General features: G+C 62.7%; 56 protein-coding genes. 39 read left to right on the top strand and 17 right to left on the bottom strand.

Features of this window, described 5'->3' with window-relative positions; all coding sequences use genetic code 11:
* Window positions 1-206: 206 nt before the first annotated feature.
* Together FJ548_RS26295 and FJ548_RS26290 are read right to left on the bottom strand one after the other, a co-directional pair.
* Window positions 207-1,097: an alpha/beta hydrolase gene (locus FJ548_RS26295; RefSeq protein WP_140612793.1), complete on the bottom strand. Its 891-nt coding sequence runs from the start codon at window positions 1,095-1,097 to the stop codon at window positions 207-209.
* Between the two features lie 130 nt (window positions 1,098-1,227).
* On the bottom strand, window positions 1,228-3,258 hold the full coding sequence (locus FJ548_RS26290; RefSeq protein ID WP_140612794.1) for a lytic transglycosylase domain-containing protein: 2,031 nt from the start codon (window positions 3,256-3,258) through the stop codon (window positions 1,228-1,230).
* A 290-nt stretch (window positions 3,259-3,548) separates the two neighbouring features.
* Here FJ548_RS26290 and dapA point away from each other — a divergent pair, with 290 nt between their 5' ends.
* The 3 genes from dapA to FJ548_RS26275 are packed head-to-tail and all read left to right on the top strand — an operon-like array spanning window position 3,549 to window position 5,769.
* Window positions 3,549-4,430: a 4-hydroxy-tetrahydrodipicolinate synthase gene (gene dapA / locus FJ548_RS26285; protein WP_140612795.1), complete on the top strand. Its 882-nt coding sequence runs from the start codon at window positions 3,549-3,551 to the stop codon at window positions 4,428-4,430.
* Window positions 4,431-4,455: 25 nt separating this feature from the next.
* Entirely contained in the window at window positions 4,456-4,935 is a 480-nt protein-coding gene (gene smpB, locus FJ548_RS26280; protein WP_027053368.1) for an SsrA-binding protein SmpB, read from the top strand.
* A gap of 60 nt (window positions 4,936-4,995) precedes the next feature.
* A complete protein-coding gene (locus FJ548_RS26275) occupies window positions 4,996-5,769 on the top strand; it encodes a glycoside hydrolase family 25 protein (RefSeq protein WP_246678773.1) in 774 nt (257 codons plus the stop codon).
* Between the two features lie 24 nt (window positions 5,770-5,793).
* Here FJ548_RS26275 and FJ548_RS26270 read toward each other — a convergent pair whose 3' ends face one another.
* Both FJ548_RS26270 and FJ548_RS26265 read right to left on the bottom strand, forming a co-directional pair.
* Window positions 5,794-6,450, bottom strand: coding sequence for a uracil-DNA glycosylase (locus tag FJ548_RS26270; protein WP_140612797.1), 657 nt, complete (start codon window positions 6,448-6,450; stop codon window positions 5,794-5,796).
* Between the two features lie 11 nt (window positions 6,451-6,461).
* A complete protein-coding gene (locus FJ548_RS26265) occupies window positions 6,462-7,043 on the bottom strand; it encodes an NYN domain-containing protein (protein WP_140612798.1) in 582 nt (193 codons plus the stop codon).
* 322 nt (window positions 7,044-7,365) lie between these two features.
* Between FJ548_RS26265 and rpoZ the strand changes: the two genes are divergently transcribed.
* The 18 genes from rpoZ (at window position 7,366) to FJ548_RS30865 (ending at window position 25,369) form a co-directional block, all read left to right on the top strand.
* Complete coding sequence (gene rpoZ, locus FJ548_RS26260; protein ID WP_140698158.1) at window positions 7,366-7,767, top strand: DNA-directed RNA polymerase subunit omega; 402 nt, start codon at window positions 7,366-7,368, stop codon at window positions 7,765-7,767.
* 128 nt (window positions 7,768-7,895) lie between these two features.
* Entirely contained in the window at window positions 7,896-10,124 is a 2,229-nt protein-coding gene (locus FJ548_RS26255; RefSeq protein ID WP_140698156.1) for a bifunctional (p)ppGpp synthetase/guanosine-3',5'-bis(diphosphate) 3'-pyrophosphohydrolase, read from the top strand.
* A gap of 30 nt (window positions 10,125-10,154) precedes the next feature.
* Entirely contained in the window at window positions 10,155-10,733 is a 579-nt protein-coding gene (gene pyrE, locus FJ548_RS26250; RefSeq protein ID WP_140612801.1) for an orotate phosphoribosyltransferase, read from the top strand.
* A gap of 12 nt (window positions 10,734-10,745) precedes the next feature.
* On the top strand, window positions 10,746-11,126 hold the full coding sequence (locus FJ548_RS26245) for a VOC family protein (RefSeq protein WP_140779396.1): 381 nt from the start codon (window positions 10,746-10,748) through the stop codon (window positions 11,124-11,126).
* A gap of 262 nt (window positions 11,127-11,388) precedes the next feature.
* Window positions 11,389-11,988 (top strand): DUF2062 domain-containing protein, encoded by a 600-nt coding sequence (locus tag FJ548_RS26240; RefSeq protein ID WP_140612803.1) that lies wholly within the window; start codon window positions 11,389-11,391, stop codon window positions 11,986-11,988.
* Window positions 11,985-12,398, top strand: a complete 414-nt coding sequence (acpS, locus tag FJ548_RS26235) for a holo-ACP synthase (protein WP_140612804.1) — start codon at window positions 11,985-11,987, stop codon at window positions 12,396-12,398. The genes FJ548_RS26240 and acpS overlap by 4 nt, the downstream gene beginning before the upstream one ends.
* A 77-nt stretch (window positions 12,399-12,475) precedes the next feature.
* The gene (gene lepB, locus FJ548_RS26230; protein WP_140612805.1) at window positions 12,476-13,225 is read left to right on the top strand and encodes a signal peptidase I; all 750 of its coding nucleotides are present in this window, start codon (window positions 12,476-12,478) and stop codon (window positions 13,223-13,225) included.
* Window positions 13,226-13,229: 4 nt separating this feature from the next.
* Window positions 13,230-13,955 carry a ribonuclease III gene (rnc, locus tag FJ548_RS26225; RefSeq protein ID WP_140612806.1) on the top strand — a complete coding sequence of 242 codons (726 nt, stop codon included), beginning with the start codon at window positions 13,230-13,232 and terminating at the stop codon, window positions 13,953-13,955.
* The gene (era, locus tag FJ548_RS26220) at window positions 13,952-14,872 is read left to right on the top strand and encodes a GTPase Era (protein WP_140612807.1); all 921 of its coding nucleotides are present in this window, start codon (window positions 13,952-13,954) and stop codon (window positions 14,870-14,872) included. The genes rnc and era overlap by 4 nt, the downstream gene beginning before the upstream one ends.
* A 683-nt stretch (window positions 14,873-15,555) precedes the next feature.
* Window positions 15,556-16,710 carry a porin gene (locus FJ548_RS26215; protein ID WP_140612808.1) on the top strand — a complete coding sequence of 385 codons (1,155 nt, stop codon included), beginning with the start codon at window positions 15,556-15,558 and terminating at the stop codon, window positions 16,708-16,710.
* A gap of 129 nt (window positions 16,711-16,839) precedes the next feature.
* Complete coding sequence (gene recO / locus FJ548_RS26210) at window positions 16,840-17,601, top strand: DNA repair protein RecO (protein ID WP_140612833.1); 762 nt, start codon at window positions 16,840-16,842, stop codon at window positions 17,599-17,601.
* The gene (locus FJ548_RS26205) at window positions 17,598-18,116 is read left to right on the top strand and encodes a PaaI family thioesterase (protein WP_140779395.1); all 519 of its coding nucleotides are present in this window, start codon (window positions 17,598-17,600) and stop codon (window positions 18,114-18,116) included. The genes recO and FJ548_RS26205 overlap by 4 nt, the downstream gene beginning before the upstream one ends.
* A gap of 83 nt (window positions 18,117-18,199) precedes the next feature.
* Window positions 18,200-20,956 (top strand): DUF2339 domain-containing protein, encoded by a 2,757-nt coding sequence (locus tag FJ548_RS26200; RefSeq protein ID WP_140612810.1) that lies wholly within the window; start codon window positions 18,200-18,202, stop codon window positions 20,954-20,956.
* A 160-nt stretch (window positions 20,957-21,116) separates the two neighbouring features.
* Window positions 21,117-21,635 (top strand): RNA polymerase sigma factor, encoded by a 519-nt coding sequence (locus tag FJ548_RS26195; protein WP_140612811.1) that lies wholly within the window; start codon window positions 21,117-21,119, stop codon window positions 21,633-21,635.
* Window positions 21,632-22,423, top strand: coding sequence for an anti-sigma factor (locus FJ548_RS26190; protein WP_140612812.1), 792 nt, complete (start codon window positions 21,632-21,634; stop codon window positions 22,421-22,423). The genes FJ548_RS26195 and FJ548_RS26190 overlap by 4 nt, the downstream gene beginning before the upstream one ends.
* Before the next feature lie 207 nt (window positions 22,424-22,630).
* The gene (locus FJ548_RS26185; RefSeq protein WP_140612813.1) at window positions 22,631-23,737 is read left to right on the top strand and encodes a peptidase C39 family protein; all 1,107 of its coding nucleotides are present in this window, start codon (window positions 22,631-22,633) and stop codon (window positions 23,735-23,737) included.
* Window positions 23,734-25,197 (top strand): RimK family protein, encoded by a 1,464-nt coding sequence (locus FJ548_RS26180; protein WP_140612814.1) that lies wholly within the window; start codon window positions 23,734-23,736, stop codon window positions 25,195-25,197. Before FJ548_RS26185 ends, FJ548_RS26180 begins: the two co-directional genes overlap by 4 nt.
* Window positions 25,198-25,234: 37 nt before the next feature.
* The gene (locus FJ548_RS30865; protein WP_348640948.1) at window positions 25,235-25,369 is read left to right on the top strand and encodes a DUF3303 family protein; all 135 of its coding nucleotides are present in this window, start codon (window positions 25,235-25,237) and stop codon (window positions 25,367-25,369) included.
* An 18-nt stretch (window positions 25,370-25,387) separates the two neighbouring features.
* Here FJ548_RS30865 and FJ548_RS26170 read toward each other — a convergent pair whose 3' ends face one another.
* Window positions 25,388-26,305, bottom strand: coding sequence for a LysR substrate-binding domain-containing protein (locus tag FJ548_RS26170; protein WP_140612815.1), 918 nt, complete (start codon window positions 26,303-26,305; stop codon window positions 25,388-25,390).
* Between the two features lie 113 nt (window positions 26,306-26,418).
* Between FJ548_RS26170 and FJ548_RS26165 the strand changes: the two genes are divergently transcribed.
* Complete coding sequence (locus FJ548_RS26165; RefSeq protein WP_140698127.1) at window positions 26,419-27,309, top strand: fatty acid desaturase family protein; 891 nt, start codon at window positions 26,419-26,421, stop codon at window positions 27,307-27,309.
* A gap of 16 nt (window positions 27,310-27,325) precedes the next feature.
* Here FJ548_RS26165 and FJ548_RS26160 read toward each other — a convergent pair whose 3' ends face one another.
* The 3 genes from FJ548_RS26160 to FJ548_RS26150 all read right to left on the bottom strand — a co-directional run bounded on the left by FJ548_RS26160 (window position 27,326) and on the right by FJ548_RS26150 (window position 31,028).
* Window positions 27,326-29,467 (bottom strand): EAL domain-containing protein, encoded by a 2,142-nt coding sequence (locus FJ548_RS26160; RefSeq protein WP_140698124.1) that lies wholly within the window; start codon window positions 29,465-29,467, stop codon window positions 27,326-27,328.
* Window positions 29,468-29,532: 65 nt separating this feature from the next.
* Window positions 29,533-30,168: an HD family hydrolase gene (locus tag FJ548_RS26155; RefSeq protein WP_140612818.1), complete on the bottom strand. Its 636-nt coding sequence runs from the start codon at window positions 30,166-30,168 to the stop codon at window positions 29,533-29,535.
* Window positions 30,168-31,028, bottom strand: a complete 861-nt coding sequence (locus FJ548_RS26150; protein WP_140698171.1) for a folate-binding protein YgfZ — start codon at window positions 31,026-31,028, stop codon at window positions 30,168-30,170. Before FJ548_RS26150 ends, FJ548_RS26155 begins: the two co-directional genes overlap by 1 nt.
* A gap of 82 nt (window positions 31,029-31,110) precedes the next feature.
* Between FJ548_RS26150 and FJ548_RS26145 the strand changes: the two genes are divergently transcribed.
* Together FJ548_RS26145 and FJ548_RS26140 are read left to right on the top strand one after the other, a co-directional pair.
* Window positions 31,111-32,442, top strand: coding sequence for a dihydroorotase (locus FJ548_RS26145; protein ID WP_140612819.1), 1,332 nt, complete (start codon window positions 31,111-31,113; stop codon window positions 32,440-32,442).
* An 85-nt stretch (window positions 32,443-32,527) separates the two neighbouring features.
* On the top strand, window positions 32,528-32,725 hold the full coding sequence (locus FJ548_RS26140) for a hypothetical protein (protein ID WP_181165740.1): 198 nt from the start codon (window positions 32,528-32,530) through the stop codon (window positions 32,723-32,725).
* Window positions 32,726-32,855: 130 nt separating this feature from the next.
* On the opposite strand, the gene FJ548_RS26135 is transcribed toward FJ548_RS26140, so the two are convergent.
* From FJ548_RS26135 to FJ548_RS26120, 4 genes are all read right to left on the bottom strand, one after another.
* Window positions 32,856-33,641 carry a hypothetical protein gene (locus FJ548_RS26135; RefSeq protein WP_181165739.1) on the bottom strand — a complete coding sequence of 262 codons (786 nt, stop codon included), beginning with the start codon at window positions 33,639-33,641 and terminating at the stop codon, window positions 32,856-32,858.
* Window positions 33,642-33,710: 69 nt separating this feature from the next.
* Window positions 33,711-33,968, bottom strand: coding sequence for a hypothetical protein (locus FJ548_RS26130; protein WP_140612821.1), 258 nt, complete (start codon window positions 33,966-33,968; stop codon window positions 33,711-33,713).
* 450 nt (window positions 33,969-34,418) lie between these two features.
* Window positions 34,419-34,796 (bottom strand): TIGR02301 family protein, encoded by a 378-nt coding sequence (locus tag FJ548_RS26125; protein WP_140612822.1) that lies wholly within the window; start codon window positions 34,794-34,796, stop codon window positions 34,419-34,421.
* Between the two features lie 62 nt (window positions 34,797-34,858).
* Window positions 34,859-35,293 carry an NUDIX hydrolase gene (locus tag FJ548_RS26120; RefSeq protein WP_140612823.1) on the bottom strand — a complete coding sequence of 145 codons (435 nt, stop codon included), beginning with the start codon at window positions 35,291-35,293 and terminating at the stop codon, window positions 34,859-34,861.
* A gap of 128 nt (window positions 35,294-35,421) precedes the next feature.
* On the opposite strand from FJ548_RS26120, the gene FJ548_RS26115 reads away from it, so the two are divergent.
* On the top strand, window positions 35,422-36,183 hold the full coding sequence (locus FJ548_RS26115; RefSeq protein ID WP_140612824.1) for an SOS response-associated peptidase: 762 nt from the start codon (window positions 35,422-35,424) through the stop codon (window positions 36,181-36,183).
* An 80-nt stretch (window positions 36,184-36,263) separates the two neighbouring features.
* Here the strand turns inward: FJ548_RS26115 and FJ548_RS26110 are convergent, their stop codons facing one another.
* Both FJ548_RS26110 and FJ548_RS30050 read right to left on the bottom strand, forming a co-directional pair.
* Window positions 36,264-36,419 carry a hypothetical protein gene (locus tag FJ548_RS26110; RefSeq protein ID WP_140612825.1) on the bottom strand — a complete coding sequence of 52 codons (156 nt, stop codon included), beginning with the start codon at window positions 36,417-36,419 and terminating at the stop codon, window positions 36,264-36,266.
* Between the two features lie 111 nt (window positions 36,420-36,530).
* On the bottom strand, window positions 36,531-36,671 hold the full coding sequence (locus FJ548_RS30050; RefSeq protein WP_181165741.1) for a hypothetical protein: 141 nt from the start codon (window positions 36,669-36,671) through the stop codon (window positions 36,531-36,533).
* Between the two features lie 166 nt (window positions 36,672-36,837).
* Here FJ548_RS30050 and cysS point away from each other — a divergent pair, with 166 nt between their 5' ends.
* From cysS to rarD, 8 genes are all read left to right on the top strand, one after another.
* Window positions 36,838-38,286 (top strand): cysteine--tRNA ligase, encoded by a 1,449-nt coding sequence (gene cysS / locus FJ548_RS26105; protein WP_140779394.1) that lies wholly within the window; start codon window positions 36,838-36,840, stop codon window positions 38,284-38,286.
* Between the two features lie 274 nt (window positions 38,287-38,560).
* Window positions 38,561-38,965 carry an endonuclease domain-containing protein gene (locus FJ548_RS26100; protein WP_140779393.1) on the top strand — a complete coding sequence of 135 codons (405 nt, stop codon included), beginning with the start codon at window positions 38,561-38,563 and terminating at the stop codon, window positions 38,963-38,965.
* A complete protein-coding gene (locus tag FJ548_RS26095; protein ID WP_140779392.1) occupies window positions 38,962-39,348 on the top strand; it encodes a VOC family protein in 387 nt (128 codons plus the stop codon). The genes FJ548_RS26100 and FJ548_RS26095 overlap by 4 nt, the downstream gene beginning before the upstream one ends.
* Window positions 39,349-39,354: 6 nt before the next feature.
* A complete protein-coding gene (locus FJ548_RS26090) occupies window positions 39,355-39,846 on the top strand; it encodes a GFA family protein (protein ID WP_140612829.1) in 492 nt (163 codons plus the stop codon).
* Window positions 39,843-40,319, top strand: coding sequence for a GFA family protein (locus FJ548_RS26085; protein WP_140779391.1), 477 nt, complete (start codon window positions 39,843-39,845; stop codon window positions 40,317-40,319). Before FJ548_RS26090 ends, FJ548_RS26085 begins: the two co-directional genes overlap by 4 nt.
* Entirely contained in the window at window positions 40,316-41,281 is a 966-nt protein-coding gene (gene pip, locus FJ548_RS26080; RefSeq protein ID WP_140779390.1) for a prolyl aminopeptidase, read from the top strand. The genes FJ548_RS26085 and pip overlap by 4 nt, the downstream gene beginning before the upstream one ends.
* Window positions 41,282-41,492: 211 nt before the next feature.
* Window positions 41,493-43,109 carry a citramalate synthase gene (gene cimA, locus FJ548_RS26070; RefSeq protein WP_140779389.1) on the top strand — a complete coding sequence of 539 codons (1,617 nt, stop codon included), beginning with the start codon at window positions 41,493-41,495 and terminating at the stop codon, window positions 43,107-43,109.
* Between the two features lie 83 nt (window positions 43,110-43,192).
* Window positions 43,193-44,107: an EamA family transporter RarD gene (gene rarD / locus FJ548_RS26065; RefSeq protein ID WP_140779388.1), complete on the top strand. Its 915-nt coding sequence runs from the start codon at window positions 43,193-43,195 to the stop codon at window positions 44,105-44,107.
* Window positions 44,108-44,163: 56 nt separating this feature from the next.
* Here the strand turns inward: rarD and FJ548_RS26060 are convergent, their stop codons facing one another.
* Both FJ548_RS26060 and FJ548_RS26055 read right to left on the bottom strand, forming a co-directional pair.
* Window positions 44,164-45,162, bottom strand: coding sequence for a transporter (locus tag FJ548_RS26060; RefSeq protein ID WP_181168912.1), 999 nt, complete (start codon window positions 45,160-45,162; stop codon window positions 44,164-44,166).
* Window positions 45,163-45,357: 195 nt separating this feature from the next.
* The gene (locus FJ548_RS26055; protein WP_140613400.1) at window positions 45,358-45,969 is read right to left on the bottom strand and encodes a TIGR00730 family Rossman fold protein; all 612 of its coding nucleotides are present in this window, start codon (window positions 45,967-45,969) and stop codon (window positions 45,358-45,360) included.
* 128 nt (window positions 45,970-46,097) lie between these two features.
* On the opposite strand from FJ548_RS26055, the gene FJ548_RS26050 reads away from it, so the two are divergent.
* The 6 genes from FJ548_RS26050 (at window position 46,098) to pssA (ending at window position 52,010) form a co-directional block, all read left to right on the top strand.
* Window positions 46,098-47,462 carry a LysM peptidoglycan-binding domain-containing protein gene (locus FJ548_RS26050; protein ID WP_140779386.1) on the top strand — a complete coding sequence of 455 codons (1,365 nt, stop codon included), beginning with the start codon at window positions 46,098-46,100 and terminating at the stop codon, window positions 47,460-47,462.
* An 80-nt stretch (window positions 47,463-47,542) separates the two neighbouring features.
* Window positions 47,543-47,887, top strand: coding sequence for a metalloregulator ArsR/SmtB family transcription factor (locus FJ548_RS26045; protein ID WP_140613398.1), 345 nt, complete (start codon window positions 47,543-47,545; stop codon window positions 47,885-47,887).
* A gap of 24 nt (window positions 47,888-47,911) precedes the next feature.
* Window positions 47,912-49,795, top strand: coding sequence for an ABC transporter ATP-binding protein/permease (locus FJ548_RS26040; RefSeq protein WP_140613397.1), 1,884 nt, complete (start codon window positions 47,912-47,914; stop codon window positions 49,793-49,795).
* Window positions 49,796-49,883: 88 nt separating this feature from the next.
* Window positions 49,884-50,231: an antibiotic biosynthesis monooxygenase gene (locus FJ548_RS26035; protein ID WP_140779385.1), complete on the top strand. Its 348-nt coding sequence runs from the start codon at window positions 49,884-49,886 to the stop codon at window positions 50,229-50,231.
* 258 nt (window positions 50,232-50,489) lie between these two features.
* Window positions 50,490-51,188: a phosphatidylserine decarboxylase gene (locus FJ548_RS26030; protein WP_140779384.1), complete on the top strand. Its 699-nt coding sequence runs from the start codon at window positions 50,490-50,492 to the stop codon at window positions 51,186-51,188.
* 75 nt (window positions 51,189-51,263) lie between these two features.
* Entirely contained in the window at window positions 51,264-52,010 is a 747-nt protein-coding gene (gene pssA / locus FJ548_RS26025) for a CDP-diacylglycerol--serine O-phosphatidyltransferase (RefSeq protein WP_246678772.1), read from the top strand.
* A 27-nt stretch (window positions 52,011-52,037) separates the two neighbouring features.
* On the opposite strand, the gene FJ548_RS26020 is transcribed toward pssA, so the two are convergent.
* Window positions 52,038-54,260, bottom strand: coding sequence for an AMP-binding protein (locus tag FJ548_RS26020; RefSeq protein ID WP_140779382.1), 2,223 nt, complete (start codon window positions 54,258-54,260; stop codon window positions 52,038-52,040).
* Window positions 54,261-54,471 lie beyond the last annotated feature (211 nt).

Below are 54,471 nucleotides of genomic sequence, written 5' to 3'. Positions count from 1 at the left end.
CTCCGCATCCATAGGAATCAGACTTCAGTCGAAAAGGGAATCCCAACGATTCACCCTATTCGCCCGACGCTCTAAGCAGAACAAGAAGAACGAGCCGGGGGAAGAGAAATCTACACCCAAGGCGGCACAAAGAAGTTCGAAATCCCGGTAAAACCGGCCGAATGGACAGAAAGTCTGGGACCAGGATTGATCCCGGGCTTTTTGCATCAGGCCCCCCGTCTTTCCGCGCGACCGAGAAACGCAGCTATAGTGTCGGGCAGGCTGCCGGTTTCAAGGAAAGGGGCGTGCCCCTGGCCCTCGACCGTAATCGTTTCCATCGCCGGATGGCGCTCTTGCATCTGTTGCAGCGCATCCGCGGAGAGCAATCTCGAATTGGCACCGCGTATGGCGAGCAAGGGAATGGCCGCCAACGCGTCGAATTGCGGCCACAGGGCCGGCAGCGGCTGCGACAGGTCGAGACCGGCAACCGTGTCGACGAGCTTCGGGTCGAAATCCGGCAACAGGCCTTGATCCGTCGCCCGGTAGAGCGCCCTCACCATCCGCGTCCAGTCGGCGTCGGTGAGAATGGGGAAATCCTTGCCGTGAACGCTGCGCTGGGCCTCCATGGCCTCCGTGAAAGTTTTCGGCTTCGGCGCGCGTTCTAGGTAGGACTGGATGTGGGCGAGACCGGCGGGCTCGATCACCGGCCCGATGTCGTTGAGAACAATGGCTTTCAGCACGCCCGGCCGCGCTGCGCCGAGCACATGAATGATCAGCCCGCCGCGCGAAGTGCCGATAAAGGCCGCCGCCTCGATGCCGAGTGCCGCCAGCCCGCCAAGAATGTCGCCGGTCTCGACGCCGACATGATAGTGACTGACGTCGGGATCGTAGGCTGACTGCCCGCGTCCGCGATAGTCGAAGGCGACCACCCTGCGCGGATTGGATCCCGCCGAAAGGCGCAGCGCCAGCTCGTGAAAATCCCGGGCGTTGCGGGTCAGGCCAGGCAGGCAGATGACCGGCCAGTGTCCGGAATTCGCTTCGCCATAGACGCGGGCATGAAGTCTCAGCCCATCAGACGCGGCGTAGAAGAAGTCGGAGAAGCCTTTGAGATTCGGCATCTGGGCACGCACTTTCCTGCAGCAACATTAGTTCCGATTGCTACAGGGGAGGGTGGATGCGGTCAAACGGGAGACCTGGCTACCGGTCATCAGGGAAGATCGTCAGCAAAACTCTTATTCTTGGTGTCGGTCAGCTTCGTCCGTTCACGAGGTCGCCGACGATATCGTATTTGCCGGAAATACGCATCTTGTAGACTTCGTAGTTCTCCATCACGCGCTGCACGTAACTTCTTGTTTCCGTGTAGGGAATTCGCTCGATCCAGTCCACTACCGCATCGATGTCCCTGCCGCGCGGATCACCGTACTTCGCCATCCATTGGCTGGCCCTGTTGGGGCCGGCATTGTAGCCGGCGAAAGTCAGCACATAGGAACCGTTGAAACGATCGAGCTGCTCGCCCAGAAAGGCCGAGCCAAGCGTCGCATTGTAGCCGGCATCGGTGGTCAGCCGTGCCTGCGAGAACTGCAATCCGGCCTTCTTCGCCAATTGTTTGGCGGTTCCCGGCATCAGCTGCAGCAGCCCGCGCGCGCCGGCACTCGATACGGCGCCGACGTTGAATTCGCTCTCTTGCCGGGCGATCGCATAGGCCAGCGCCTTGCCGGAGCCGGAAATGTTGGCCGAATCAGGGATGACGCCGAGGGGATGCGACAGGGCGCCAACATCGATGCCGCGCGCGCCGGCGATCTTGCCGACCTTCAGGGCCATGAAATGGTTGCCCTGCTTCTCCGCGAGGACGGCGAGCAGCGCCAGTTCGCCGGGGCTCGTCAGCTGCCCGGCGAGGTCGCGATAGAGCGTTTCGGCATAGCGGTCATAGCCCGCCTCCTGCAGCCGTTTGATGGCGCTGACGGCCTCGCGGCCGGCAAAGTTCTGCCGGTCGGCAGCGCTTGGTTGGGGATAGACTATGTCGAGCGCCTGCCGGCCGACCCGTTCAGCGGCCAGCTGGCCGTAAAAAGTGGTGCCATACGCAGCCGCACGCCCGAAATAATCCTTGGCATTGCCGGGCCCGCCCACTTCCGCCGCGCGGCCGAGCCAGTAATAGGCGCGCGACAGTGTCATCGGCCCTTGCGCAAGATCGGCGATGCGCGCGAAATGCGTTGCGGCAAGCTTGGGATCGTTCAGGCCGCGTAGCGCGTACCAGCCGGCATGGAATTCGGCTTCCGCGGCATTGGCGGCACTTTCGGCGGCATGCGTGGTGACGATCCGGTAAGCCGTCTTCATGTCGCCTTGGTCGACCAATTCGCGCGACAGCACCCGGCGCTCGACCCACCAGGCGTCCGGGTCAACAAGAGCCTCGCGGTCCGTCGGCGCCTTCATCACAACGGCGGCTGCGCCGGCAAAATCCTCCTGCTTGCGCAAATATTCAGCCTGCGCGAAGAAATAGCCGGCCGAACGCTGCGCCGCCGGCACTGCGTTCAGCAGTTTCAGCGCATTCTTGTCGCCTCTGTCGGCCGCCGCCCAGGCGTCGGCAAGCTGCCGGGCGCCAGCGGGGCCGGCGATACCCAGGGCGGAATTCACCCGGTCGGCATAGAACATGCGCTCCATGCGAAAACGATGATCGGCGGCAGGGATCAGACCGCCGAATTCCTTGATCAGCGCCGTCTCGTCCTTGGCCTCCAGGATCGCGGTGCGCCAGAACGGCGACAGCACCGAGCGCGCAGCCTTGGCGTTGCCCGTTGCCACATAGGCGCGGGCGAGAACCATCACGCCTTCGAATGTCTGCGGCTGGCTGCCATCGAACGCCGCAATGACGATGTTGGGAGCGGGGTTCTCGCGGTAGAGCGCGCGCTCGCTATTCTTGCGCAAGGCGACGGTACCTGGCCAGTTGGGCAGCATTTTCGCGGCCGCGGCGATATCGCCGCTCGGAACCTTGTCACCGCCGTAAAGCGCGATCGCCCAGGCCAGGATGTGCTGGTCGAGCGATTGCGTGGGAAGCGCGTCGCGCACACCGCGAGCGCCGGAAATATCGCCTGCCGCCAGTGCGTCCAGCCCGTTCTTCAACATGGCGACGCTGGGGGAGGAATCCTGTTGCGTCTTGCCTTGCGGGCTTGGCATGGGGATCGCCGAAGTGACCCGCACATCGACGCTGCCGCTGATCGCCACGCCGGGCACCAGCACGGCGATGGCGCCAAGCAGCGCGAAGAGGTGAGGCCGATTGGCCGGCATGGTCTTACGTCTTTCCTAATCCTGGCATTGTAACAGCAGGCCGAGATGTCTCGAAGCCTAAACTTAGGTCGTGAAGAGCCCGTAAACAAAAGGTTATCAAGGCCGTTCGAATTGCGCTTGCTGGCACCACGGCAATGCTTGCCGCGCAACCATGTCGAGACTATGGTGCGCGGCTTCGCTTTCGGTTAGAAGGCGCGCACGACAAAGCACCGACGCATGTCGCCCGAAAGTGGAATACCGGTTTTGGGACAACGACATGCATAGACAACAGTCCCAAGGAGTTGGACGACATGCTGAGAGGCTCGCTTACCGCGCTCGTGACACCGTTCGAAAAGAGCGGGCGTTTCGACGAGAAAGCCTTTCGCGCGTTCGTTGCCTGGCAGCTCGATGAGGGCACCAGGGGCCTGGTTCCCGTTGGGACTACCGGCGAGTCGCCGACGCTGTCGCATGACGAGCATCGCCATGTCGTGAAGGTCTGCATCGAGGCGGCCAAGGGCCGCGCGCCGGTGGTTGCCGGCGCTGGCTCCAACAACACCGAGGAAGCCGTTGGGCTCGCCCAATATGCCGAAAAGGCCGGCGCCGATGCCGCCCTGGTCGTCACGCCCTACTACAACAAGCCGACGCAGCGCGGCCTCTACGAGCATTTCGCCGCCGTCGCCAGGGCAACCAAGCTGCCAATCATCATCTACAACATCCCGCCGCGCTCGGTGATCGACATGACGCCGGAGACGATGGGCCGGCTGGCGCACGACTTCAAGAACATCGTCGGCGTCAAGGATGCGACCGGCAAGGTCGAGCGCGTGTCCGAGCAGCGTTTGACCTGCGGCAAGGATTTCATCCAGCTTTCCGGCGAGGATGCTTCGGCCCTCGGCTTCAACGCGCATGGCGGTGTCGGCTGCATCTCGGTGACCTCGAATGTCGCGCCGCGGCTCTGCGCCGAATTTCAGGAGGCAACGCTGTCAGGCGACAGTGTGAAGGCGCTCGAACTGCAGGATCGTCTCTTGCCGCTGCACAAGGCGATCTTCATCGAACCTGGCGTTTCCGGCGCCAAATACGCGCTATCGAAGCTGGGCAAAGTCGAGAATGTGCTGCGCTCGCCGCTGGTGACGGTCGAGCCGTCGACGGCCGAAAAGATCGATGCGGCCATGAAGCATGCCGGCTTGATAAATTAGGGATGAGGCGCCACCTCTCCGCATTATGAATCAAGTCAGAAAAGCCGATCCCAACAACAAGACCGTTGCCGAAAACCGCAAGGCGCGTTTTTCCTATGAGGTTCTCGACACGATCGAGGCAGGCTTGGTGTTGACCGGCACCGAGGTCAAGTCTCTGCGCCAGGGCCAGGCCAACATCCAGGAAAGCTACGCTTCGGTCGAGGGCGGCGAGATCTGGCTGATCAATTCCTATCTGCCGGAGTACCTGCAGGCCAATCGCTTCAACCACGAGCCGCGCCGCCGCCGCAAGCTCCTGCTCAACAAGCGTGAGATGGCGAAACTCTCGCAGAGCGTCGACCGCGAAGGCATGACCCTGGTGCCGCTAAAAATCTATTTCAACGATCAGGGCCGCGCCAAGCTCCTGCTCGCCGTCGGCCGCGGCAAGAAACTGCACGACAAGCGCGAGACCGAAAAGCAGCGCGACTGGTCGCGTGAGAAGGGCAGGCTCTTGAAGGAACGAGGTTAGGCTGGGGCTATTCGCTTGAAGAGCCGGATTGTCCTGCTGAGTTTGGCCACCCTGGTTTTGGTGTGCTTGGTCGCCGCGAGCGGCTATTTCTATTTCAGGGCGTTCTCCCCGGATCGCGGCAAATATCCGGTCAGAGGCATCGACGTTTCCCATCATCAGGGCCAGATCGACTGGCGGCGCGTTGCCGCCGATGATGTCGCCTTCGCCATTATCAAGGCGACCGAGGGCGGCGATCATCTCGACAAAGCCTTTGCCGCCAATCTGCGGGAGGCCCGCGCCGCCGGGCTTGCCGTGGGTGCCTATCACTTCTTCACCTTCTGCCGGCCCGGCGCCGACCAGGCGAAGAATTTCATCTCGGTCGTGCCGCACGATCAGCCCATGCTGCCGCCGGTCGTCGACATCGAGTTCGGCGGCAACTGTCCGCAGCGTCCGTCGGCCGGACAGTTGAATGCCGAACTCCAGGCCTTCCTCGAACCTGTCGAGGCGGCGTTCGGCAAACCGGCGATCGTCTATCTGACGGATGAGGCGGAGGCCGCCTATGCCGGGCAGATCGCCGCTCGCCCGCTCTGGCTTCGCTCGCTGCTTGTGAAGCCGGATCGTGACGACTGGGTCTATTGGCAGTATCACAACAGGGGGCGGGTGGATGGTATTGAGGGTGACGTTGACCTGAACGTTCTTCAAGGCGGGCAGGAGAAGTTGCGGCGCTGCTTGCGGCGGCGCATTGAGCCGTGCCGGGCGAGACGGATCCGATCCGGATCGGTCGAAGCAGTGAAGGAGACACATACCTATGGCTCGATCGGCGACGTGAAACCGGACGCCTTGCTGCCGGTGTGAGCCGATGTCGGGGATGCGGTGGTCTCAATTCTTCAGGAATGCCTCGATCTCGCCGAAGACCCTGACAAACATGTCTTCGGTCAAGACACCGGTATTGGTGTTGTAACGCGAGCAGTGATAGCTCGAAAACAGCGCAACGCCGCCGGCCGTCAGCTGCCCGCCATGTTTGAACGGATAGGCGGCGACGCGCCCGCCCAGCGCCCGCACCGTCGACTGGTGCGCGATCGAACCCAGTGCCAGCACGGCCCGCAGGTTGGGAAAGCGAGCGATCGTCGGCACCAGGAACGTCCTGCAGGTGGCGATCTCGGCGGCGACCGGCTTGTTCTCCGGTGGCACGCAGCGTACCGCATTGGTGATCGCCGTGCCGACGAGCGCCAGCCCGTCATCGGGCCTCGCCTTGAATTCGCCGCGAGCGAAACCGTGCGCGATCAGCGTCGAATAGAGCAGGTCGCCGGCATAGTCGCCGGTGAAGGGGCGTCCGGTTCTGTTGGCACCGCGCAGGCCGGGCGCCAGCCCGACGATCAGAAGTTGAACGGTATCCTCGCCTTCCGGCGGCAGGAAGGTCGGCACCGGCGCGTTGAACCAGGACGGTTCGAGCTGCCGCCATTCGGCAATGAAGTCATGCAGCCGCGGGCAGAGCGGGCAGTCGCGGTTCGGTTCGGAAATGGAAGGGGCGGTCAAGTCGACCGGCCTCAATAGTCTTCCTCTTCGACTTCGGCCGGTTCGGGCCGCCTTACAGGCCGTTCGGACGGATCGCGGCCAACTTCGTTCTTCAGCGTCGTCAGGTCGATGAAGTGGTCGGCCTGGCGGCGCAGATCATCAGAGATCATCGGCGGTTGCGAGGCCATGGTCGAGACGATCGACACCTTGCGGCCACGCCGCTGCAGCGCCTCGACCAGCGTGCGGAAGTCGCCGTCGCCGGAGAAGATGACATAGTGGTCGACGACGTCGGCAAGTTCCAGCGCATCGACGGTGAGCTCGATGTCCATATTGCCCTTGATCTTGCGGCGGCCGGTGGAGTCGGTGAATTCCTTGGCCGGCTTGGTCACCACCTTGAAGCCGTTGTAGTCGAGCCAGTCGATCAGGGGGCGGATCGATGAGTATTCCTGATCCTCGACCAGCGCGGTGTAATAATAGGCGCGCAGCAGGTAGCCGCGCTTCTGGAAACTCGACAGCAGCTTGCGATAGTCGATGTCGAAGCCGAGCGCCCGCGATGTGGCGTAGAGATTGGCGCCGTCGATGAACAGGGCGATCTTTTCACGGGGGTCGAACATGGAAAATATTCCTTTTCGAAAATGCGGCCGTCTAAACGAAATGCGGTAGCGACGGTCGGTCAGGCTCATAATAAACCGGCTGACCTTGACCATCCGAAATAACGCCAGTTTGGTGGCAATCCAAGGGCGTGTCGCCGTACTGCAAGCAATTGTGATCGCGAAGCCGGACATGGAAGCGGCCCGGTTTCGCCAAATTCGGTGTCTGGACACAGGATTGAGCGCCCAATGGTCCCGCCAATGCCATGATGCTTGTATTTTGGCGGCGTTCAGGTTATGGACCGCGTCTGTTTTCCATCAAATCCAGGCATGAAAGGGGCAATCCATGGCCCGCGTAACCGTTGAAGACTGCATCGACAAGGTCGACAACCGCTTCGAGCTGGTGCTCCTTGCCGGCCACCGCGCTCGTCAGATCAGCCAGGGCGCGCAGATCACCGTTCCTCGTGACAACGACAAGAACCCGGTCATCGCGCTGCGCGAGATCGCCGACGAGACGCTGTCGCCCGACGATCTCAAGGAAGACCTGATCCATTCGCTGCAGAAGCATGTCGAGGTCGACGAACCCGAAGCCGACGGCGAGGCAATCGCCGACCAGACAGGCAGCGCTGTTGCGACTGCCGAGACCGATGACGCCGAGGACAACGTCACCTTCGATCGCATGACCGAGGAAGACCTGCTGGCCGGCATCGAAGGTCTGGTACCGCCGGAAAAGAGCGACGACTACTAAGAGAGTTCTCCAGAAGCGGCTGGAACAATCGTCCGGCACTTCCGTCTCGTCAGTTTCGTGGCTATCTATGACATGCGCCGTACATCAGTGCGGCGCATGATTCATTTCATCGCCGAGAGATTGTGCCCATGATGCGTCAGTATGAGCTTGTCGAGCGCGTGCAGCGCTACAAGCCTGACGTCAACGAGGCATTGCTGAACAAGGCCTATGTCTATGCCATGCAAAAGCATGGCCACCAGAAGCGTGCTTCGGGCGACCCCTATTTTTCGCATCCGCTCGAAGTCGCCGCCATCCTCACCGAAATGCACATGGACGAGGCGACGATCGCGGTCGCCCTGCTGCACGATACCATCGAGGACACCACGGCGACGCGGGCCGAAATCGACGAGCTGTTCGGCCCCGAAATGGGCAAGCTGGTCGAGGGCCTGACCAAGCTGAAGAAGCTCGACCTCGTGTCGAAGAAGGCGGAGCAAGCGGAAAACCTGCGCAAGCTTCTGCTGGCGATTTCGGAAGATGTCCGCGTGCTTCTGGTCAAGCTCGCCGACCGTCTGCATAACATGCGCACTCTCGACCATATGCCGGAGGCCAAGCGCCTGCGCATTGCCGAGGAGACGATGGAGATCTATGCGCCGCTTGCCGGCCGCATGGGCATGCAAGGCATGCGTGAAGAGCTGGAGGAGATCGCCTTCCGCTATATCAATCCGGAAGCCTATCGCGCCGTCACCGCCCGGCTGGCCGAAATCTTCGAGCGCAACAGGGATGTGCTGTCCGAGATCGAGAAGGCGCTTTCGGGTCTGTTCGAAAAACACGCGATCAAGGCCGGCGTCAAAAGCCGCCAGAAGAAGCCTTGGTCGGTGTTCCGCAAGATGGAGGCCAAGGCCCTGTCCTTCGAGCAGTTGTCCGACATTTTCGGCTTCCGTGTCGTCGTCGATACAGTCGAGGACTGCTATCGCGCTCTCGGCGCCATCCACACCACATGGTCGATGGTGCCTGGCCGCTTCAAGGACTACATCTCGACACCGAAGCAGAACGACTACCGTTCGATCCACACCACCATCGTCGGCCCCTCGCGCCAGCGCGTCGAGCTGCAGATCCGCACGCGCGAGATGAACAAGATCGCCGAATACGGCGTCGCCGCCCATTCGATCTACAAGGACACCGGCGGCAAGACGAACGGGGCCGGCCATGCGATCTCGAAGGAGACGAACGCCTACGCCTGGTTGCGCCGCACCATCGAGCAGCTCGCCGAAGGCGACAACCCCGAGGATTTTCTCGAAAACACCAAGCTCGAGCTGTTCCAGGACCAGGTGTTCTGTTTCACGCCGAAAGGCATGCTGATCGCGCTGCCGCGTGGCGCCACACCCATCGACTTCGCCTATGCGGTGCATACGGACGTCGGCGACACCTGCGTCGGCGCCAAGGTCAATGGCCGCATCATGCCGCTGATGACGGAACTGAAGAATGGCGACGAGGTCGAGATCATCCGCTCCAAGGCGCAGGTGCCGCCGGCCGCGTGGGAATCCGTCGTCGTCACCGGCAAAGCGCGGGCCGCCATCCGCCGCGCCACCAAGAACGCTATCCGCAAGCAGTATTCCGGGCTCGGCGCGCGCATTCTGGAGCGCGCCTTCGAACGGGCCGGCAAGAGTTTCACCAAGGAAAGCCTGAAGCCGGTGCTGCACCGGCTGGCGCGCAAGGACATCGAGGACGTGCTGGCCTCGGTGGGACGTGGCGAGTTGGCCTCGACGGATGTGATGAAGGCGGTCTTCCCCGACTACAAGGACGAGCGCGTCACGCCGGCGGCACCCAAGCAGCGCGAGGAAGGCTGGTCGAAGATCCGCAATGCCGCCGGCATGCTGTTCCAGATTCCCGGCCGCGCCGCGCGCAAGGACAAGGACCAGCCGCGCGATGGCGCCGTGCCGATCCGCGGCGTGCGCGGCGACCTGCCGGTTCGGTTCGCGCCGGAAGGGGCGGTGCCTGGGGATCGTATCGTCGGTATCGTCCAGCCGGGCACCGGCATCACCATTTATCCGATCCAGTCGCCGGCCCTGCAGGCCTTCGACGACCAGCCGGAGCGCTGGATCGACGTGCGCTGGGATATCGACGAACGCACCAAGGAGCGCTTTCCCGCGCGTGTCTCGGTCACAGCCATCAATGCGCCAGGGTCTCTTGCCGACATCGCCCAGGTCGTCGCCTCCAATGACGCCAACATCCACACGCTGTCGATGGTGCGCACGGCGCCCGATTTTACCGAAATGCTGATCGATCTCGAAGTCTGGGATCTGAAGCATCTCAACCGGCTGCTGTCGCAGCTCAAGGACAATTCGAGCGTCAGCGATGCACGGCGCGTGAATGGCTGACGCGGCTGATCTATGAGGGGATAGGCGCAGATGAATACCGAAGAAGTGCTGGGCATTTTCCGCGAGGCGGGCGCTGTTCTGGAGGGGCATTTCATCCTGACGTCTGGCCTGCGCAGTCCGGTCTTCCTGCAGAAAGCGCGCGTGTTCATGCACGCCGACAAGACCGAGCGCTTGTGCAAGGCGCTGGCCGAGAAGATCCGCGCCGCGGTGCCAGGCAAGATCGACTATGTCGTGGGTCCGGCGATCGGCGGCCTGATCCCGGCCTACGAGACCTCACGCCATCTCGGCGTGCCGGCGATCTGGGTCGAGCGGGAAGGGGGCGAGTTCCGCCTGCGGCGCTTCGAGATCGCGAGCGGTGCCCGTGTCGTCATAGTCGAGGATATCGTCACCACCGGCCTGTCGATCCGCGAAACCATCGATTGCCTGCGCGAACTTGGCACCGAGGTGGTGGCCGCCGCCTGCATCATCGACCGTTCGGCCGGCAAGACCCATGTCGGGGTGCCGCTGATCGCGCTTGCCGAGTATGAAGTTCCGGCCTATCCGCCGGACCGACTGCCGCCGGAGCTTGCCGCCATACCGGCAATCAAGCCCGGCAGCCGCAACATCTGACTGGGAGGTCGAATGATCGTCGGCATCGATCATTTCGTGCTGACGGTGGCGTCGCTCGAAGCGACGTGTGCCTTCTACCAGCGCGTGCTGGGCTTTGAGCGCGTTGATACGCCGGGCCGGCCGACGGCGCTGGCTTTTGGCTGTCAGAAAATCAATGTCCACGAGGCCGGTCGCACCTTCGAGCCTAAGGCGAAGCTGCCGACGCCTGGATCCGGCGATTTCTGCCTGGTCACCGATCGGCCGCTCAGCGAATTTCTCGCCAGCCTCGAGGCTAGAGGTGTGGTGGTGGAGCTTGGGCCGGTCGAACGGATCGGAGCGCGGGGCCCGATGATGTCGGTCTATTTCCGTGATCCGGATGGCAACCTTGTGGAAGTCAGCCAGTACCTTCGGTAGTTTCGCAAGCACTCGGCTGCGACAATAAGCCGACGCTTCTTCTCAAATTCGCCGTGATTGTCCGGTGTTGGAGAGATGAACCTTACCAAAAATTATGGCGGTGCGGCCGCTGTGCAGGTGGCCCTCGGTTGTTGTCGGGGTTGCGGATAGCTATATCAAAGTCGCGATTGCCTTTCGGCGACCGCAAGGCGCAAGATATGGCGATCGAAGCCCGGCTGGCAGCAGCCGGCACACGAGTTGTTGTTATCGGGAACAGGAAAGAGTGCTTTTTCGTCGCCGCAAGCCTGATGGCCTTCTCGAGCGGGTGCGCACATATCTATGGCCGCGCCGTTCGTTTTCGCGTTCACTGCAGTATTTCTCCAAGCGCATCCTGAGGCTGAAGGCCACGCCGCACGCGGTGGCGGCCGGGGTCGCGGCTGGTGTCTTCGCTTCGTTCTTTCCCGTGGGCTTCCATTTCATCATTGCCGCCGTTCTGTGTTGGGTGATCGCCGGCAATCTGGTGGCGGCGGCGCTCGGTGCCGTTTTCTTCGGCAATCCGCTGACCTTTCCGCTGCTCTGGGGTGCGTCCTGGGAAACCGGCAAACTCATCCTGCATGATCGCCTGCCGACACATGGTCCACCGGCGCATCTGGGCGAGATGCTGCACACGCTTTCCTTCGCGAAACTATGGCATCCGGTGCTCGAGCCGATGCTGATCGGCGCGGTGCCGCTCGGGCTGGTGTTCGGTCTCGTGTTCTACGGTATCACCCGCTGGGGCATGAAGGTCTTCCGTGCGCAAAGGCGCAAGCGGCTGGCCGAGCGCGCAAGCCGTCGTGAGCAGTCGTCCCATCCTACGGAAAGCATCGGCTCCGCCGCGCGATGATCATTGGCATCGGCAGTGACCTGATCGACATCACGCGCATTGAGAAGTCGCTGGAGCGTCACGGCCAGCGTTTCATCCAGAGAATCTATACCGAACTCGAGCAGGCGCGTTCGGAGAATCGGCGTGCTCGCGCCGCCTCATACGCCAAGCGCTTCGCCGCCAAGGAGGCTTGCGCCAAGGCGCTGGGTACTGGTCTGGCGCAAGGTGTCTTCTGGCGTGACATGGGCGTCGTCAATCTGCCCAGCGGCGCGCCGACGATGGCACTGACTGGCGGAGCCTTGGCGCGACTGGAAAAAATCCTTCCCCGAGGGCATCGGGCAGCGATCCACCTCACGATCACGGACGATTTCCCGCTTGCTCAAGCCTTTGTGATCATCGAGGCGTTGCCCGTCGAACAAGCGCCACATTGATTGCATTTGACGACCGGCATTGACGTTGCCCAGCGCACGCCGAGACTCTATACATCCAACGCACAATCGAGGACGACATGAGCGTGGCTGAAAAATCCCAGAAGAAATCCGGCGGGCTTGGCGAAACCGTCAGCGTCATCGTCCAGGCGCTCTTGCTCGCGCTCGTTATCCGCACGCTCTTGTTTCAGCCCTTTTCGATCCCGTCGGGATCGATGCGGCCGACGCTTCTGGAAGGCGACTATCTGTTCGTCACCAAATGGTCCTACGGCTATTCGCGCTATTCGCTGCCTTTCGGGCCCGACATCTTTTCGGGCCGTATCTGGGGCTCCGAGCCCAAGCGTGGCGACGTGGTGGTGTTCAAGTTCCCGCCGGACCCGTCCGTTGACTACATCAAGCGCGTGGTCGGCTTGCCTGGCGACAAGATCCAGATGAAGGATGGCCAGCTGTTCATCAACGGCGTCGGCGTGCCACGCGTGAAGACCGGCCAGATCGACAATCCCGACATCACGGAAAAGGATTATCCGATCGACGTCTACCGCGAGACATTGCCCAACGGCGTCAGATACGACACGCTCGATCTGTCGCCGAACTCGATCGGCGACAACACCCGCGAATTCGACGTGCCGCCCGGCCACTATTTCATGATGGGCGACAACAGGGATAATTCCGCCGACAGCCGGTTCACCGTCGGCTATGTTCCCGCCGAGAACCTGGTTGGCCGCGCCAACCTTGTCTTCTTCTCGATCGCCGGCAAGGCAAGCCCGCTCGAAATCTGGAAATGGCCGTCGCTGATGCGCGTTTCGCGCCTGTTCCATTTTGTCAACTAGGGTCATGGCGGTAACGAAGCGGTTGACCGCCGATGCGCTCGCCGAAGCGCTTGTGGAACATACGGGCCATGCCTTTGCAGACCGCCAGCGTCTGCAGCGCGCGCTCACCCATGCCAGTGCACGCGGCGCCAATGCCGGCTCCGATTATGAGCGTTTCGAATTTCTCGGTGACCGGGTTCTCGGCCTTGTCGTTGCCGACATGTTGCTGGCCGCGTTTCCCGACGCGGCGGAAGGCGAACTGTCGCTGCGCCTCAATGCGCTGGTCAATGCCGAGGCGCTTTCCGAGATCGCGGAGGATATAGGGCTGCCGGACCTGATCCGTGCCGGATCGGATGTGCGCGGGCTCGAAGGGCGCAAGCGCGTCAATCTGCGGGCCGACGCCCTGGAATCGCTGATCGCCGTGCTCTACCTGGACGGTGGGCTGGAGGCGGCGCGTGCTTTCATCCACAAATACTGGCAGCCCCGTTCGCAGGCCTCGGGTGCGGCACGCCGCGACGCCAAGACCGAATTGCAGGAATGGGCGCACCAGGCGGCGAGCGCGGTTCCTGCCTATCAGATCGACAGCCGCGAAGGGCCGGACCACGATCCGCTGTTCACCATCAGCGTAAGGGTTGGCGCATTTCTGCCTGCAACCGGCACCGGCCGATCCAAGCGCGAGGCCGAGCAGGCCGCTGCCGCGGCTCTTCTGATTCGTGAGGGTGTCTGGGTCAACGAAGGGAGCGCGGCATGACCGCCGAAGACAACGCAGCTGCTCCCGCCACGCACTCCGGCTTCGTCGCGCTGATCGGCGCACCGAATGCTGGCAAGTCGACGCTGGTCAACCAACTGGTCGGCGCCAAGGTGTCGATCGTCACCCATAAGGTGCAGACGACACGCGCCATCGTGCGCGGCATCGCCACGCATGACAATGCACAGATCGTCTTCGTCGATACGCCTGGCATCTTCAAGCCCAGGCGGCGCCTCGATACGGCGATGGTGACGACTGCCTGGGGCGGTGCCAAGGATGCCGATATCGTACTGTTGCTGATCGATGCCGAGCGTGGCATCCGGGGCGATGCCGAAGCCATCCTCGAACGGCTGAAGGACGTGCGCCAGCCGATGGCGCTGATCCTCAACAAGGTCGATCGGGTGAAGCCAGAGGCGCTTCTCGCCCTGTCCGCGGCAGCCAACGAGAAGGTGCCGTTCCAGCGCACCTTCATGGTCTCGGCGTTGACCGGCTCCGGCTGCAAGGATCTGCTCGATTATCTGGCACAGGCGCTGCCGGCCGGCCCCTGGTACTATCCGGAAGACCAGATTTCGGACCTGCCGATGCGCCAGCTGGCGGCCGAGATCACCCGTGAAAAACTCTATCTCAGGCTGCATCAAGAGTTGCCCTATTCCTCGCACATCGAGACCGAGAAATGGGAAGAGAAAAAGGATGGCTCGGTGCGCATCGAGCAGGTCATCTATGTCGAGCGGGACAGCCAGAAAAAGATCGTGCTCGGCCACAAGGGCGAGACCATCCGCGCCATCGGCCAGGCGGCGCGCATGGAGATTTCGGGCATCCTCGAGCAGAAGGTGCACCTGTTCCTGTTCGTGAAAGTACGCGAGAACTGGGGCGACGATCCCGAGCGCTACCGCGAGATGGGGCTGGAGTTTCCGCATTAGGGCATGAAAAGGCGCGTCGCTGACGGCCGAGACTGGCGCGCCGCCTTTGCAGCTGCCCATTTCTGTGTCACCGCCGATAGGTGTGCCGGGGGGAAGGGGCATGCCTCGCATTGGTCCGTCCATCGTTGAATCGAAGGCGAAACGTCACGGCACGAGCATATCGCTAGCCTCCCCCGATTCGCGGGGCACTTGGCCGCGGTCCTGATTGCCTTGGAGCGCGTCGATGCGGTCAGTGATCTGGCGTCCGGGGCGGCGCGATTTCTTCCGTCGCGGCAGATGGAGTTGACTCCCGTTCTCACCAATTCAAGAGTGGGAAGCAAATACTTCCTAATGTACTTAGGTGGCGTATAATCACCAATTGAAACATATAAGGTAAACGTCAATAAAATAAAGTTAGACGCGAAAGAAGGCGGGATTATTACACAAATGCGACGGTGTGCCATTTGTGCTGCATTGAAAATGAAGGCGCATGAATTAGTGTTATTTGTGCAACACGGATTTAATCTGTGGCAGGAATCCGGCCTATTTATGGAATTGTCATTGAAGGCTGAAGATCGATGGGTATGTTCGCGATCGAAAAGGGGTCGCGGTGCGGGCCGTTTTCGCTGTGGGGGTGAGGCGAAATTGATCCGTCTTCCACAAATCCGAAGCTAATTTTTTAACTTGACTGGAGAGGTCAGAAAATGAACATCAAGAGCCTCCTTCTCGGCTCAGCCGCGGCACTGATCGCGGTCTCCGGCGCACGTGCCGCGGACGCCGTCGTCGTCGCCGAACCGGAACCGGCCGAATACGTCAAGATCTGCGACGTCTACGGCGCCGGCTACTTCTACATCCCGGGCACCGAGACCTGCCTGCGCATCGGCGGCTATGTCCGCTATGACATCGGCGTCGGCGATGCCGGCACGTTCGACGGGGTCAACCATGTCCCGGACCATCAGGGCGACGGCACTCATTCGACCTACTACAAGAACACCCGCTTCACGCTGAAGACCTGGACCGGTCAGGAGACCGAGCTCGGCACCTTGAAGACCTACACCGAGACCCGCTTCAACTATGGCAACAGCAGCGGCGACTATGTCAACGGAAGCACCGACTGGCAGGGCCGTAACAAGTCGCTGTCGCTGCGTTTCGCCTACATCCAGCTCGGCGGTCTGCGCGTCGGTAAGGACGATACGGCTTTCGATACCTTCATCGGCTATGCGGGCAACGTCATCCAGGACACGATCGTTCCCTATGGCGGCCAGGAGAGCAACGTCGTTCAATACTACTTCGACGCAGGCAACGGCATCTCGGCGATGGTCTCGCTCGAAGAAGGCGCCGGCACCGTCGGGACCATCGACAGCTATGTTCCGCATGTCGTCGGCGGCTTGAAGTACAAGGCCGACTGGGGTGCGATCACCGGCGTTGTCGCCTATGACAGCAACTACGAGGAAGTGGCCGGCAAGGTCCGTTTGGACGTCAACGTCACCAAGGAACTGTCGCTGTTCGTCATGGGCGGCTACGGCACCGACGACAACCTCACGGACGACGCCAACAACGTCATCGACGCACATGGCCGTGGCTTCTACAAGCAGTGGGGCGGCAACTGGGCAGTCTGGGGCGGCGGCACCTACAAGTTCAACGCCAAGACTTCGTTCAACGCCCAGGTCTCCTATGACGACTGGAAGAACCTCGGCATCGCCGCCAACATTGCCTATACCGTTGTGCCGGGCTTTACGGTCACGGCTGAAGTCGACTACCAGAACGTCGGCGATGACACCCCGGCCAATTCCGTATGGGCCGGCGCAACCAAAAAGAGCAACGTCGGCGGCATTCTCCGCTTCCAGCGCTCGTTCTGATCGATTAATCTGCCAGAAGCCGCCCGCAGCATTCGCTGCGGGCGGCTTTGTTTTGACGAGGGCTAAAGCCGTAGGCCACACCTGAGCCGCATCTTGATTTCGCCATTCAACCGGTGAAAAGCTTTTGTGATGGAATGGCGCGACGAGGGAATCATTCTCGGCACCCGCAAGCATGGCGAAACCAGCGCCATTCTCGAGGTGATGACCCGCGCGCATGGCCGCCATCTCGGTCTCGTGCGCGGCGGCCGCTCGCGCAAGCAGCAGCCCGTTCTCCAGCCCGGCAACCGCGTCGATCTCTTATGGCGGGCGCGCCTTGACGAGCATCTCGGCACGTTCCAGGCCGAGGCGATCGAGATGAACGCCGCCCGGCTGATGGACAGCGCCGTCGCTGTCTACGGGCTGCAGACCATGGCCGCGCATCTGCGCCTGCTGCCGGAGCGCGACGCCCATGGCGGCCTTTACGAAGCGCTCGCCGTGATGATCGTCCATCTTGACGATGCCGATGCGGCTGGCGAACTGGTGGCGCGCTTCGAACTTCTGATCCTCGATGAACTCGGCTTCGGCCTTGATCTCAGCCAATGCGCCGCCACCGGCACGCGGCAGGATCTTGCCTATGTCTCGCCGAAGTCCGGCCGCGCGGTGTCGCGTGAAGCAGGCGCGCCATGGCACGGCAAGATGCTGGTGCTGCCGGCTTTCCTGCAGCGCGGCTCCGGTCTGCGCGCGGATCCGGCGGCGATCGAGGATGCCTTCCGGCTGACCGGCTTCTTCTTTACCCGCCATATCTATGAGCCGCGCGGTATCAACGAGCCCGACGCCCGCACCGGTTTTCTTGCCGCACTTCGCAAGCACCACGCGCGTGGCAAGGCCATCGCCGGAGAGAACGCGGCATGAGCGAAGTCGAACTCTATCCGGGCCGGGTCTCGTCGCTCGGCCTCGGCACAATCCCGCACGCCGACATAACGAAATATACCGGCCTCGAACTGCTGCAGCGCATTATCGACGGCAAATATCCGGCACCGCCGATCTCCTACCAACTCAGCTTCGCATTAACTGAAGTAGAGAAAGGCCGCGCCGTGTTCCGCGGCGTGCCGAATGAGCGCCACCTCAACCCGTTGGGTGGCGTACACGGCGGCTGGGCGGCAACGCTGCTTGATTCGGCGCTGGCCTGCGCCGTGCAGACGCTGCTCGAAAAGGGCGAGGCCTACACGACTGCGGAATTCAAGGTGAACCTGACGCGGCCGATCACGCCCAGGACCGGCGAGGTGGTCTGCGAGGGCAAAGTGGTCCACAAGGGCCGCACGCTTGCCGTTTCGGAAGCGACGCTGAAGGATGCCCGCGGTAAGCTTCTGGCTTTCGGCACCGAGACATGTTCGATATTTCCGGCCGCCAATCTGGCGGCGCGTTGAGTTTTCCAGCCGCCTGGCCGCCGCATTTGAATGTCAGTGAGACGAAACGTCAGTGAAAACTGGCCTGGTTTGGGGGAACCGCCATGTTTGAGAACCTGATCGGCCTTGTCGCCATCATCGCCCTGTTTGTCATCATATCGCGCCAGCAGAACCGCATCGGTCTGATCGAGCGCGAACTTGGCGCCCTGCGTAGCCTTGTGCTCTCAGGCGCTTCGCCGCCCGTGGCCAAGCCGACCGAACAGGCTGCGGCCGATGGCAAGTTGGACGAGGCGCCGGTGGCAGTGGCGGCCGCCGATATCTCGCCGGCGGCGGGCGAGCCGATCACCGCGCAGGGGCAGGCCACGGAAGTGGAAGCTCTGACCGGCGAGGTCCTGGCTGGCCCGTGGAACGCAGGCGAGGCGGCGCAGACGGCAACGGGACCTGCCGCGCCGGCAGCCGCTGCGAAAGCCACTCGCCGGTCCGACGTCGAAACGGCGCTCGGCACCCGCTGGGCCGTCTGGGTCGGTGGGATCGCGCTGGCGCTGGGCGGGCTGTTCCTGATTCGCTACACCATCGAGGCCGGCATTTTCGGCCCTGGCGTGCGGCTCACCATGGCGGCCGTGCTTGGGGTGGTGCTGGTTGCCGCTGGCGAGTTCATTCGCCGCACCGGCTTCAGGGTGCCGGTGCAAGGTGCGGCCGGCGCCTACATTCCGGCGATCCTGACGGCGGCAGGCGCCTTCATCCTGTTCGGCGCTGTCTATGCCGCTCACGGCATCTACGGCTTCATCGGGCCGGCACTTGCCTTCACGTTGCTCGGTGCCATCGGAATCGCCACCATCGCCGCCGCTCTCGTTCACGGCCAAGCGCTGGCCGGCATCGGCCTCGTCGGCGCCATTGTAACCCCAATGCTGGTTGCCTCGCAGGCGCCCAATCCCTGGGCGCTATTCGGCTATCTCGCCATCGTGCTGGCCGCCACAGGCGTTATCGCTCGCATGCGCGACTGGAAATTGCAGATGGCGGCCGCTTTTGCCGGCACGGGCATCTGGACCGTCCTTTACATGATGGATGCGCCAGGCGCGAACCTCTCCGCCATCCTGTTCATCGACGCCATCACGCTCGCCGTACTCGCCTTTGCCTGGCTCGGCCGCCGTGGCGGCGAAACCGAACCGGCCAAGGCATTCGACTGGCCATCCGTCGTGCCTGGCTTGTTCATCGCACTCTCTGCGCTGGGCCTGTCGGTCGACCCGGTCTTTGCCGCTGCCGGCTATGCCGTGCCGGGCGCGGTCTTGCTTGCCGCGATGGTGGCCGTTGCGCTCTACCGTCCGCTGGCCCTGCCGCTGCTCTACGCCGCGGGGCTGGCGACGGCGCTGATCTATCTCGGCATCATCCCGCCGACCTCAATCACTTCCGACTTTTCGAATGGCGTCTTGGGCGTTGATGGCTCGCCTTTGGCCATCGCCAATACGCTGACATTGCGCATTGGCCCGGCACTGGGCCTCGTCTTCATTGGCGCCGGGCTCTGGGCGGCGCGAAGATTTGCCGCCGCAACACAGATACGCGCCGCCTCATGGGCGGCATGGGGCGTTGTCGTGCCGCTGGTCATCCTGCTGGCGCTGTGGCTCACCTTTGGCGATCTCGACCGAGACTTCGCCTATGCCGCCGTCGCAGCTCTTCTGGTTGTGGTTTTCGCCGCTGGCGGCGAGTGGATCGCGCGGGTCGAGAAGCCGCTCAAGGGCGGCATGGCGGTGTCGTTTGCCTTGGGTGGCGCGGCCGTCGCTGGCCTGCTGATGCTGCACATGGCTTTCGTTTCCGGCTGGACCACTGTCCTGCTGGGTGCGGCGACAATTGTGCCCGCATTGGCGACCCGCTGGCGCTCTTATCCCGTGCTCGGCTGGATTGCTGTCGGCGCGGTGATTGCTGTGCTTGGCCGCGTCGCCTTCGATCCGACCATCGTCGGCGCGGAATTCCTTTCCAGGACGCCGGTGTTCAACTGGCTGCTGCTTGGCTACGGCATACCCGCGCTCGCTTTCGGCTTCACCGCCTGGCAGCTCGCCCGCACCACCAATGGCCGCCCGCGCCTCGCCATGGAAGCGGCAGCGGCGCTGTTTGCGCTGCTCACCATTGCCATGTTGGTGCGTCATGCGATGCATGGCGGCATCATCAACAGCGATGCGCCAACGCTTGCCGAGCAGGCGATCTACACGCTGATCGCCATCGGCGCCGGCGCCATCCTGGTCGCCATAGACCGGCGCTCGCCAAGCTCGGTGCTGCGTTACGGCTCGATGGCCGCCGGCGTGGTTTCAGCCGCTTTCGTCATCGTCCAGCACTTCCTGGTGCTCGATCCGCTGTTTACGGACGAATCCACCGGCCGGATTCCGGTCTTCAACCTGGTGTTCCTGGCCTATCTCTTGCCGGCCGTCGCCGCCGGCGGGTTGGCGCTCTATGCCCGAGGCAAGCGGCCGAAATGGTATTCGGCGATGCTGGCGCTGGTCGCGGCTCTTCTTGCCTTCGCCTATGCCACGCTGTCGGTAAGACGCCTGTTCAAGGGCGAGTTCATCGGCCTGTGGAGCGGACTCGGTCAGCTGGAGACCTACACTTATTCGGCGTTGTGGCTGGTCATCGGCGTAGCGTTGCTCACCGCCGGCGTCTGGCTGAGGTCGCAGGTGCTGCGCGTTGCCTCCGCCGTGCTGATCGCGGTCGCCGTGCTGAAGGTCTTCCTGTTCGACATGTCGGAACTGGAAGGCGTGCTCAGGGCGCTGTCCTTCATCGGCCTGGGCGCCGTGCTGATCGGCATCGGCCTGTTCTACCAGCGGCTTCTGACGCGGGCGGCGAGGGAGACGGTATCTGTAGGCGAGCAATGATGGGGGAAATTCAATCCAGCCGGAATAAACCGGCACCCGCCAGCGTTATCTCATTGCTTGGGTGACCGGGGCGGCGGACCGCTTCGCGCTGGCCGCTTGCGCCACGCCGGGAAGGCGCGTTCAATCGAGATCAATAAGGGCGAGCTCAGAACCAGCGGTCATGGACGAAAAGAAGGCAGCAATCCTTGGCGAAATACCGCGCCTGCGCCGTTATGCACGCTCGCTTTTGCGCGACCGCGATGCTGCCGACGACCTCGTTCAGGACTGCCTCGAGCGCGCACTGCTGCGGCTCGACAACTGGCAGACAGGAGAAAGCCCCAGGAGGTGGCTGTTTACGATCATGCATCATTTGTTCATCGACCAGATGCGCAAGGTGAATCGCCGCGGCGAAGCGGCGATGCTGCCGCTGGAGGCGGGCGAGACGGTAGCCCAACCGGCCGAGCAATTGGACGGCATCGCCTCACGCGAGATCATCGACGCATTGCAGGCGATCAGCCCCGATCGCCGCGCGGCCCTTGTCATGGTTGCCATTGAAGGCTTCTCCTACGCCGAAGCCGCCAACATTCTGGGCGTGCCCGCTGGTACGCTGATGTCACGCATTGCGCGCGGGCGTGAGGAACTGCGTGGGTTGCTGGACGACACGGCACGCCGCCGCGCGATAAGGATCGTCGAGAAATGATCCGCCGCGATTTTTCCGAACGTGACATCCACATGGCGCTCGACGGCGAACTGCCAGCCGATGAGCGTGTCACCTATGAAGCCTGGCTCGAGGCCAATCCTGAGATGAAGGCCAGGAGCGCCCGCTTCACCGCCGACCGGGAGGCATTGCGCGCCGCCCTTGCCGGCGTGCTGGATGAGGCCGTACCAGTGCGATTGCGCAAGGTCGTGCTCGGCGAAACGCCGGTCAAGGCAGAGGCGCCACGTTCACGCTGGTGGCTTGGCGCGGCCGCGGCCGTGCTTCTGGCTGCGGGTGGAATTGGCGGCTACGTCGCCGGCATTGGCGGCATCGGGCAGGAGGATCCGGCGGAAGACCGGCTCGCCGAACAGGCGATTGCCGCCCACGTCATCTACGCGGCCGAGAAGCGGCACGCGGTGGAAGTGCCGGCCAGCGACAAGGATCATTTGCAGACCTGGCTGTCCAACCGGGTCGGCCTGAAACTGGTGGCACCGGACCTGACCGCGAACGGTTTTCAACTGATCGGCGGTCGGCTGCTGCCGGCCGGCGAAAGCAAGGCCGCGATGCTGCTTTACGAGGACGACAAGGGAGAGCGCATATCCCTGTTCGTGACGGCGGAATCGGCGGAAAATGCCACGGGCACCTATGCTTCGGCGCAGGCGGGTCCGCAGGCCATCTACTGGCTGGACAAGGGCTATGGCTGCGCCGTCGTTGGCTCGCTGCCGCGTGACCAATTGGCAGTGGTGGCAAAGAGCGCTTATGGCCAGCTTCTGGCAGGTCTCGCAAGCTGAGTTGGCGGCTATTTTCGCAGCCGGCGGAGCCTCGAGACAGCGATCCTGTTCAAAGCCAGGCCGCTTCCATGCCGTCGAGGAAACTGTCACAATTCGGCCCTAATCAGGGAGCGATAGCGCTTCATGAATACCGGCGCTTCGGCCGGTGTTTGCGACGCCTTTGACCGGGGCCGGTTCCGCAACCCAATCGAGGTTTTCTCAAGTCGCATGCCTGCCGATATCCGCACGGCCCGCGCGTCTGACGTCGATGATCTCGCCGCCATCGAGAAAGCCGTTTTCTCGAGCGATCGCATTTCGCGACGCTCTTTTCGTCTGTTCATCGAGCGTGAGACCGCCGAGACTCTGGTCGCCGAAGTCGACGGCCGCGTCGCCGGCTATGCGATCGTGCTGTTTCGCAAGGGCAGTGGCGTGGCGCGGCTCTATTCCATAGCTGTCGGCCCGTTTTTCGGCGCGCTCGGCATCGGGCGCCAGCTGTTGTCGTCGGCGGAGGAGGCGGCCTTCGAGCACGATCGTATGATGCTGCGTCTCGAAGTGCGCGAGGATAACGGCCGTGCCATCCGCATCTACGAGCTTGCCGGCTACCGCAAGATTGGCCGGGAGCCTGGCTACTACGAGGACGGCGCCACCGCGCTTCGCTATGAAAAGACCTTGCGCGGCGACCTTGCGGTCGCCACCCGGGTGCCATTCTACCAACAGACCTGCGAATTCACCTGCGGCCCCTGTTGCCTGATGATGGCCATGGCCAATTTCGACCGCGGTTTCGTGCCCGATCCGGTGATGGAAATCCGCCTCTGGCGCGAGGCGACGACTGTCTTCATGATGTCTGGGCCGGGCGGCTGCGAACCGTTCGGCCTGGCTGTCTCGGGGTACGAAAGCGGGCTCGCCGCGGAAATCTTCGTTTCCTTCTACGGCGCGCTGTTCCTGCAGTCGGTGCGCAGCGAGGAAAAGCGCCGGGTAATGGAACTGGCGCAGGTCGACTTTCGCCGCCGCGCGGAACTTTACGGCATCCCGGTGAATTACCGCTCGTTCACCATCGATGACATCAGAACCGCGATCGCCGCGGGAAAGCTGGTGCTGGTGCTGATCAGCGGCTTCCTGATGTTCGGCAAGAAGGTGCCGCACTGGGTGCTGGCCATCGGCGATGACGGCGATCATATTCTGATCCACGATCCCTGGGTCGAGGACGAAAGGCAGGAAACCATCCTTGATGCCGCCAATATTCCCGTGCCCTACGGCATCTTCATGAACATGGCGCAGTTCGGCCGCGACGGACTGCGCGCCGCCATCACTCTGGGGAAGCGCGACACACAATGACCTGGGTCATCCTTACCGGCAGGCAGAGCGACCTCGACCAGGTGGCGACACCGCACAAGATCATCACCAACCGCGACTATCTTGCACATCCGGCGCTGTTCCGGGGCCAGCGGCCGAAGGTCATCAACCTGTCGAACAACTACGGCTACCAGAGCCGCGGCTATTATGCCTCGCTGCTGGCGAGCTCGCGCGGTCACAAGGTCATCCCGACCGTCGAGACGATGATCGACCTGTCGGAGCGCAAGCTCTATGAGCATGCGCTGCCGGAACTGGAGCTGGCGCTCAACAAATGCCGCAAGGATCTCGGCGGCGCCTTTCCGGCGAAGGTGTGCATCTTCTTCGGCATCGGGCCCTCCAAGGTGTGGGACCGTTTCGCCAAGCTGTTGTTCGACTGGTTCAGGGCGCCGGCGCTCGAAGTCCATATCAAGGACAGCGCCGAATGGGCCTCGATCCGCAAGATCGGCTTCCATCCGCTGGCGCGGATGACCGAGGAGGAAGAGGCGCACTTCATCCAGTGCCTGGAGACCTACACCAACCGCGAGTGGCGCGACACCAAGGGCCGCACGCCGGCGCGCTACACCTTCGCCACGCTGGTCGATCCGCATGAGGAATTGCCCCCGTCGGAAATCTCGTCGCTGCGCTACTGGGCCAAGATCGCCGAGAAGATGGGGGTCGAAATCGAGCCCATCACCAGGAAGGATCTCGCCAAGCTCGCGAATTACGACGCGCTGTTCATCCGCGAGACCACCTCGATCTCAAACCACACCTATCGTTTCGCCCGCCGCGCCCAGCAGGAAGGCATGCCGGTCATTGATGATCCGCTGTCGATGATCCGCTGTACCAACAAGGTCTATCTCAACGAGTTGATGTCCTACAACAAGGTGCCGGTGCCGCCGACGGTGATGATCGCCGGCGCTTCGGATCTCGAGCTTGCGGCGCAGACGTTGGGGTTCCCGCTGGTGCTGAAGATCCCGGATTCGTCCTTCTCGCGTGGCGTCAAGAAATGCGCCAGCTTCGAGGAGCTGAAGACGCTTGCAACCGAATGGCTGGAGGATTCCGACCTCCTCATCGCGCAGAAATTCATCCCGACCGAATATGACTGGCGCGTTGGCGTGCTCGGCGGTCAGCCATTGTTTGCCGTGCACTATCTGATGGCCAAGAAGCACTGGCAGATCGTCAACCACAAGGCCAATGGCAAGCCGGACCAGGGCGGGATCAAGACCTTCACGCTGAAGGAGACGCCGGCCCATGTCGTCGAGACGGCGGTGAAGGCAGCGCGCTGCATCGGCGACGGCCTCTACGGCGTCGACCTCAAGGAGACCAAGGACGGCGTCTTCGTCATCGAGGTCAACGACAATCCCAACCTCGACCATGGCTGGGAGGATTCGGGCGAGAAGGACGAGGTCTGGGTCCGGCTGACGCAATGGTTCCTGGAGCGGCTCGATCGGCCGGGACGATAATTCGCCGGGGGGAACATGCAGTTCATCGTGATCGAGGATTTCACCGGCCGCGACCGCAGGGACATCTACCGTCGCTTCCGCGACCGGGGAATGGGCTGACCTCGTCGAGTTCGAGATCGTCCCGGTGGCCACCAGCAAGGACATGGTGGCGGCGCTGAGCGGGCACCTTTGACCATCGCTGTATGTCGGGTCAACAGAGCGTCGGCGAGCCCACTGCACGCCGGCATTCATTGATCAGCCAATCGCGAAACGCCACCACGACATCGCGCCTTGCGCTCCGCTCCGGGATCGTCAGGCAATAGGATTGGCGCAATGCAATCGCCCTTTCGGCGGGCCGCATCAACCTGCCGTCCTCCACCGCCTCGGCGCAGTAGACTCCTTGCGCCAGTGCCACGCCCAGCCCCGAAATGGCGAGGTCGAGAGCTGCGCGCGACGAGTTGGCCGACAAGCCGCGCTGCGCCGCCCGGCCTGGTTCGACACCGGCCGCCTCGAACCAGTTGCGCCAGGACGGAAATGACGCGCCCGTCGGTCCCCAGTCGGTGTGGATCAGCGGCAGCCCGGCGAGCGCATCGCCATCCGCCTTGATCATGCCGGAAAGCTGTGGCGCGCAGACGGGATAGACGGCGTCCCGGACGATCTCTTCGGTCGAGTGCTCGCGATAATGCGGACCGTAGGAGAGCCGGATGTCGATCAGCTCACGGTCGAACGGCACCGGGTCGTCATCGCCGCGAAGCGATATATCGGCGGCGCCATAGCTTGCGACGAAGCCCGCGAGACGCTGCGAAAGCCAGCCCATCGCCATGGACGGCGGCACCGAGACCACCAAGCGCGGGCGGAAAGCATCGCCGCTCAGTTCGCGCGAGACACTGCCGATTTCCTGGAAGGCCATGGTCAGCCGTGGCAGCATTTCGACGCCTGCCTCGCTGAGGACAACTCTACGGTTGACCCGATGAAACAGCTTGCGGCCCATCTGCTCCTCGACGGTGCGGATAAGCTGGCTGATGGCGGCGGCCGAGACGGAAAGCTCTTCCGCCGCCGCGGCGAAGCTGCCGGTACGCGCCGCGGCCTCGAAAGCCTGAAGTCCTTTTAGGGATGGAAGTGCGACCATGACCGGCAGATAGATAAGTTAAGCTTATCAAAATTGCAGAAATCGTTGTTTTTGGGAAGGTTTTTTAGCGACTAGAGTGGGCCTCATCAAATCTCCAGCCTGGATCGAGGCCAATGGACCACCGTGACATAATTGCATCCTTGACCCCGGAAGAGCGCAATCGCCTGACGGCCAAGTCGGACGTCGCGGGTCTCGTCCAGCTCGGCGCTCACTGGGGCGCGATTGTGGTCATTGGGTTGCTGATTGCGGCCAAGGTACCATTCTGGCCGCTGCTGATGCTGCCGCAAGGCCTCCTCATCGTGTTCCTGTTTACGCTGCTACACGAGACGGTTCATCGCACGGCCTTCGAGTCTCAGTGGCTGAACGATGCCGTGGCCCGGCTGTGCAGCCTGGCGCTCGCGCTGCCGGCCGACTGGTTCCGCTACTTCCATTTCGCCCATCACCGCTTCACCCAGGATCCGGAAAATGATCCGGAACTGGCCTTTCCCAAACCGGAAACGCTGCGGCAGTACCTCGTCCATGTTTCCGGCATCCCGGTGTGGTGGGGCCATCTCAAGACCCTTCATGCCAATGCGATGGGTAAATGCCGGGATAGTTACGTGCCGCCGAAAGGCCGGCCCAAGGTGCGGGCCGAGGCGCGCGCCATGATTGCCTTCTACGCCGTGGTCATTCTGCTCGCCGTGTATTTCCGGCTCACCGCGCTTCTCCATGTCTGGATCATCCCCGCTTTGCTCGGTCAGCCATTCCTTCGGCTCTATCTCTTGGCCGAGCACGGCCGCTGTCCGTTCGTTGCCAACATGCTGGAAAACACCAGGACGACGCTGACCAACTGGGCAGTGCGCAAGCTGGCCTGGAACATGCCCTTTCACGCCGAGCATCATGCCTATCCCGGTGTGCCGTTTCATCAACTGCCGCGGTTCCATGCTCTGATCGAGCGGCACCTCAAGGTCGTCGAGCCCGGCTATGTCAGCTTCCATGAGAAATACCTAGAAACACTGAGTTGACCTTGTACGGATGCGATCAGCCGGTTTGGCTGTGCAGCGCACGCGATTTCAGCAGACGACGGATGGCCGCCGCCTTTGCGGGCACGCCAATCAAATACCCCTGCGCCTCGACACAGCCGTTCTCGCGCAGCATGTCGAGTTGCACCTCGGTCTCGACGCCCTCTGCCGTGACAACAATGCCAAGCTCGGTGCCGAGCGCGATGATGGTGCGAACGATCGCCGCCGTATCGCGATTGCCCATGTCGCGAATGAAAGAGCGGTCGATCTTGATCTTGTCGACCGGGAAACGCCTGAGGTAGCCGAGCGAGGAATAGCCGGTGCCGAAATCATCGAGCGCGATGCGGATGCCGAGTTCGCGCAACTGCCGTAGCGTCTTCAGCACGGCTTTGCTCTCATCCATCAGCACGGTTTCGGTGATTTCCAGTTCCAACTGGCTGGCCGGCACCTCGGAAAAGGCCAGGGCCGAGATGACGCCGCGGGCAAACCCGCCGCTTTTGAGCTGCACGGCCGAGACATTCACGGCAATGCGCAAGCCGGGAGGCCAGCTTGCCGCCGCCGCACAGGCCGTCCTCAATGCCCACTCGCCAAGCGGCACGATCAGTCCGGTTTCCTCCGCGACCGGGATGAATTGATCCGGAGCGACAGTGCCGCGCGCCGGCGAACGCCAGCGCATCAACGCCTCCGCGCCGATGATGTCGCCGGAGGCGATGTTCATGATAGGCTGAAAGTCGAGATCGAATTCCTGGCGTGGCAGCGCGGTCTCGAGGTCGACTTCAAGCGCCCGGCGGGCTTGCACCATGGCGTCCATTCCGGGTTCGAAGAAGCGATAAAGGTTGCGCCCCTCGCTCTTCGCCCGATAGAGCGCCGTATCGGCGTTTTTCAGCAGCGTATCGGCGTCCCTGCCGTCGTCGGGGAAAACGGCGATGCCCAGGCTGATCCCGACATGCATGTCCCGGCCCCTGTCGCGAAACGGTTTTGCGATTGTCTCGACGATGCGCTTCGCCAGTTTTTCAGCATCGGCGATGTCCTTGAAATTGAACTGCATGACGACGAACTCGTCGCCCCCGAAGCGGGCGACTATGTCTGTTTCATTGCGCAGGCAACCCTGCAGCCTCTCGGCGACGCTTTTCAGCAGCCAGTCGCCGGCGGGATGTCCCCATGTATCGTTGACCGCCTTGAAGCGGTCGAGATCGAGCGAGAAGATCGCCAGCGGCGTGGCCGTCACGTCCTCGAGCGCCAGGTCGAGCCGTTCGCGAAACATCGAGCGGTTGGGCAGTCCGGTCAGCGTGTCGTGATGCGCAAGATGGGTCATGCGCTCTTCGGTACGGCGGCGTTCGGTAACGTCGTCGAAGGTCGCCACCCAGCCGCCGCCGCTCATCGGCTGGCGTGTGACCAGAATCGTCCTGCCGTCGGTAAGATGCCGATAGGCCGAATGCTTTTTCCCTGCCCGCCGGCAGGCTTCGGTCTTAGCGACCTCGCTGTCGACGTCGATCTTCGTGTAGATGCCGAGTTCCAGCAATCGTTCCAGCGCGTCGCGATGCGTCGTTCCAAGTGGGAAGTCCGCCGCGGTGACGTTGTAGAGTTCCAGGAAACGCCCGTTACGCACGATCAGCTTGCCGGCGGCGTCGTACATCATCAAGCCCTGCGACATGTTGGCGAGTGCGGCGTCGAAACGGCGATGCTGCTCCTTGAGGTCCTGCTCGGCGCGCCGCTGTTCGGTGATGTCCTCATAGATCGAGACCCAGCCGCCCGGGGTCAGCGGGCGGTGCGAGATGCTGATGATGCGGCCATCCGACAGCGTCTCTTCGTAAATCGAGGGTTTTGCCTGGTCGATATAGGGCTTGCGGATGGCGTAGAGTTCATCGGCACTTTGCGAGGCGACGCCGATCTCGACGCTGTGCCGCAAGATGTCGATGAAACGGATTCCCGGCCGCATCAGCTTGGCGTCGAGACGGAAGATGTTGATGTAGTTGCCGTTGCAGATGATCATGCGCTCATCGGCATCGAACATGCACAGGCCATGCGACATGTTCTCGACCGCGGCTGAAAAACGTTCGTTCTGTTCGCGCAGTTCGTCTTCCATGCGGCGCGAGCGCTCCACGCCTTCGGTTGCCCGCTCCGGGACGGCCGAACCTTCCTTGACATCCACGACGGGCATGTGGCGCGCCTGCGGTGCGTGATCGAACTCCGCACTGTTGTCCGTTCCGGTTAATTTAGCGTTTTCTACCCTACCGCTGACGTCGGAACCTGGTGCCGCGATCTATCGAGCGCCGAAAACCGCTTCAGGAAGGCATTCTGCGCCGAGGTCACCGAGCGCGGCGTGAAATCGAAGCGCTCGGCGGAAAAACCGCGCGGGCGACCGAAGAATTCGGCCGCCTCGGCGGAGGAGAAACCAGCGAGCAGTGTCGCCTCGAAATAGGCGGCGATCTGGTCCGCGCGCTTGATCTCCTTGCGCAGCGCCGCCGCCGGTTCAGGAGGCAGCGAGAAGCGCAGATGGATGGCGCGCTGCAGACGCAATTCGCAGTCCTTGTAGCTGCCGCCCATCACCGATTTGAACGGTGAGATCATGTCACCGATGACATATTCAGGCGCATCGTGCAGCAGCGCCGCCAGCCGGTCGGCGGCCGAAGCCTGGGGTACCAGCTCGTTGAACAGGGCCTCGACCAACAGCGAATGCTGGGCGACCGAAAAGGCATGCTCCCCCCTGGTCTGGCCATTCCAGCGGGCGACACGGGCGAGCCCGTGGGCAATATCCGAAATCTCTATGTCGAGCGGCGAGGGGTCGAGCAGGTCGAGCCGGCGGCCGGACAGCATGCGCTGCCAGGCGCGTGGCGGCGCGCCGGTGCGGTCTGCCGCCATCAGGCTTCCTCCGCGCTGACGGCTTCCTGCGGGAAGGTGAAGTTGGCCCAGCCGGGGATGGTCAGCGTCACTGGGACATCATCCGCCAGGATCGGCTGGCCAACATCCATCGCTGCCTTGACCCTGTCGATGCGGGCGATGGCAAGCCCCGTTGTGCCGGCACTCGAGCCGAGCGTGCCGACGGGCCGTCCTTCGACGGTCAGTTCGGTGCCCGCAACTGGCAGCAGAAGCCTGCCCTCGACAATCAGCACACGCCGCCTGGCCGTGCCGCGATGTTGCATGCGCGAGACGACTTCCTGGCCTATATAGCAGCCCTTCTTGAAGCCGACGCCGCCCAGTTCGTCGAGCAGCACGTCATGCGGGAAGGCCTCGCCCAACACATAATCGGCGCCGCTTTCGGCAATGCCGTGGGCGGTGCGAAAGGCTTGCCATGCGGCGATGTCGCCGGTTTCCGCAGCGTCGGCATAGGAGCGCGTGACGGGTTCATCGCGAAAGCGCCTGTCGGCAACTGCTGTTGAATCATTTTGTGAAGCGATTGACTCCATTCCCCAGACAAGAGTGACAAGCGCCTGTTCCAGCTTGGCAATTTCGACCTTGGCGCGGAGCTTGTAGAGTATCAGCCGGCGAACGAAATCATCTGAAATGGCGGCACGGCATTCGAGCCGGAAGGCGTTTTCGCCGGCGCGCGAGATCAGGAAGTCGAACAGGATCTTGCCTTGCGGCGCCAGAAGCGCGCCGGGCTTAGCTTCGCCGTTGCCAAGCGTGTCGAGATCGGTGGTCAGGATATTTTGCAGAAAGTGTTCGGCATCCGGGCCGGAGACGGTGATGAGCGCGCGGTCTTTCAGCAGGGCAAAGGGCATGGTGCGGATATAAGCCTGATCTTGCAAAACGGTTGGCCATTACGTAAGCCGCTGGCACTCCCCCCGCAAGAGATCGATCAGCATGGCCAATACCTACGACCTCATCCTGACAGGCGGCATCGTGGTCAACCATGACGGCGAGGGGGCACGTGACATCGGCGTGAAGAATGGGCGCATCGCCGCCATCGGCGATCTCCGCCAGGCTTCGGCGGGCGAGACCATCGACTGCCGGGGCCTGCACATCCTGCCGGGCGTCATCGACAGCCAGGTGCATTTTCGTGAACCCGGACTGGAGCACAAGGAGGACCTGGAAACGGGCTCACGCGCGGCGGTGCTTGGCGGTGTCACCGCCGTGTTCGAAATGCCCAACACCAACCCGTTGACCACCAGCGATACAACGCTTGCCGACAAGGTCCGGCGCGGCAGTGGCCGCATGCATTGCGATTTTGCGTTTTGGGTCGGCGGCACCCGCGACAACGCCAGGGATGTCGGCGAGCTCGAGCGGTTGCCGGGCGCGGCCGGAATAAAGGTCTTCATGGGGTCGTCCACCGGCGATCTGCTGGTCGAGGACGACGAAGGTGTCGCCTCGATCCTGAGGAATACCCGCCGCCGGGCCGCCTTTCATTCGGAGGACGAGTTCCGGCTGCGTGAGCGGCTGGGCTTACGCATCGAGGGCGACCCGTCTTCGCATCCGGTCTGGCGCGACGAGATCGCCGCCTTGCGCTGCACCGAACGGCTGGTGCGCATCGCGCGCAACGTTCGAGCCCGCATCCACGTCCTGCATATCTCGACCGCGGAGGAAATATTGTTCCTTGAGCAGCACAAGGACGTCGCGACCTGCGAGGCGACGCCGCACCATTTGACGCTGAGTGCCGACGACTATACCCGGCTCGGCACGCTGATCCAGATGAACCCGCCGGTACGTGCCGCGCGCCACCGCGACGGTGTCTGGCACGGAATCGCACAAGGCATTGTCGACGTGCTCGGCTCCGACCACGCCCCGCATACGCTTGCCGAGAAGGCAAAACCCTATCCGGCCTCGCCCTCGGGGATGACCGGCGTGCAGACCCTGGTGCCGATCATGCTCGACCACGTCAATGCTGGGCGCCTGACCCTGCAGCGCTTCGTCGATCTCTCGAGCCATGGTCCGCAGCGAATCTTCGGCATGGCCGGAAAGGGGCGCATCGCCGCCGGCTACGATGCCGACTTCACCATCGTGGACATGAAGCGGCGCGAGACCATCACCAATGCGCAGGCCGGTTCGAAGGCCGGCTGGACGCCTTATGACGGCAAGCAAGTCACCGGTTGGCCCGTCGGCACCGTCATTCGCGGCCGACGCGTCATGTGGGAAGGCGAAATCGCTACGCCCGGCCAAGGCAGGGCGGTGGAGTTTTCCGAGGCGCTGCCGGTTTAGGTCAACCGTCGGCGCTGCGTCACGTCTCTGATTTTTAAGCGTTCTGCACTATATCAGGGACATTGTGATCGCACATATCACGCCTATGATCGATCCGGCCGGGTTCCCAGAGCTGCAAGCGCTCTTGTGGAGCCGGGATCCTGCACGCCCGATCCCTGCCGAGGAAGCATTTGCGTTGTACGAGCGCAATTGGCGCTTTGTCGATCAAACCCGGCTTACGGCGCGCGAAAAGCTGCTTATCCAGAATCTCGCCAACGAATTCGGTCACGGCATCCTTTTTTAACTGCCGGCCAAGATTCCGCCATCACCGAAAGAACCTGCCGGCCCACTCAAACAATAGCGCCCACGGCCTGTATGAGCGAACTGGCTCCTGAACTTCGCACCAATCTTCCCACAAACAGACGGGGTCAAACTCAGTCCCCAGCGACGAAGAAGGACCATTGTCCGGCGGGCGTGATGCCGACCCGATAGAAGATATAGGCGCCGAACTGCTTCATGTCGTCGAAATCACCGGCGGTGACGATCTTGAACAGCTCGACCCGTTGCTTGGCGTCGAGCTTGTCCAGCGGCAGCGCGAAGAAGTAGGGCCAGACATAGAGTTCCTGCGGCGTCCCGGCGTCGACATGGACATAACCGGCACTGAGCACTTCCTCCAGAATGGCCAGGATCTCCTGGCCATCCGGGTCGCCCGAGAGCCCTTTCAGGAAGGCGACGGCATCGCCATCGATGTCGGTCAGCGAGAGCTGGGTCATGCTGTCGCCCTTGCCGATCATGGGCCTCAGCGTCTCGATGTCGCCGCTCTTGCAGGCTTCGATGATCAAGTCATGCATGCGCCGTACCGGCTCGGGCAGCTTGCCGAGGTCGTAGACCACCTCCGGCGGGGGCGCCTCGGGATCGACACGCGGCCTGTTGGAGCCGCTGTCGGCAGGGCTGTCGGGCTCTGCCGCGTCCGGTTCGGCCGGCTGCCTGGTCGAAGGCGTTCCCACCGGGTCGGGCATTGGAATGGCACTGCCGGGCGGTGAGACATCGTCGTCCGCCGATGGTATGACCGGCGAGGGGAGCTCCTCGTGCTGGATTTCGCTCAATGCATGGGCAGGGCTGCTTGCGAGGCACATCAACAGGGGGATGGCGGCGCAGCAAGCAGCAAAGCGGATGTGGAGGACCAAGCCCTTCGGCCTGCCTGACACCGGAAAATTCACTGCCCGCATCTCCTGCTCACGGGCATGGTGCCCGAACGGAACTCCATCGTCAAAGAACCGGACGTCGGTTCAGTGCCGCAGCCGCTCGGGTTCGAAGGCGCCAGCAATGACCTTTTCACGCACGCGGTCGAGCAGGGCAAGCGCCGATGTCTCGCCGTTGGCGCGCAGCATCTCACCGAATGCGGTCTCAAGCGCCGCCTCGGCAATGATCTCGGGCTCGATGCCGGCCGAAAGGCCTTCCGCCCAGGCTTCGCTGTGGCTCTCAACCGCCGTCAGGCGCTTTTCTTCCCTGACCAGCGCGTCAATGTCATTGGCAGCATGTTCCATAAGCGATGTCCACCCTTTCAAGCGGCAACCCATCAGTGTGGATCAGGCTTGATCTGTTCTGTTCACACGCGGCCTCGAATAAGTCTCTGTAAATACGACATTTTTTTGATCGTCTTTGACAGGGGCCAACTGTGTCTGGCGAAGCTGCGTTTCAACCCGTATCAAACTTAGCCGATTAGGCCGGCCTGCGGGGCGAAAACCTTCAGTTTGAGTTAATTCCGCATCCGTGCGGTAACGTTTAATTAACGCTGTTGCACAAGTGCAACATCAGGATTGCACCAAGACATTGATGGCACAAGACGGATATGGCTGTCGTCGCCCGCAGCGGCGAGAATATCTGTTGATGGACGTCCAGACTGCCTTATCGACTCAAGCAGCAGCCGCAGAACCGATACCTTTGCTTCACGCAATTCCAGATTGAATGCGTTCCAGGTCTTCCTGCCGGTGTCACTAGTTGCCATAGCGCGAGGCGATGTCGCGCGACAGCGTCTCGCCTTCTTTCATGTAGCGGCTGATGGCTTCCGTGGCTGACGTTGTACACCGTGTATAAGTGCCCCCGAAGGAGCGATAGCCGCGGTTGAAGCTGGCGATGAAGCGGGCGCGCCGCTCGGCATCCGGGTTCTCCGAATCGATCAGCTTCTGCATCTCGACACGCCATTGGTCGCCCTTCTCGCCGCACAAATTGCGCAGGAAATGCAGTGATCCCAGGATTTCGGCCAGCCGCATCAATCCGGGCTCGAACGGCGCCTCGGCACTCGACGCAGGCCGCGCCGCCAGTGTCATGCCGACGGCGAGGCACAAAGCGACGAGAAATGGAGAGCGGCTCATAAATCTATGTGACTAAACAATTTGTCGCCTGCAAGGCGTTTCCAGAACAACTCTTGAGGTTTTCAGCGACTTTCAGAGGAGCTGTCGGAACGGCCGAGCAACTCCTGCGCGACCATAAGCACCGAACCGGCGAGCGGCAGCGCCGCCATCTCGCGGAGGGTGTAGAAGGCGGCTGTCTCGGCATCGTCACTAGCCACTGCCTCGCCGCCGGCATAGGCGGCGCCGAAGACGGTGAGGCGATAGTCGACCGGGTGCCTGTCGTCTCTGCCGTCGATATGGATTTCCCGAAGCGGGCGAAAACCAGCGGCATGCAAACCAGTCTCCTCCATGAGTTCGCGCCGAGCCGCATCCTCCAGTGTCTCGCCAGCCTCGACCTTGCCGCCCGGAAAGGCATACAGCCCCTGGGAAGGCTGCCTTGCCCGCTTCACCAGCAGCACGGTGTCGTTGCGCACCACGGCGACCGAGACTGCCGGCAGCGTCTTTCGTGTATCGTTCATGGCCCCTGACCGTTCGATTGCCCGCAGCCCGCTGTGGACGGCCGCCATGAGACAGCTTTAGCGGTTGCAGTGCGGCTATTCCATCGCCACTTTCTGGCTGAACCGTTCCAAGGCAGGAGCTATCGATCATGTGCGGACGTTTTGCCTTGACTGCGACGCCGGACCAGACCGCTGCCTTTCTGGGCATGACGGAGCTCGAGGATTTTCCGGTGCGCTACAACATCGCGCCGACTCAGCCGGTCCTGATGGCGACCGCCGGCGCGCCGAGGGCGCCGGGCTCCAACTTGCCGGACCGCCGCCCGATGCTGGTGCGCTGGGGGCTCATTCCCGCCTGGGTCAAGGACACCAGGGAGTTTCCGCTGCTGTTCAACGCGCGCTCGGAAGGGGCAATCGAGAAGGCCTCGTTCAAGGCCGCCATGCGCCACCGCCGCGCCTTGGTGCCGGCGTCCGGCTTTTATGAATGGCGGCAAACAGGCGGCAAGAAGGGGCAGCCTTACTGGATACGGCCCCGGCATGGCGGGTTGGTCGCCTTTGCCGGTTTGATCGAAACCTATGCCGAGCCCGGTGGTTCGGAGATGGACACCGGCGCGATCCTGACCGTCAACGCCAATGCCGACATCGCCCATATCCATGACCGGATGCCGGTGGTGATCGATATCTCTGACTTTGCCCGCTGGCTGGATTGTCGCACGCAGGAGCCGCGCGACGTTACCGATCTCTTGCGGCCGGTTCAGCCAGATTTCTTCGAGGCAATTCCCGTCTCCGACCTCGTCAACAAGGTCGCCAACACCGGACCGGAGATACAGGTGAGGGGCGAGATCGGGCCGGTGCCCGAGAAGGCTAGGCGCCAGAAGCCCGGCGCTGATGACAGTCAGATGACGCTATTTTAGCCCAAGCTGCTTGAAGCTCAGCCGTGGCGCCCGTATTCCGGCGCCAATTCCCAGGCGCCTTTTGCGCCGGCCGCACCGCTTCAGGCAGCGCGAGGCGATACGATCTTCTGCGCGGGCTTCTTCTTCTTCGCGGTGTGAAGAAGGGCGGCGACGATCGCGGCCGGACCGATTGCGCGATAGTGATTGGCAAGTGCTGGTTGCTTGGCGCGGTTGGCGTCTTGCTTGCTTCGAGGCATGTTTCTCTTCCCAGGTAACGTTTTCGTGTTTGCGTTTGACCGTTGAAATCCGACCAAATCGTGACGCTTGGTGATCTAGCCGGGGAATGTTTCATGACTGTGCCGACAGGTTTAATAAAATGTTTCACTGCCTGATTCCGCGTGATCGAGCGACGCGATAGTCAGTCTTGGCGACGTTTTTCCTGGCATCAGCGGCTTGACGGCAACACTGGTCAAGGCGATAAAGCCGCCCATGAAAACGTCTTTCGCCATTTGTGGCATTTGCATTATTGGCTAGCCTCGTGCTGGTCCGGACGTTTTCGCCTCATCTTTCCCTAGATTGGACAAACGCCCCGGCCAGCAGGCTGGAGCCTGATTTGCGCCTTGGCGCGGGGCTGGCTCCAGCCAGACAAGAAGTTCTGAACCGGGAAAGCATGGAATGTCGGACGCATTTAAGGGCCTGCGCCTCTACAACACGCTGACGCGCACGAAGACGGACTTCGTTCCGATCGATGCGCTGAATGTGCGCATGTATGTCTGCGGCCCGACCGTCTACGATTTCGCTCATATCGGCAATGCCAGGCCGGTCATCGTCTTCGACGTGCTGTTCCGTCTGCTGCGCCATGTTTACGGGCAGGCGCATGTCACCTATGTGCGCAACATCACCGACGTCGACGACAAGATCAACGCGCGTGCGCTGCGCGATTTCGGCGGCGAGATTGCAGCCGGAAAATTGTCGCTCAACGAAGCCATCCGCCGGGTGACCGAAAAGACCGCCGACCAGTTCCACAGGGATGTCGCCACGCTCGGCTGCCTGGAGCCGACAGTCGAACCGCGCGCCACCGAATTCGTCGAGCCCCGCGCTGACGGCAAGGCAGACATGATCACCTTGATTCAAAGCCTGATCAAACGCGGCCATGCCTATGTCGCGGCAGGCGAAGTGCTGTTCGACACGGCGTCGATGCCGGACTATGGGCAATTGTCGAAGCGCAATCTCGACGAGCAGCAGGCCGGCGCCCGCATCGCCGTCGACGCGCACAAGAAGAACCCCGGCGATTTCGTGCTGTGGAAACTGTCGACCCAGGAAGAGCCGGGCTGGGAAAGCCCGTGGGGCAGGGGGCGGCCGGGCTGGCACATCGAATGCTCGGCAATGTCGGCCGCCTATCTCGGCGAGGTCTTCGACATCCATGGCGGCGGCCTCGATCTGATCTTTCCCCATCATGAGAACGAGATCGCCCAGTCGCGCTGCGCCCATGGCACCGATGTCATGGCCAACATCTGGATGCACAATGGCTTCCTGCAGGTGGAAGGGCAGAAGATGTCGAAGAGCCTCGGCAATTTCTACTCGATTCATGAATTGCTTGAGACCGAGACCTTTGGCGGTCGCTCATGGCCGGGCGAGGTTCTGCGGCTGGCGATGCTGATGACGCATTACCGCGAGCCGATCGATTTCTCCGTGCGCAAGCTGGAAGAGGCGGAGAATACTTTGCGTAAATGGAAACGTGCGGCAGACCTGGCCCCGGCGGCCGGCGATTTGCCGACAAAGGTCGTGGAAGCACTCTCGGATGATCTGGCCACCTATGCCGCCTTCCAGCATTTGACCCTGCTTGCGAACGAGGCCGCCGAATTCGACGGCAAGGGTGAGAACCCCGCCGCTGCTTCGCTGAAGGCAGCCCTTCTCTTCCTCGGCTTCGACGTCGGCGCAGCCAAGGTCGACGAGGCTGCAGTCAACAAGGCGATCGCCAGGCGCCTGGAATTGATTGCCGCCAAGAACTGGGCCGAAGCCGACCGCATCCGCGACGACCTTTTAGCGCAAGGTGTCCAGCTGAAGGACGGCAAGGATCCGGCCACCGGCGAACGCGTGACGACATGGGAGGTCAAGCGGTGAGGGGGGCGATGCCCAGGCAGTTGGCGAAAGCGCCGATGCCAGCCAATCTCCCCCCTTGCGGGGGAGATGTCCGGCAGGACAGAGGGGGGTGGGAAGGATCGCCGACGCTTCGGTTTGCCCACTTTGGTGATGACTATTCGCTGGAAGCAAGCCGTCCTCCAGTTGACAGGATAGCGGGGCAGCACCCCCCTCTGCCCTGCCGGGCATCTCCCCCGCAAGGGGGGAGATCGGCTGTAATTTCGGCTTTCGCTAATCGCCAGTGTAGGGGTGATTGATGGGACACGACCTTGTCCCGACGCGCCACCGCAAGAACGCAAAATCCATGCGTCACGTCATGACCGACGCCGAGCTGAAGCTTTGGAACGAGTTGCGCGCTCATCGGCTGATGGGATTGAGCTTTCGTCGGCAGGTGCCCATCGGGCCTTACATTGTTGATTTCGCTTGTTCAGCAAAGTGCTTGATCGTCGAGGTCGATGGCAGCCAGCATGCAAATGTCGACCACGCGGAACGCGATGAGGCGCGGTCCACCTACCTGAAGCGCAGCGGCTGGACCATCCTGCGTTTCTGGAACGACGACGTCATCCGCAATATCGACAATGTCTGCCAGCACATCGTCATCGCCGCAGGCCTGGGCAACGCCGAAGCGCCGGCACCAGCAAGGGAGGAGGCATTTCCATGATCGATCATCTCAGCATCACCGTTGCCGATTTCGACGCTTCGAAGGCTTTCTACGACAAGGCAATGGCGCCGCTTGGCGCCTCTCTGCTCTATATGGTGCCGTTGGAATACACGGGTGGCGCCAAGGTCGGCGGCTATGGCCGCGACCGGCCGGTGTTCTGGCTGAGTGCCGGAACGGAAAAGCCAAAGTCCACGCAGCACGTCGCCTTCACCGCGCGCAGCCGTGCCGAAGTCAACGCCTTTCATGCCGCGGCGGTTGCCGCCGGCGGCAAGGACAATGGCGCGCCGGGCCTGCGTTCGCACTATCATCCCAATTACTATGGCGCCTTCGTCTTCGATCCTGACGGCAACAATGTCGAGGCGGTCTGCCATGATCCGGAGTGAGATGCGATGAGCCTCGACAACCGGCCGGTCTATACGGGCGGCTGCCAGTGCGGTGCGGTGCGCTTCTGCGTCGAGGGCGCGCTTGGCGACGCCTCGATCTGCCACTGCCGCATGTGCCAGAAGGCGAGCGGCAATTTCTACCTGCCGCTGGTCTCGGTGCGCGGCGCCAAGGTCGACTGGACACGCGGTGAGCCCAAGCGCTTCCGCTCCTCCAACGCCGTCTGGCGCGGCTTCTGCGGCGAATGCGGCACGCCGCTGACCTTCGAGGCGCCCGACGGCATGGCGCTCGCCATCGCCGCCTTCGACGATCCGGCTGATATCGCGCCGATCATCCAATGGGGCACGGAGGCAAAGTTGCCTTATGTGGATTCTATTCCGCAATTGCCGGGCGAGGACACGATGGCTGACGTGGGGTCGGCCCCCTATCTCGCCGAGCTCGTCTCCTACCAGCATCCCGACCACGACACCGACCAATGGCCGCCGGAGGAAAGACCATGACCGAGACCGTTCGAACTGGTGGTTGCCAATGCGGGGCCGTGCGCTTCCGCATCCACGGCAGGCTCGGACGCCCGTCCATCTGCCATTGCCGCATGTGCCAGAAACAGTTCGGCAATTTCTTCGGTGCGCTGGTGACCGTGCCGAAGGACGGCGTCGAATGGACCCATGAGGAGCCGCATTATTTCCAGTCCTCGGTCAATATCGACCGAGGATTCTGCGCCCGCTGCGGCACGCCGCTGACCTACCGCCAGCCCGGCGGGCTCGAGATTGCCATCGGCGCTTTCGACGACCGATCGGATTTGGCGCCGCAGATTCAGGTCAACTATGCGGCCCGGCTTCCCTGGGTGGAAAAAATCTTCGAGGCGCCGGTCCACGACGATCCCGACTATTACGCACGGCAGGAGCAGATCATCTCCTTCCAGCACCCCGATCACGAAACGGCCAACTGGCCGCAGCAGGGCCTGAAACTATGACAATTGCCACCGGTTCTCTGCGCACGCTCTATCCCGAGATCGAGCCATTCGAGTCAGGCATGCTCGATGTCGGTGACGGCCACACCATCTATTGGGAGCGCTGCGGCACCAGGGGCGCAAAGCCCGCTGTGTTCCTGCATGGCGGCCCGGGCGGCACCATCTCGCCGAAACATCGGCGGCTGTTCGATCCAAAGCTCTACGACGTCATCCTGTTTGACCAGCGCGGCTGCGGAAAATCGACGCCGAACGCCTCGCTTGAAGCCAACACCACCTGGCATCTCGTCGCCGACATCGAACGCCTGCGCCACATGGCCGGCTTCGACAAATGGCTGGTGTTCGGTGGCTCCTGGGGCTCGACGCTGGCGCTCGCCTATGCCGAGACCCACCCCGATCGGGTCAGCGAGCTGGTGGTGCGCGGCATCTACACGCTGACCCGGGCAGAACTCGAATGGTACTATCAGTTCGGCGTCTCCGAGATGTTTCCCGACAAGTGGGAGCGCTTCCTGGCACCGATCCCCGAGGCCGAGCGCGGCGACATGATGGCGGCCTACCGCAAAAGGCTGGTCGGTTCGGACCGCAAGGCACAGATAGAGGCCGCTCGCGCTTGGAGCCTGTGGGAAGGCGAGACGATCACGCTGCTGCCGGAGCCCGAAACCAGCGGTCCGTTCGGGCAGGACGACTACGCCGTTGCCTTCGCCCGTATCGAGAACCACTATTTCGTCCATGCCGGCTGGCTGGAAGAGGGGCAGCTCCTGCGCGACGCGCACAAGCTCAAGGACATCCCCGGTACAATTGTCCATGGCCGCTACGACATGCCGTGCCCGGCGCGCTACGCCTGGGCGCTGCACAAGGCCTGGCCCAAGGCGGATTTCCAACTCGTCGAGGGCGCCGGCCACGCCTATTCGGAGCCGGGGATACTCGACCAGTTGATCCGGGCCACGGATCGGTTTGCGGGGAAATAACCGTGCAGGTTCATGTCCTATGGCGCCCCCTTCTGTCCTGCCGGACATCTCCCCCACAAGGAGGGAGATCAGCAGCTTCGGCCCTGCCGCTTCTCCTGCAACGCTGGAGATTGGCGAAAGTCGAAGTGCAGTCTGATCTCCCCCCAAGTGGGGGAGATGTCCGGCAGGACAGAGGGGGGCGCGAAGGATCGCGACTTTTCGAGCTACTGCCATGAAAAAGCAAAGATTGTTCCTTTTCGACACCACACTGCGCGATGGCCAGCAGACGCCGGGCATCGACTTTTCGGTCGAGGACAAGATCGCGATCGCAAAACTGCTTGACGAATTCGGCATGGACTATGTCGAGGGCGGTTATCCCGGCGCCAATCCGACCGACACCGCATTCTTTCAGCAGAAGCGCACGGCGACGGCCAAATTCGTCGCCTTCGGCATGACCAAGCGGGCAGGGGTGTCGGCGTCCAACGACCCGGGCCTTGCCGCGCTTGTCCAGTCGAAATCGGACGCCATCTGCTTCGTTGCCAAGAGTTGGGATTATCACGTTCGCGTCGCGCTTGGCTGTACGAACGAGGAGAATCTCGACGCCATCAAGGCTTCGGTCGATGCCGCTGTCGCTTCGGGCAAGGAAGCGATGGTCGACTGCGAGCATTTCTTCGACGGCTTCAAGGCCAATCCGGACTATGCGCTGGCCTGCGCAAGGACGGCGTATGACGCCGGCGCACGCTGGGTGGTATTGTGCGACACCAATGGCGGCACGCAGTCCTCGGAAGTGCGCGGCATCGTCGACAAGGTCATCGCGGCAGGCATACCGGGCGGCCATCTCGGCATCCATGCCCATGACGACACCGGCCAGGCCGTGGCGAATTCGCTGGCTGCGGTCGAAGCGGGCGTGCGCCAGATCCAGGGCACGCTGAACGGCATCGGCGAGCGCTGCGGCAATGCCAATCTGATCTCCATCGTGCCAACGCTGGCGCTCAAGCCGGCTTTCGCCGACCGCTTCGAGACCGGCATTTCGGCCGAGGCTCTGAGTGGCATTTCGAGGCTTTCCCGCGCCTTCGACGAATTGCTGAACCGCGCGCCGGAAGCGCAGGCGCCCTATGTCGGCGCCTCGGCCTTCGCCACCAAGGCCGGCATTCATGCCTCCGCGCTGGCCAAGGAGCCGGCGACCTATGAGCATGTAGAGCCGCAAGCCGTCGGCAACCGCCGCCGCGTCATGGTCTCGGACCAGGGCGGCAAGGCCAATTTCCTCGCCGAATTGAAGCGGCGCGGCATCGATGTGCCGAAGGACGACCACCGGCTCGACGCGCTGATCGCGGTCGTCAAGGAGCGCGAGGCCGAAGGCTATGCCTACGAGGGCGCCGATGCGTCCTTCGAGCTCCTGGCGCGCAAGATGCTGCACGGCCTGCCCGAATTCTTCAACGTCACCTCATTTCGCTGCATGGTCGAGCGTCGCTTCGACGCCAATGGCCAGTTGAAGACGGTGTCCGAGGCGATCGTGAAAGTGCTGGTCGACGGCGAGGAGAAAATGTCGGTGGCCGAGGGACATGGCCCGGTCAACGCGCTCGACATCGCGCTGCGCAAGGATCTCGGCAAGTACCAGAACGAGATCGTCGATCTGGAGCTTGCCGACTTCAAGGTGCGTATCCTCAATGGAGGCACCGAGGCCATCACCCGCGTGCTCGTCGAATCGCATGATTCCTCCGGCGCCCGCTGGTGGACGGTCGGTGTGTCGGAAAATATCATCGATGCGTCCTTCCAGGCGCTGATGGATTCGATCGTCTACAAGCTGATGAAGAATCGCGAGATGGCGGGACTTGTTGCGGCCGAGTAAGTTTGAACCATCAGCGAAAGTCCATTGATCCATCAGAACTTTGCGATGGTCTTGCCAGGGTTACTGGGTCATAGCGTTGGCCCATGGCGACTGAAACGATTGCTCTGGACGCAGATTCAAAAGCCCGCCGCGGCTTCCTGCTGGCGCTGGGTGCCTATCTGCTCTGGGGATTGCTGCCTTTCTACATGAAGGCGGTGGCGCATCTGCCGCTTGCCGAGGTGATCGCGCATCGCGTCGTCTGGTCCGTGCCGATCGCTGCGGCGGTTCTGGTCTGGGCCGGCCGCACGGCGGACTTCAAGGTGGCAATTCGTTCGCCCCGCACCATCGCCATGGCGGCGCTGACGGCGGCGCTGATCTCGGTCAACTGGGGCATCTATGTCTGGGCGATCGCCGTCGACCGTACCGTCGAGACCGCGCTCGGCTATTACATCAATCCGCTGGTCAGCGTCGTCGTCGGCGCGCTGCTGCTGGGCGAGCGGCTCGACCGTTTGCAGATCGCGGCTGTGGTGCTTGCGGCGGTTGCGGTCGCGGTGCTGACAATCGAAGGCGGCAAGTTGCCCTGGGTGTCGCTGGCATTGGCGTTTTCCTTCGCCGCCTACGGCTTCTTCCGCAAGACGCTGCCGATCGGGCCGAGCCAGGGCTTTCTGCTCGAAGTACTTCTGCTGTCCGTGCCGGCTCTCGGCTATATCGTTTACCTGATCGCGACCGGACAAGATCACATCCTATCCAGCAACGGCACCGATACGGCGTTGCTGATCGGCTGCGGTCCAGTCACCTCGGTGCCGCTGCTTCTGTTTGCGTTCGGCGCCAAGCTTTTGCGGCTCTCCACCATCGGCATCATGCAGTATATCGCGCCGACCATGGTGTTCCTGATCGCCGTGCTGGTCTTCAACGAGCCGTTCGGCACCACGCAGGCCGTCGCCTTTGTCCTGATCTGGACGGCACTCGCGATCTATTCCTGGTCGATGTTGACCAGCGCGCGCAGGGCGGCTCGATAGAAAGTTTCAATGCGGAGGACCTTCGTGCTTCGGCGCCAGAAGTTGCCAAGCTGCCGCTACAGTCCCCGGCCAAGGCGCCTGACAAAAAGATAGGTGGCCGCCGCGATGGCCACCGACACTGCCGTCACAATCCAGAAGCCCATTGGCGTATCGACCAGCGGCAGCCCGCCGACATTCATGCCGAAGAGGCCCGAGATGATGGTCATCGGCAGCAGCACCGCCGTCAGCACCGAAAGAACGTAGAGCAGCTGGTTCGACTGCATCGTCAGTTTCGCCATCAGTTCGTCCTGCAGCAGCCTCGTGCGCGCCTGCAGCTGCTCGCCGTCGTGGAAGAGGGTCTGCGCCCGGTGCGAGAGCCTTGCGGCCATGTCGTTTATGGGGTCGGGCAGCTCGTCGCGATGCGCATGGTCGAGGTGACGGAACAGGTTTGTGAGCGTCGCCATCTGGCGGTGGATGACCACCAACTGCCGGCGCGCCTCGACCAGCGCTTGACGCTCATTGTGCCATGCATCGCGCACGACGCGGTCCTCGATGCCGTCCAGCGTATCGCCGAGCTTGCCGAGTTCGCTCGCCATGCCGTCGAGCGACTGGCCCATGACGGCCTCGATCAGGTCCGACGGCGAGCGGAATTTGCGTGATCCATTTTCCACCGCCTTGCGAACCGCGTCGACCGACTCCAGCGGCTGCTTGCGGGCGCCTATCAACATCGTGTCGTTGAAGGCGAAGCGGAAATGGACGAGCCCGCGCGCTTCCGAAAAGTCGTGCTTGAGGTCCGGCAAATCGCCATAGAGCCAGCCATCCTCATAGTCGATGTGACAGCCGTGGCTTGGCGCCAGGAAAGCATCGCGCGCTGGGGCCGGCAGAGCCTTCTCCGCGCCGATCTCCTGGCGTGCATGCAGATCGGTGATCTGATAGCTGCGCCAAGTCCAGTGCGCGGTGGCGGCATCCTTGCTCCGCACGCCTTCCGCGGTGAAATGATAGATGAAGAACAGCCCGTGCTCGTCGGGCAGGTAGGGCGACAGGTCGGCGCCTTCCGGGGCGAGGGCGGTATCCATGGGCATAGTGCCAGATGCAAGTTTCGGACGTGGCGCCGCGTGGCGGCTACCTCACCGCGATTTCTAGCACGCGCGGACCCGTTTCCGTGTGACGGTTTCTTGACAGTCGATCACAGTGTGTCGACGCGCAGCAATGCGGTGGCAGTAGGGCAGTCTTTCCCTACTGCCTTACTGCCTATTCCCAATTCCCTAACCTCACATTTTGTCGATCACCGACTGTACGCCCTCGGTTGGTGCGTCGACGGAGGAGCCGGCCACCATGATGGCGGCGACGATGGCCTCGGGGTCGTTGACGACCAGCGGCTTGACCCGTTGCGCGGTGTGGATGAAACCCTCTGCGGTCATGTGATCAAGCAGTGTCAGCATCGGATCCCAGAATCCGCCGACATTGCCGAACACGATCGGTTTGCGGTGATGGCCGAGTTGCGCCCAGGTCATGATCTCGACGATCTCCTCGACCGTGCCGATGCCGCCTGGCAACGCCACAAAGGCGTCGGATTTCTCGAACATTCTATGTTTGCGCTCGTGCATGTTGTCGGTGATCAATAGTTCGTCGAGCCGGTCGAGCGCGGTTTCGGTTGCTTCCCTGTTGATCAGGAAGCGGGGAATGATGCCCGTCACCTTGCCGCCGGCCTTGAGCGCGCCTTCGGCGACGGCGCCCATGATACCCTTGGTGCCGCCGCCATAGATCAGCCTGAGGCCGGAGCGCGCGAGCGAGCGCCCGAGCAGGTGGCCGGCCTTGGCGTAAGTTTCATCGCGGCCCGGAGACGAGCCGCAATAGACGCAGACGGATCGAATCGTGTTCATACCGATGATTGGTGATTGGGTCTGAAAGCGCGGTCAAGCCCCAAGGGCCAACAAGGGCGGGCTTTTTCTTGTCGGTCGTGGCAAAACACGCTAGACCGGCATTAGGTGGCTAAGGGGTAGCGAAATACATGGCAATCAATCCATTAAAGGCGTTCTTGTTCGCGGCGGGTGGGACCGTCGCGGCCGTGGGAACAGCCTATGTGTCGGGCGCACTCGACCCTTATCTTCATCGTAAACCGCCGGAAGTCGCGGCATTGACACCGCCAGCGGCACCGAAACCTACGGACGCGGGCACGGAAGCGCGCCTGCCGGCGCAGGCAACGACCGCTCCGGCCGCCCCCACAACCGGTGCGGCAGCGCCCGCAACGGCCGGTCCGGTCACGCCGACTTTCGATGTCGTGCGTGTCGAGGCCAATGGCTCGATCGTCGTCGCCGGCAATGCGGCGCCCAGCTCGAAGGTCGAGATCCTCAACGGCGCGCCGGTGCTCGGTTCGGCGGTGGCGGGTCCCGATGGCGCCTTTGTCATCGTGCTCGACGATCCGTTGAAGCCCGGCGACTATACAATTGCACTGCGTTCGACGACCGGCAGTATCGTGACGACCTCGGCGCAAACCGCTGTCGTCTCGGTTCCCGCGACTGCCTCCGGCCAGGTTCTGGCCATGGTCGAGGAGCCGGGCAAGCCGGCCGAACTGCTCACAGTTCCCGCGCCCGAAAAGAAACCGGAAGCACAGACTGCCGGCAACCAGGCTGTCGCAGGAGCGGCCGCCCCAGCCACCGAATCGCCGGCTGCAACCGCGCCGGCACCGGCAGCTCAGGCCGCCGTATCCGTGGGTGAACCCAAGATCGTCGTCGAGGCGGTCGAGATCGACGGCAAAAAGATCTTTGTCGCCGGCCTTGCCGATCCGGGCCGCAAGGTCCGCGCCTATGCCAACGACATCCTGCTCGGTGATGCACAGACATCGCCCGACGGGCATTTCCTTGTCGAAGCTACACGGGACGTTCCGGTCGGCAGCTATACCATCCATGTCGACGGCCTCGATGCCGACGGGGTGAAGGTCGTGGCCCGTGCCGCCGTGCCGTTCGAGCGAGAGCCGGGCGAGGCGGTCGCCGCCGTGGCCCCGGATACCAAGCCCGCGGAGGCAAAACCGGCCGAAGCAAAGCCGGCCGCACCTGCCACTGAAGCTCTGGCCGTTGTCGCGGCCGCAACGCCGCCAAGCGACGTGCCCGAAACCGTGGCGCCCAAACTCGAACATGCCGGCGGCGCCGTCATTATTCGCCGCCATGACACATTGTGGCGGATTTCGCGGCGCGTCTACGGCTATGGCATGCGCTACTCCACCATCTACCTCGCCAACCAGGATCAGATCAGGAATCCTGACCGCATCTGGCCCGGTCAGGTGTTCAAGGTCCCGGGAAAGTCCAAGGAAGGCGAAGCCGCCGACCTCAAGGCGATAGGTGAGCAGGCGACGACGGCGCCGGCGAAGACGCAGTAGGAAAAAGGTCGGCAATTCAGGCGATCTACCCATCGGTCTAGCTTGCCCTGTCATCGTTCATCGTCTATCGCCGATGAACGATGACAGAATCCGTCCTTGAACCAGACCGCGCAGGCGCTCTGCCCAACTGCATCCCCGATAGCAGGGCTGTCGCGGCGCGGTTCGCTGCACTGTCGCATCCGGCGCGTATCGAGATACTGAAGCACCTCTCGGCCAGCAATTCCTGCTGCTGCCGCGAGGTCGTTGACCGTTTCGATCTGGCGCAGTCGACCGTGTCCCAGCATCTCAAGATACTGGTCGAGGCCGGCCTGGTCCGGTTCGAGCCGGATCGTCAGCGCTCCCGCTATAAGGTCGACCAAGCAGCGCTTGCCGATGTTTCGGCATCGCTGAGCGCACTCGTCAATTCCTGCTGCTCCGGCCGCTGATCCTCTCACCCAAGGGCAAGAAAAGTGGCCGAAAAAACCGTCTCCGCCGACACCTCAACTCTCACGACGCTACGTAACCTCTGGCCCTATATGTGGCCGGCCGACCGTGCCGATCTCAGGGCACGGGTGACTTGGGCGACGCTGCTGCTTGTCGTTGCCAAGGTGACATTGGTCGCCGGCCCCTATTTCTTCAAATGGGCAACCGATGCGCTGGCGGGCGGCTTCAAAACGCCACCGCCGCTGCCGTCGTTCCTGCTCGCCCCGGTGATGCTGGTCATCGCCTACAACGTGCTGAGGCTGGTTCAACTCGGCTTCAACCAGTTGCGCGATGCGCTGTTTGCCCGGGTCGGCCAGCATGCGGTGCGTCAGCTTGCCTTTCGCACCTTCGTCCACATGCATCAGCTGTCGCTTCGCTTCCACTTGGAGCGCCGCACTGGCGGTCTGTCGCGCATCATCGAGCGCGGCACCAAGGGCATCGAAACAATCGTGCGTTTCATCATGCTCAACACCGCCCCGACCATCCTCGAATTCGCGCTGACCGCCGGCATATTCGGTTTCACCTATGGCTGGAAATATGTGGCCGTGGTGGCGGTGACCGTCTGGGTCTATGTCTGGTTCACGGTGAAGGCGAGCGACTGGCGCATCTCGATCCGCCGCGACATGAACGACAGCGACACCGACGCCAATACCAAGGCGATCGACTCGCTGCTCAATTTCGAGACGGTGAAGTACTTCACCAACGAGCGAATGGAGGCCGAGCGCTTCGATCGCTCCATGGCGCGCTATGAGATCGCCGCCACCAAGACCTGGACCTCGCTCGGCTGGCTGAACTTCGGCCAGGGCTTCATCTTCGGCCTCGGCACGGTGGTCGTCATGTGCATGTCGGCGCTGGAGGTGCAGGCCCACACCCAGACCGTGGGCGATTTCGTGTTCATCAACGCCATGCTGGTGCAGCTTTCGGTGCCGCTCAATTTCATCGGCTTCATCTACCGCGAGATCCGCCAGGGCCTTACCGATATCGAGCACATGTTCGACCTGCTCGACGTGCCGCAGGAGATTGTCGACAAGCCCGATGCCAAGCCGCTGGCCGTCGGTGCCGGCAAGGTCGAGTTCCGCGACGTGCATTTCTCCTACGATCCGAACCGCAAGATCCTGAAGGGCGTCAGCTTCGAAGTTCCGGCGGGCAAGACAGTCGCCATTGTCGGACCGTCTGGCGCCGGCAAATCGACCATCTCGCGGCTGCTGTTCCGATTCTACGACGTGCAGGGTGGCCAGGTGCTTATCGACGGCCAGGACATCCGGGATGTGACGCAGGACAGCCTGCGCGCGGTGCTCGGCATGGTGCCGCAGGACACAGTGCTGTTTAACGACACCATCGCCTACAACATCCGCTATGGCCGCGTTGGTGCAAGCGAGGAGGAAGTGCGCAAGGCCGCCGAACTCGCGCAGATCGGGCCGTTTATCGAGAAGCTGCCGGACGGCTACAAGTCGATGGTCGGCGAGCGCGGGCTGAAGCTCTCCGGTGGCGAGAAGCAGCGCGTCGCGATTGCCCGCACCATCCTGAAGGCGCCGCCGATCCTGATGCTCGACGAAGCGACCTCGGCACTTGACAGCCACACCGAGCAGGAGATCCAGGCCGCGCTCGACCTCGTCAGCAAGGGGCGCACCACCATCGTGATCGCCCACCGGCTGTCGACGGTGATTTCCGCCGACGAGATCATCGTGCTGAAGGACGGCCAGATCGCCGAGCGCGGCACCCATGTCGAACTGATGCGAAAGCACGGCCTCTACGCCTCCATGTGGGACCGCCAGCGCGAGGCGACGGAAGCCGAAGAGCGGCTGCGCCGCGCCCGCGAAGGCGACGAGTTCGGCGTCATCGTTCGCCGGCGGACATCGGAGGTAAATTGATTTTTTGCGCTTGACCTCAACTTAAGTTGAGATTGTACGCCGTTCCTGGAGCCCGCAAACACCACGGTTCAAGAACGGAAGAATTGAAATGAACGACATAAATCAGAATGTAAACGGCGGCAGCGTGTTCCGGGTCGACAAGTTCGTCGTCCCCGCCGCCGCCCGCGAGGAGATACTCGTCAAGGTCAGGACAACCCACGAATTGCTGCGCCAGCAGCAGGGTTTCGTGCAGGATTTCGTGCTCGAGCAATTTTCGGGGCCGGGCGAATTCAACCTGGTGACGATCGTCGAATGGGAAAGCCAGGCGGACGTCGACAATGTCGTGCCGATTGTCAAGGCCGCGCATGAGCGCATCGCCTTCAATCCGCAGGAGACGATCGCCCGGCTCGGGGTGCGAGCCGACATCGCCAATTATCAGCGCGTGCCGCAGGTGTAAGAGGCCGTCCAACACAGTCGGCGCCCGGTGGCTGTGTAGCGCGGGCGTCCCCATCCAATGATAGATGAGCCAAAGGGCTTTTGTCTCCGACGACTGCTGGTATTGTCTCGACGTTGCGGCGGGCTAAGTCATCTGGTTCGCGCCCGGCATATTCGTCACCACATCCGGCCCGTCCCATCCTCCCGCCATTGTTGCGTTGCGGGCAGGGGGGCTTTCCGCTATTGAGGCCGGACCTGAAACAGGGACCGCCCCCACCCCATGAGCCTTGTCGACACGGTCAAGAACGCGTTCGTACCGATCCATCGCGAAGGCTATCCCTTCATCGCGGTCTTCGGCGCGGCGACCCTTTTCCTCGGCTATTTCTCGTCGATCCTGTTTTGGATCGGCCTGATCCTGACTGCCTGGTGTGTCTACTTCTTCCGTGATCCCGAGCGCGTCACACCGGTTGACGATCGCCTGGTGGTGAGCCCCGCCGATGGCATCGTCTCGGCGGTGGGCCCGGCCGTGCCGCCGCGCGAGCTTGGCCTCGGCAATGTCGAGATGACCCGCATCTCGGTCTTCATGAACGTCTTTTCCTGCCATGTGAACCGTGCCCCCGTGCGCGGCCGCATTGCCAAGATCGAACATCGGCCCGGAAAATTCCTCAACGCCGAACTGGACAAGGCCAGCACCGAGAACGAGCGCAACGGTCTCGTCATCGAGAGCCCCAACGGCACGGTGGCCGCTGTCCAGATCGCGGGCCTTGTGGCGCGGCGCATCGTCTGCTGGGTCGAGGCCGGTGGCTCGATCGCCATCGGCGAGCGTTTCGGCCTGATCCGCTTCGGCTCGCGCGTCGATGTGTTCCTGCCCCTGACCGCCACGCCGCGCGTTGCCGTTGGCCAGACGGCGGTCGGTGGCGAAACCGTGCTGGCCGAATTCGGCGGTGTCACCGGCACGCCTTTGGTCAGGATTTCGTAAGCGGTGGGCGCGCCGTTCAAGAAATTCGAGGCTCATGCCAGCGGCGGCCCGCGCATTCGCGAGATCCCGATGCGCATGGTGCTGCCCAATCTGGTCACCGTGCTTGCTATCTGCGCCGGCCTGTCCGGCATCCGTTTCGCCTTCGAAAACCGTTTTGAAACCGCGGTGGTCATGGTGCTGCTGGCCGCCTTCCTCGACGGCATCGATGGGCGACTGGCGCGCATGCTGAAGGCGACGTCCAAGTTCGGCGCGCAGATGGACTCGCTGGCCGACATCGTCAATTTCGGTGTTGCGCCGGCCCTGGTGCTTTATGCCTTCCTGCTCGACCGCGCCGGCTCGCCGGGCTGGATCGCGGCGCTTTTGTTCGCCATCGCCTGCGGGCTCAGGCTTGCCCGCTTCAACGTGCTGGACGACGAGAAGTCCGAACGTCCGCTTTGGCAATCGGAGTATTTCGTCGGCGTGCCGGCGCCGGCGGGCGCGGTGCTGGTGATGCTGCCGCTCTATCTCTATTTCCTGCGGCTCGGGCTGGAGCCCAGCCGCCCGGCCGCCTTCATCGCCACAGCGTTCACCATTCTGGTGGCCTTTCTTCTGGTCAGCCGTTTGCCCGTCTATTCCGGCAAAAGCGTCAAGATTCCCGGCGACCGCGTGCTGCCGGTGATCCTGGCAGTCGTGCTCTACATTCTCTTGCTGATGACCTATCCCTGGTACACGCTGACAGCCTCGGTCGCGGGCTATCTGATCTTCCTGCCGTTTTCCGTGCGCGCCTATTCCAAGCGTGCCAAGCTCGAGGGCGAGAAGGTGCCGCCTTCGGACATAGGTTAAGGGCTACGCCGAAGTTGTTGATCTGATTCAGGCCGCGATCCCGAGCCCCAGCCTGTCAATCGCCAGCTTTCTGGTCGAGACATAGTCGGTCTTGCCGGAACCGAGCACCGGGATTTCTTCCACCTTGATGATATCGTTCGGCACCATCAATTCGGCTGCCCCGGCCTTCTTGCCGAACTGACGCAGCTCTTCCGGATTGGCATCGTCGGCGGTGGTGACCAGCACGATGCGCTCGCCGCGCCTCTTGTCCGGCACCGCCACCGCCGCATGGCGCTCTTCCGGCCACAGCGACTGCACCAGCATTTCGACGGCGCCCAGCGACACCATCTCTCCGGCGATCTTGGCGAAGCGCTTGGCACGGCCTCGAATGGTGATGAACCCCTCACGGTCGACGGCGACGATGTCACCGGTGTCGTGCCAGCCAGTCAGCTGCTGCAACTCGCCGGGGCGGTCCGCGGTCATGTAGCCCATCATCAGATTGGGTCCGTCGAGCCACAATTGACCGGCGTCCGAAATGCCTTCGACCGGCTCCAGCTTCATGCGCATGGCCGGCAAGAGCCGCCCGACGGTACCATCCCGGCCATGGATCGCTGTGTTGACGGCAACCACCGGCGCGGCTTCGGTCAGCCCGAAGCCCTCGATGATCTCGGCCTGGAAGCGCTCGCGATAGACACGGCGGGTTTCCGGCTTGACCGCCTCGGCGCCGGCGACGACGAAGCGCAGGCTGGAGAAATCGCCGTCCTTGGCCGTGCGTGCATAGTTGGCGAGGAACGTGTCGGTGCCGAACATGATCGTCGGCTTCACCTTGCGCGCGATCTCGGGGATGATCTTGTAGTGCAGAGGCGAGGGGTAGAGGAACAGCTTTACGCCGGTGACCAGCGGCAGGATGGTGCCACCCGTCAGGCCGAAAGAATGGAACACCGGCAGCACGTTGAGTAGGATGTCCGCCGGCGAAATGGTAACGCGTGCCTCGGCCTGCATTGCATTGGCGAGCAGGTTCCTTTGCGACAGAACCACCGCCTTGGGCGTACCTTCAGAACCCGAGGTGAACAGGATTACCCCCGGCTTGGCCGCATCCTGCCGCTGTAGCGGCACGCGCCACAACAAGGCGGCGGCGAGCTTGTCGAGCGCGCTAACGCTGCCGCGCAGATCTTCCAGCCACAGCAGCCTGGCGCCGCCCTTTTCGACCGCAGCGACAATATCGGCAAGATCCGCCTTCTCGACGAAGGCGCGTGAAGAGATAACGGTACGGATGACGGCTGTGCGCACGGCAGCCGTGACGCTCGCCGGCCCGGCGGTGTAGTTGATCATCGCCGCCACCCTGCCGGCCGAGAGAAGGCCGACCAACGACAGCACGACGCCATTGGCGTTGGGCAGCATCACGCCCATCGCTTCGCCTGGCGCCGTCACCGCCTCGAAGCGCCTGCCCAGCACGCGCGCGCCGATGAACATCCGGCGATAGCTCAACGCGCCGGAGATGACATCCTCGATGATCGGATGCGAGGCGCCGACGCGGGTCGCGGCATCGCGCATGACCAGGAACAGGCCACGATCGAAGTCCGTGCCAAAAAGCCGCGCCTCGGCGACGCGGTCGAACAGCGCGTTGGTGTTCGAAGCCTGGTCGGGGTTGCGCGCCACCAGCTCGGCGATGGTCATCGGCTCCAGCGTGCTGATTGAGAGCCGTGGGAACCAGTGCCGCGGCGCCTTGCTGGCCGGCGTCAGCGACACAGGCAGGCTGCGCGTACCGGAGACAAAGATCGGCACGATGCGGGCGTCGGCCTGCATGGCGATACGGGTGACGGCACGAAACAGCCGAAACGTCTTGACGTCAGGCTCGACCGCATCCGGCAGGTAGACGGCAAGGCGTCCCTTGCCCTTCAGTACCCGCACCAGCCGCCGGCTGACGAAGACATGCTCGGCATTGAAGGCGATGGTGCGGCCAAGCTCGCGCCATGGCTCAAGCCAAGGCGAGCGCGCAGAGATCTCGTCGAGTATGTGCAGCGTGTCATCCGGCAACAGCGACAGCATCAGCGCGGGCTCGAAGCGCGATTGATGCGAGATCACATAGATGACCGGAACCTGCGCCTTGCGGGCGATCCTGATGCGGTTGTCGGCGATCCGGTAGGCGAGCTTGAACGGGACATAAAGCAGCGCCTGGCTGAAGCGCAGGCCGAGGCGGAATTTCTCTACCACGCCGATCAGCAACCAGGCCAGAACAAGGCCCGCAAGCAGCGCCAGTGTCAGGATCATACAGCTTCTCTCCCAACGATTTTTATTATAGCGGCTCTTTTGCGGCTGCGTCGAGGCAGAACCTAGACGATGTGGGAGGAAGGTCAATGTGGGAAGAAGCGCCCGCTACCCGGGCTCCATGCCGACCAGGCTGAACTCTCCGCCACCTCTTGGCAAAGAAAAAGCCGACCTTGCGGTCGGCTGGGAGTAGGACGGGCCGAGGGGTTTGGGG

Source organism: Mesorhizobium sp. B2-4-17, assembly GCF_006441275.1.
In the GTDB taxonomy this organism is placed as follows: domain Bacteria; phylum Pseudomonadota; class Alphaproteobacteria; order Rhizobiales; family Rhizobiaceae; genus Mesorhizobium.
This window is presented reverse-complemented; position numbering and strand designations above follow the sequence as displayed.

Excerpts from the sequence above, each read along its gene's own strand:
- smpB (WP_027053368.1), top strand. The coding sequence starts at position 4,456 with ATGAATCAAGTCAGAAAAGCCGATCCCAACAACAAGACCGTTGCCGAA.
- FJ548_RS26125 (WP_140612822.1), bottom strand. The coding sequence starts at position 34,796 with ATGAGCCGCTCTCCATTTCTCGTCGCTTTGTGCCTCGCCGTCGGCATG.
- pyrE (WP_140612801.1), top strand. The coding sequence starts at position 10,155 with ATGAATACCGAAGAAGTGCTGGGCATTTTCCGCGAGGCGGGCGCTGTT.
- FJ548_RS26170 (WP_140612815.1), bottom strand. The coding sequence starts at position 26,305 with ATGGTCGCACTTCCATCCCTAAAAGGACTTCAGGCTTTCGAGGCCGCG.
- cysS (WP_140779394.1), top strand. The coding sequence starts at position 36,838 with ATGTCGGACGCATTTAAGGGCCTGCGCCTCTACAACACGCTGACGCGC.
- FJ548_RS26215 (WP_140612808.1), top strand. The coding sequence starts at position 15,556 with ATGAACATCAAGAGCCTCCTTCTCGGCTCAGCCGCGGCACTGATCGCG.
- FJ548_RS26115 (WP_140612824.1), top strand. The coding sequence starts at position 35,422 with ATGTGCGGACGTTTTGCCTTGACTGCGACGCCGGACCAGACCGCTGCC.
- FJ548_RS26180 (WP_140612814.1), top strand. The coding sequence starts at position 23,734 with ATGACCTGGGTCATCCTTACCGGCAGGCAGAGCGACCTCGACCAGGTG.
- rnc (WP_140612806.1), top strand. The coding sequence starts at position 13,230 with ATGGCGGTAACGAAGCGGTTGACCGCCGATGCGCTCGCCGAAGCGCTT.
- FJ548_RS26265 (WP_140612798.1), bottom strand. The coding sequence starts at position 7,043 with ATGTTCGACCCCCGTGAAAAGATCGCCCTGTTCATCGACGGCGCCAAT.
- FJ548_RS26110 (WP_140612825.1), bottom strand. The coding sequence starts at position 36,419 with ATGCCTCGAAGCAAGCAAGACGCCAACCGCGCCAAGCAACCAGCACTT.
- FJ548_RS26150 (WP_140698171.1), bottom strand. The coding sequence starts at position 31,028 with ATGCCCTTTGCCCTGCTGAAAGACCGCGCGCTCATCACCGTCTCCGGC.
- FJ548_RS26195 (WP_140612811.1), top strand. The coding sequence starts at position 21,117 with ATGGACGAAAAGAAGGCAGCAATCCTTGGCGAAATACCGCGCCTGCGC.
- FJ548_RS26295 (WP_140612793.1), bottom strand. The coding sequence starts at position 1,097 with ATGCCGAATCTCAAAGGCTTCTCCGACTTCTTCTACGCCGCGTCTGAT.
- FJ548_RS26100 (WP_140779393.1), top strand. The coding sequence starts at position 38,561 with ATGGGACACGACCTTGTCCCGACGCGCCACCGCAAGAACGCAAAATCC.
- FJ548_RS26185 (WP_140612813.1), top strand. The coding sequence starts at position 22,631 with ATGCCTGCCGATATCCGCACGGCCCGCGCGTCTGACGTCGATGATCTC.
- FJ548_RS26030 (WP_140779384.1), top strand. The coding sequence starts at position 50,490 with ATGAGCCTTGTCGACACGGTCAAGAACGCGTTCGTACCGATCCATCGC.
- FJ548_RS26290 (WP_140612794.1), bottom strand. The coding sequence starts at position 3,258 with ATGCCGGCCAATCGGCCTCACCTCTTCGCGCTGCTTGGCGCCATCGCC.
- FJ548_RS30050 (WP_181165741.1), bottom strand. The coding sequence starts at position 36,671 with ATGGCGAAAGACGTTTTCATGGGCGGCTTTATCGCCTTGACCAGTGTT.
- FJ548_RS26255 (WP_140698156.1), top strand. The coding sequence starts at position 7,896 with ATGATGCGTCAGTATGAGCTTGTCGAGCGCGTGCAGCGCTACAAGCCT.
- lepB (WP_140612805.1), top strand. The coding sequence starts at position 12,476 with ATGAGCGTGGCTGAAAAATCCCAGAAGAAATCCGGCGGGCTTGGCGAA.
- FJ548_RS26060 (WP_181168912.1), bottom strand. The coding sequence starts at position 45,162 with ATGGATACCGCCCTCGCCCCGGAAGGCGCCGACCTGTCGCCCTACCTG.
- acpS (WP_140612804.1), top strand. The coding sequence starts at position 11,985 with ATGATCATTGGCATCGGCAGTGACCTGATCGACATCACGCGCATTGAG.
- FJ548_RS26165 (WP_140698127.1), top strand. The coding sequence starts at position 26,419 with ATGGACCACCGTGACATAATTGCATCCTTGACCCCGGAAGAGCGCAAT.
- FJ548_RS26085 (WP_140779391.1), top strand. The coding sequence starts at position 39,843 with ATGACCGAGACCGTTCGAACTGGTGGTTGCCAATGCGGGGCCGTGCGC.
- rpoZ (WP_140698158.1), top strand. The coding sequence starts at position 7,366 with ATGGCCCGCGTAACCGTTGAAGACTGCATCGACAAGGTCGACAACCGC.
- FJ548_RS26120 (WP_140612823.1), bottom strand. The coding sequence starts at position 35,293 with ATGAACGATACACGAAAGACGCTGCCGGCAGTCTCGGTCGCCGTGGTG.
- rarD (WP_140779388.1), top strand. The coding sequence starts at position 43,193 with ATGGCGACTGAAACGATTGCTCTGGACGCAGATTCAAAAGCCCGCCGC.
- FJ548_RS26190 (WP_140612812.1), top strand. The coding sequence starts at position 21,632 with ATGATCCGCCGCGATTTTTCCGAACGTGACATCCACATGGCGCTCGAC.
- FJ548_RS26155 (WP_140612818.1), bottom strand. The coding sequence starts at position 30,168 with ATGGCGGCAGACCGCACCGGCGCGCCGCCACGCGCCTGGCAGCGCATG.
- FJ548_RS26200 (WP_140612810.1), top strand. The coding sequence starts at position 18,200 with ATGTTTGAGAACCTGATCGGCCTTGTCGCCATCATCGCCCTGTTTGTC.
- FJ548_RS26130 (WP_140612821.1), bottom strand. The coding sequence starts at position 33,968 with ATGGAACATGCTGCCAATGACATTGACGCGCTGGTCAGGGAAGAAAAG.
- FJ548_RS26020 (WP_140779382.1), bottom strand. The coding sequence starts at position 54,260 with ATGATCCTGACACTGGCGCTGCTTGCGGGCCTTGTTCTGGCCTGGTTG.
- FJ548_RS26095 (WP_140779392.1), top strand. The coding sequence starts at position 38,962 with ATGATCGATCATCTCAGCATCACCGTTGCCGATTTCGACGCTTCGAAG.
- FJ548_RS26140 (WP_181165740.1), top strand. The coding sequence starts at position 32,528 with ATGATCGATCCGGCCGGGTTCCCAGAGCTGCAAGCGCTCTTGTGGAGC.
- FJ548_RS26055 (WP_140613400.1), bottom strand. The coding sequence starts at position 45,969 with ATGAACACGATTCGATCCGTCTGCGTCTATTGCGGCTCGTCTCCGGGC.
- dapA (WP_140612795.1), top strand. The coding sequence starts at position 3,549 with ATGCTGAGAGGCTCGCTTACCGCGCTCGTGACACCGTTCGAAAAGAGC.
- FJ548_RS26090 (WP_140612829.1), top strand. The coding sequence starts at position 39,355 with ATGAGCCTCGACAACCGGCCGGTCTATACGGGCGGCTGCCAGTGCGGT.
- recO (WP_140612833.1), top strand. The coding sequence starts at position 16,840 with ATGGAATGGCGCGACGAGGGAATCATTCTCGGCACCCGCAAGCATGGC.
- FJ548_RS26050 (WP_140779386.1), top strand. The coding sequence starts at position 46,098 with ATGGCAATCAATCCATTAAAGGCGTTCTTGTTCGCGGCGGGTGGGACC.
- pip (WP_140779390.1), top strand. The coding sequence starts at position 40,316 with ATGACAATTGCCACCGGTTCTCTGCGCACGCTCTATCCCGAGATCGAG.
- FJ548_RS26245 (WP_140779396.1), top strand. The coding sequence starts at position 10,746 with ATGATCGTCGGCATCGATCATTTCGTGCTGACGGTGGCGTCGCTCGAA.
- FJ548_RS26160 (WP_140698124.1), bottom strand. The coding sequence starts at position 29,467 with ATGCCCGTCGTGGATGTCAAGGAAGGTTCGGCCGTCCCGGAGCGGGCA.
- FJ548_RS26205 (WP_140779395.1), top strand. The coding sequence starts at position 17,598 with ATGAGCGAAGTCGAACTCTATCCGGGCCGGGTCTCGTCGCTCGGCCTC.
- FJ548_RS26045 (WP_140613398.1), top strand. The coding sequence starts at position 47,543 with ATGACAGAATCCGTCCTTGAACCAGACCGCGCAGGCGCTCTGCCCAAC.
- FJ548_RS26035 (WP_140779385.1), top strand. The coding sequence starts at position 49,884 with ATGAACGACATAAATCAGAATGTAAACGGCGGCAGCGTGTTCCGGGTC.
- FJ548_RS26145 (WP_140612819.1), top strand. The coding sequence starts at position 31,111 with ATGGCCAATACCTACGACCTCATCCTGACAGGCGGCATCGTGGTCAAC.
- era (WP_140612807.1), top strand. The coding sequence starts at position 13,952 with ATGACCGCCGAAGACAACGCAGCTGCTCCCGCCACGCACTCCGGCTTC.
- pssA (WP_246678772.1), top strand. The coding sequence starts at position 51,264 with ATGGTGCTGCCCAATCTGGTCACCGTGCTTGCTATCTGCGCCGGCCTG.
- cimA (WP_140779389.1), top strand. The coding sequence starts at position 41,493 with ATGAAAAAGCAAAGATTGTTCCTTTTCGACACCACACTGCGCGATGGC.